This is a genomic window from Nocardia aobensis NBRC 100429 (assembly GCF_000308375.1).
GTDB classification, from domain to species: Bacteria; Actinomycetota; Actinomycetes; order Mycobacteriales; family Mycobacteriaceae; genus Nocardia; species Nocardia aobensis.
This window is the reverse complement of sequence record NZ_BAFQ01000041.1, coordinates 1-51,663: the sequence shown is the minus strand read 5'-3', so window position 1 is coordinate 51,663 and position 51,663 is coordinate 1. Positions and strand designations below refer to the sequence as shown.

51 protein-coding genes, 2 pseudogenes and 1 riboswitch are annotated in these 51,663 nt (G+C 65.5%); of the genes and pseudogenes, 20 read left to right on the top strand and 33 right to left on the bottom strand.

Features of this window, described 5'->3' with window-relative positions:
- Window positions 1-147, bottom strand: a 147-nt coding sequence (locus tag RJ03_RS35780) for a helix-turn-helix domain-containing protein (protein ID WP_157163347.1), incomplete at its 3' end; no start/stop codon positions are given.
- Window positions 148-362: 215 nt separating this feature from the next.
- Between RJ03_RS35780 and RJ03_RS36955 the strand changes: the two genes are divergently transcribed.
- Genes RJ03_RS36955 through RJ03_RS05050 form a run of 4 tightly spaced genes read left to right on the top strand, consistent with a single transcriptional unit; the run spans window position 363 to window position 3,446 of the window.
- Window positions 363-734 (top strand): hypothetical protein, encoded by a 372-nt coding sequence (locus RJ03_RS36955; protein WP_051024334.1) that lies wholly within the window; start codon window positions 363-365, stop codon window positions 732-734.
- Window positions 731-1,369: a DUF3558 domain-containing protein gene (locus tag RJ03_RS36950; protein ID WP_245552185.1), complete on the top strand. Its 639-nt coding sequence runs from the start codon at window positions 731-733 to the stop codon at window positions 1,367-1,369. Before RJ03_RS36955 ends, RJ03_RS36950 begins: the two co-directional genes overlap by 4 nt.
- A gap of 2 nt (window positions 1,370-1,371) precedes the next feature.
- Complete coding sequence (locus RJ03_RS05055; protein ID WP_036498361.1) at window positions 1,372-2,721, top strand: hypothetical protein; 1,350 nt, start codon at window positions 1,372-1,374, stop codon at window positions 2,719-2,721.
- Window positions 2,718-3,446, top strand: a complete 729-nt coding sequence (locus RJ03_RS05050) for an ESX secretion-associated protein EspG (protein WP_036498360.1) — start codon at window positions 2,718-2,720, stop codon at window positions 3,444-3,446. The genes RJ03_RS05055 and RJ03_RS05050 overlap by 4 nt, the downstream gene beginning before the upstream one ends.
- A gap of 85 nt (window positions 3,447-3,531) precedes the next feature.
- Here the strand turns inward: RJ03_RS05050 and RJ03_RS34810 are convergent, their stop codons facing one another.
- From RJ03_RS34810 to RJ03_RS35770, 5 genes and pseudogenes are all read right to left on the bottom strand, one after another.
- A complete protein-coding gene (locus tag RJ03_RS34810) occupies window positions 3,532-4,572 on the bottom strand; it encodes an RDD family protein (protein ID WP_167331953.1) in 1,041 nt (346 codons plus the stop codon).
- Between the two features lie 13 nt (window positions 4,573-4,585).
- Window positions 4,586-5,128, bottom strand: a complete 543-nt coding sequence (locus RJ03_RS05040) for a hypothetical protein (RefSeq protein WP_157163344.1) — start codon at window positions 5,126-5,128, stop codon at window positions 4,586-4,588.
- A 76-nt stretch (window positions 5,129-5,204) separates the two neighbouring features.
- Complete coding sequence (locus RJ03_RS05035; protein ID WP_051024332.1) at window positions 5,205-6,455, bottom strand: hypothetical protein; 1,251 nt, start codon at window positions 6,453-6,455, stop codon at window positions 5,205-5,207.
- Window positions 6,452-6,784 carry a hypothetical protein gene (locus RJ03_RS05030; RefSeq protein ID WP_157163343.1) on the bottom strand — a complete coding sequence of 111 codons (333 nt, stop codon included), beginning with the start codon at window positions 6,782-6,784 and terminating at the stop codon, window positions 6,452-6,454. The genes RJ03_RS05035 and RJ03_RS05030 overlap by 4 nt, the downstream gene beginning before the upstream one ends.
- Window positions 6,785-6,937: 153 nt before the next feature.
- Window positions 6,938-7,123 (bottom strand): annotated as a pseudogene (locus RJ03_RS35770) (hypothetical protein); the annotation flags it as partial.
- Between RJ03_RS35770 and RJ03_RS38050 the strand changes: the two are divergent.
- On the top strand, window positions 7,104-7,697 hold the full coding sequence (locus RJ03_RS38050) for an AAA family ATPase (protein WP_218000922.1): 594 nt from the start codon (window positions 7,104-7,106) through the stop codon (window positions 7,695-7,697). The pseudogene RJ03_RS35770 and the gene RJ03_RS38050 sit on opposite strands and share 20 nt — an antisense overlap.
- Window positions 7,691-8,467: an AAA family ATPase gene (locus tag RJ03_RS38045; RefSeq protein WP_218000921.1), complete on the top strand. Its 777-nt coding sequence runs from the start codon at window positions 7,691-7,693 to the stop codon at window positions 8,465-8,467. The genes RJ03_RS38050 and RJ03_RS38045 overlap by 7 nt, the downstream gene beginning before the upstream one ends.
- 78 nt (window positions 8,468-8,545) lie before the next feature.
- Here RJ03_RS38045 and RJ03_RS05015 read toward each other — a convergent pair whose 3' ends face one another.
- From RJ03_RS05015 to RJ03_RS05000, 4 genes are all read right to left on the bottom strand, one after another.
- Window positions 8,546-9,169, bottom strand: a complete 624-nt coding sequence (locus RJ03_RS05015; RefSeq protein WP_036498357.1) for an antibiotic biosynthesis monooxygenase — start codon at window positions 9,167-9,169, stop codon at window positions 8,546-8,548.
- Window positions 9,170-9,274: 105 nt separating this feature from the next.
- Window positions 9,275-10,369, bottom strand: a complete 1,095-nt coding sequence (locus RJ03_RS05010) for a TPR repeat domain-containing protein (protein ID WP_036498356.1) — start codon at window positions 10,367-10,369, stop codon at window positions 9,275-9,277.
- The gene (locus RJ03_RS05005; RefSeq protein ID WP_036498355.1) at window positions 10,366-12,852 is read right to left on the bottom strand and encodes a TPR repeat domain-containing protein; all 2,487 of its coding nucleotides are present in this window, start codon (window positions 12,850-12,852) and stop codon (window positions 10,366-10,368) included. The genes RJ03_RS05010 and RJ03_RS05005 overlap by 4 nt, the downstream gene beginning before the upstream one ends.
- Window positions 12,853-12,878: 26 nt before the next feature.
- Window positions 12,879-13,184: a hypothetical protein gene (locus tag RJ03_RS05000; protein WP_036498354.1), complete on the bottom strand. Its 306-nt coding sequence runs from the start codon at window positions 13,182-13,184 to the stop codon at window positions 12,879-12,881.
- A 105-nt stretch (window positions 13,185-13,289) separates the two neighbouring features.
- Here RJ03_RS05000 and RJ03_RS04995 point away from each other — a divergent pair, with 105 nt between their 5' ends.
- Window positions 13,290-13,931 carry a hypothetical protein gene (locus RJ03_RS04995; protein ID WP_036498353.1) on the top strand — a complete coding sequence of 214 codons (642 nt, stop codon included), beginning with the start codon at window positions 13,290-13,292 and terminating at the stop codon, window positions 13,929-13,931.
- 49 nt (window positions 13,932-13,980) lie between these two features.
- On the opposite strand, the gene yhjD is transcribed toward RJ03_RS04995, so the two are convergent.
- The 3 genes from yhjD to RJ03_RS04980 all read right to left on the bottom strand — a co-directional run bounded on the left by yhjD (window position 13,981) and on the right by RJ03_RS04980 (window position 17,070).
- The gene (gene yhjD, locus RJ03_RS04990; RefSeq protein ID WP_036498352.1) at window positions 13,981-14,994 is read right to left on the bottom strand and encodes an inner membrane protein YhjD; all 1,014 of its coding nucleotides are present in this window, start codon (window positions 14,992-14,994) and stop codon (window positions 13,981-13,983) included.
- A gap of 51 nt (window positions 14,995-15,045) precedes the next feature.
- A complete protein-coding gene (gene trpS, locus RJ03_RS04985) occupies window positions 15,046-16,068 on the bottom strand; it encodes a tryptophan--tRNA ligase (RefSeq protein ID WP_036498351.1) in 1,023 nt (340 codons plus the stop codon).
- Window positions 16,069-16,137: 69 nt separating this feature from the next.
- Window positions 16,138-17,070, bottom strand: a complete 933-nt coding sequence (locus tag RJ03_RS04980) for an oxygenase MpaB family protein (protein ID WP_036498350.1) — start codon at window positions 17,068-17,070, stop codon at window positions 16,138-16,140.
- Window positions 17,071-17,169: 99 nt separating this feature from the next.
- Here RJ03_RS04980 and RJ03_RS04975 point away from each other — a divergent pair, with 99 nt between their 5' ends.
- Entirely contained in the window at window positions 17,170-17,877 is a 708-nt protein-coding gene (locus tag RJ03_RS04975) for a TetR/AcrR family transcriptional regulator (protein ID WP_036498349.1), read from the top strand.
- Between the two features lie 7 nt (window positions 17,878-17,884).
- On the opposite strand, the gene RJ03_RS34805 is transcribed toward RJ03_RS04975, so the two are convergent.
- From RJ03_RS34805 to RJ03_RS04960, 3 genes are all read right to left on the bottom strand, one after another.
- Window positions 17,885-18,406 carry a barstar family protein gene (locus tag RJ03_RS34805; protein WP_051024331.1) on the bottom strand — a complete coding sequence of 174 codons (522 nt, stop codon included), beginning with the start codon at window positions 18,404-18,406 and terminating at the stop codon, window positions 17,885-17,887.
- Window positions 18,406-18,912 (bottom strand): ribonuclease domain-containing protein, encoded by a 507-nt coding sequence (locus RJ03_RS04965; protein ID WP_036498369.1) that lies wholly within the window; start codon window positions 18,910-18,912, stop codon window positions 18,406-18,408. The genes RJ03_RS34805 and RJ03_RS04965 overlap by 1 nt, the downstream gene beginning before the upstream one ends.
- A 330-nt stretch (window positions 18,913-19,242) precedes the next feature.
- Window positions 19,243-19,704 carry a hypothetical protein gene (locus tag RJ03_RS04960; protein ID WP_157163342.1) on the bottom strand — a complete coding sequence of 154 codons (462 nt, stop codon included), beginning with the start codon at window positions 19,702-19,704 and terminating at the stop codon, window positions 19,243-19,245.
- 1,084 nt (window positions 19,705-20,788) lie between these two features.
- Here RJ03_RS04960 and RJ03_RS04955 point away from each other — a divergent pair.
- From RJ03_RS04955 to RJ03_RS04945, 3 genes are read left to right on the top strand one after another with little or no spacing between them, the layout of a single operon-like run.
- The gene (locus tag RJ03_RS04955; protein ID WP_036498347.1) at window positions 20,789-21,130 is read left to right on the top strand and encodes a hypothetical protein; all 342 of its coding nucleotides are present in this window, start codon (window positions 20,789-20,791) and stop codon (window positions 21,128-21,130) included.
- Complete coding sequence (locus tag RJ03_RS04950; RefSeq protein WP_036498346.1) at window positions 21,099-21,623, top strand: DUF6879 family protein; 525 nt, start codon at window positions 21,099-21,101, stop codon at window positions 21,621-21,623. The genes RJ03_RS04955 and RJ03_RS04950 overlap by 32 nt, the downstream gene beginning before the upstream one ends.
- Window positions 21,620-22,456, top strand: coding sequence for a helix-turn-helix domain-containing protein (locus RJ03_RS04945; RefSeq protein ID WP_036498345.1), 837 nt, complete (start codon window positions 21,620-21,622; stop codon window positions 22,454-22,456). The genes RJ03_RS04950 and RJ03_RS04945 overlap by 4 nt, the downstream gene beginning before the upstream one ends.
- 106 nt (window positions 22,457-22,562) lie before the next feature.
- Here RJ03_RS04945 and RJ03_RS04940 read toward each other — a convergent pair whose 3' ends face one another.
- Window positions 22,563-23,351: an exodeoxyribonuclease III gene (locus RJ03_RS04940; RefSeq protein WP_083870601.1), complete on the bottom strand. Its 789-nt coding sequence runs from the start codon at window positions 23,349-23,351 to the stop codon at window positions 22,563-22,565.
- A 14-nt stretch (window positions 23,352-23,365) separates the two neighbouring features.
- Between RJ03_RS04940 and ephH the strand changes: the two genes are divergently transcribed.
- Window positions 23,366-24,298: an epoxide hydrolase EphH gene (gene ephH, locus RJ03_RS04935; RefSeq protein ID WP_245552184.1), complete on the top strand. Its 933-nt coding sequence runs from the start codon at window positions 23,366-23,368 to the stop codon at window positions 24,296-24,298.
- A 52-nt stretch (window positions 24,299-24,350) separates the two neighbouring features.
- Here ephH and RJ03_RS04930 read toward each other — a convergent pair.
- The 9 genes and pseudogenes from RJ03_RS04930 to RJ03_RS04890 form a co-directional block, all read right to left on the bottom strand.
- Window positions 24,351-26,139, bottom strand: a pseudogene (locus tag RJ03_RS04930) (AMP-dependent synthetase/ligase).
- 107 nt (window positions 26,140-26,246) lie between these two features.
- Complete coding sequence (locus RJ03_RS04925) at window positions 26,247-27,098, bottom strand: alpha/beta fold hydrolase (RefSeq protein ID WP_036498343.1); 852 nt, start codon at window positions 27,096-27,098, stop codon at window positions 26,247-26,249.
- Entirely contained in the window at window positions 27,095-28,351 is a 1,257-nt protein-coding gene (locus tag RJ03_RS04920; protein WP_036498342.1) for an acyl-CoA dehydrogenase family protein, read from the bottom strand. Before RJ03_RS04920 ends, RJ03_RS04925 begins: the two co-directional genes overlap by 4 nt.
- Window positions 28,352-28,368: 17 nt before the next feature.
- Window positions 28,369-29,238: an SDR family oxidoreductase gene (locus tag RJ03_RS04915; RefSeq protein ID WP_036498341.1), complete on the bottom strand. Its 870-nt coding sequence runs from the start codon at window positions 29,236-29,238 to the stop codon at window positions 28,369-28,371.
- A gap of 14 nt (window positions 29,239-29,252) precedes the next feature.
- Entirely contained in the window at window positions 29,253-30,134 is an 882-nt protein-coding gene (locus RJ03_RS04910; protein ID WP_036498340.1) for a MaoC/PaaZ C-terminal domain-containing protein, read from the bottom strand.
- A 4-nt stretch (window positions 30,135-30,138) separates the two neighbouring features.
- Window positions 30,139-30,573 (bottom strand): type II toxin-antitoxin system Rv0910 family toxin, encoded by a 435-nt coding sequence (locus RJ03_RS04905; RefSeq protein ID WP_036498339.1) that lies wholly within the window; start codon window positions 30,571-30,573, stop codon window positions 30,139-30,141.
- Between the two features lie 41 nt (window positions 30,574-30,614).
- A complete protein-coding gene (locus RJ03_RS04900; protein WP_036498338.1) occupies window positions 30,615-31,832 on the bottom strand; it encodes a lipid-transfer protein in 1,218 nt (405 codons plus the stop codon).
- Window positions 31,833-32,066: 234 nt separating this feature from the next.
- Window positions 32,067-32,711: a TetR/AcrR family transcriptional regulator gene (locus RJ03_RS04895; RefSeq protein ID WP_030513545.1), complete on the bottom strand. Its 645-nt coding sequence runs from the start codon at window positions 32,709-32,711 to the stop codon at window positions 32,067-32,069.
- Between the two features lie 38 nt (window positions 32,712-32,749).
- On the bottom strand, window positions 32,750-33,382 hold the full coding sequence (locus RJ03_RS04890) for a potassium channel family protein (protein ID WP_157163338.1): 633 nt from the start codon (window positions 33,380-33,382) through the stop codon (window positions 32,750-32,752).
- 161 nt (window positions 33,383-33,543) lie between these two features.
- Here RJ03_RS04890 and RJ03_RS04885 point away from each other — a divergent pair, with 161 nt between their 5' ends.
- From RJ03_RS04885 to RJ03_RS04870, 4 genes are all read left to right on the top strand, one after another.
- Window positions 33,544-33,927: a hypothetical protein gene (locus RJ03_RS04885; RefSeq protein ID WP_174372259.1), complete on the top strand. Its 384-nt coding sequence runs from the start codon at window positions 33,544-33,546 to the stop codon at window positions 33,925-33,927.
- 34 nt (window positions 33,928-33,961) lie between these two features.
- A complete protein-coding gene (locus RJ03_RS04880; protein WP_083870600.1) occupies window positions 33,962-35,896 on the top strand; it encodes a type VII secretion target in 1,935 nt (644 codons plus the stop codon).
- Window positions 35,893-38,034, top strand: coding sequence for a hypothetical protein (locus RJ03_RS04875; protein ID WP_036498335.1), 2,142 nt, complete (start codon window positions 35,893-35,895; stop codon window positions 38,032-38,034). Before RJ03_RS04880 ends, RJ03_RS04875 begins: the two co-directional genes overlap by 4 nt.
- Window positions 38,035-38,204: 170 nt before the next feature.
- The gene (locus RJ03_RS04870) at window positions 38,205-39,137 is read left to right on the top strand and encodes a hypothetical protein (RefSeq protein WP_157163337.1); all 933 of its coding nucleotides are present in this window, start codon (window positions 38,205-38,207) and stop codon (window positions 39,135-39,137) included.
- Here RJ03_RS04870 and RJ03_RS34800 read toward each other — a convergent pair.
- From RJ03_RS34800 to RJ03_RS04855, 3 genes are all read right to left on the bottom strand, one after another.
- Window positions 39,075-40,337, bottom strand: coding sequence for an FAD-binding protein (locus RJ03_RS34800; protein WP_051024329.1), 1,263 nt, complete (start codon window positions 40,335-40,337; stop codon window positions 39,075-39,077). The two genes, RJ03_RS04870 and RJ03_RS34800, sit on opposite strands and share 63 nt — an antisense overlap.
- A 163-nt stretch (window positions 40,338-40,500) precedes the next feature.
- Window positions 40,501-41,805 carry an MFS transporter gene (locus tag RJ03_RS04860; protein ID WP_083870599.1) on the bottom strand — a complete coding sequence of 435 codons (1,305 nt, stop codon included), beginning with the start codon at window positions 41,803-41,805 and terminating at the stop codon, window positions 40,501-40,503.
- A gap of 170 nt (window positions 41,806-41,975) precedes the next feature.
- Complete coding sequence (locus RJ03_RS04855) at window positions 41,976-43,193, bottom strand: NADP-dependent isocitrate dehydrogenase (protein WP_030513542.1); 1,218 nt, start codon at window positions 43,191-43,193, stop codon at window positions 41,976-41,978.
- 312 nt (window positions 43,194-43,505) lie between these two features.
- Window positions 43,506-43,617: riboswitch (SAM riboswitch) on the top strand.
- 13 nt (window positions 43,618-43,630) lie between these two features.
- Here RJ03_RS04855 and RJ03_RS04850 point away from each other — a divergent pair.
- Complete coding sequence (locus RJ03_RS04850; RefSeq protein WP_063820338.1) at window positions 43,631-43,870, top strand: hypothetical protein; 240 nt, start codon at window positions 43,631-43,633, stop codon at window positions 43,868-43,870.
- 44 nt (window positions 43,871-43,914) lie between these two features.
- Window positions 43,915-45,033, top strand: coding sequence for a homoserine O-acetyltransferase MetX (gene metX, locus RJ03_RS04845; RefSeq protein ID WP_371507167.1), 1,119 nt, complete (start codon window positions 43,915-43,917; stop codon window positions 45,031-45,033).
- A 29-nt stretch (window positions 45,034-45,062) separates the two neighbouring features.
- Here metX and RJ03_RS04840 read toward each other — a convergent pair whose 3' ends face one another.
- Window positions 45,063-45,308 carry a DUF3017 domain-containing protein gene (locus RJ03_RS04840; protein WP_036498363.1) on the bottom strand — a complete coding sequence of 82 codons (246 nt, stop codon included), beginning with the start codon at window positions 45,306-45,308 and terminating at the stop codon, window positions 45,063-45,065.
- Between the two features lie 129 nt (window positions 45,309-45,437).
- Here RJ03_RS04840 and RJ03_RS04835 point away from each other — a divergent pair, with 129 nt between their 5' ends.
- Complete coding sequence (locus RJ03_RS04835) at window positions 45,438-45,902, top strand: tRNA (cytidine(34)-2'-O)-methyltransferase (protein WP_036498362.1); 465 nt, start codon at window positions 45,438-45,440, stop codon at window positions 45,900-45,902.
- A 15-nt stretch (window positions 45,903-45,917) separates the two neighbouring features.
- Here RJ03_RS04835 and RJ03_RS04830 read toward each other — a convergent pair whose 3' ends face one another.
- Together RJ03_RS04830 and RJ03_RS04825 are read right to left on the bottom strand one after the other, a co-directional pair.
- On the bottom strand, window positions 45,918-46,148 hold the full coding sequence (locus RJ03_RS04830) for a DUF167 domain-containing protein (protein ID WP_036498332.1): 231 nt from the start codon (window positions 46,146-46,148) through the stop codon (window positions 45,918-45,920).
- A gap of 66 nt (window positions 46,149-46,214) precedes the next feature.
- The gene (locus tag RJ03_RS04825; RefSeq protein WP_036498331.1) at window positions 46,215-49,556 is read right to left on the bottom strand and encodes an error-prone DNA polymerase; all 3,342 of its coding nucleotides are present in this window, start codon (window positions 49,554-49,556) and stop codon (window positions 46,215-46,217) included.
- 382 nt (window positions 49,557-49,938) lie between these two features.
- Here RJ03_RS04825 and RJ03_RS04820 point away from each other — a divergent pair, with 382 nt between their 5' ends.
- Window positions 49,939-51,288, top strand: coding sequence for an MFS transporter (locus RJ03_RS04820; protein WP_036498330.1), 1,350 nt, complete (start codon window positions 49,939-49,941; stop codon window positions 51,286-51,288).
- Window positions 51,289-51,294: 6 nt separating this feature from the next.
- Here the strand turns inward: RJ03_RS04820 and RJ03_RS36935 are convergent, their stop codons facing one another.
- Window positions 51,295-51,471 (bottom strand): hypothetical protein, encoded by a 177-nt coding sequence (locus RJ03_RS36935; RefSeq protein ID WP_157121677.1) that lies wholly within the window; start codon window positions 51,469-51,471, stop codon window positions 51,295-51,297.
- Window positions 51,472-51,663: the final 192 nt, after the last annotated feature.

Sequence of the window (51,663 nt, the reverse complement as noted above, 5' to 3'; positions counted from 1 at the left end):
CCTCCCCCGCTCGATCCGCTGCAACGTACTCGCACTGCGCTGAATCAGCGCGGCCGCCTGATGCAGCGTCAACCCGCACTCCTCACGCCCGTTGCGCAGATACCGCCCGAGCTGCCGCCTGGGCAACGTGGAACCACACTCCGACATGCCTGCCTCCCTTCAGGTTCGCTTCGACCGTGGCAGCACATCACCACGCAATCCCCCACTGCCCCATCACTGCGGAATCTCATTCGATCCCCGCATAACCCCAGCAAGGATTGCATCTTTCGCGCGGTCGGCACAGCAGATCGCGCAGTCGAGGGAACCAAGAGGGCCGACCGAACGTCCAGTAAGGTGAGCGAACGAGCAAGGGAGGGACGCCGGTGGATGTAGGACAGTCGACTGCGAACGCTCTATACCAGCAGGCGGCGACGGGCACCTTCAAGATGGAGCCTGAAGCCGCACGGAGATGCGCGAACGTATACGTTCGGTTCATAGGTACAACGATCAATCCGCAGATCAAGAGCGCCCAACTCCTCACGCAGCTGACAGGTTTCGGCGACTTCCAATCGGCTACGGACCTTCAGTCCGGATTCTCTTCGAAAGCGTCGAGCCTGATCGACGTCTTGAACAGTATGAAAACTGCAGCGCTCACAATGGCCGCCGCCTACTTGAGGGCCGCGCAGCTTATCGACGACACCGAATCCGCGAACGCACACGCGATCGAAAGTGCCATAACAGGGGGCAGCAAATGACAGCGATCCGATCTTCGATCTTCGCTACCGCAGTGGCAGTGGCAGCAGTGGCGTCGCTCAGCGGATGCACGGACAACGGCGGAAGTTCGGCATCCTCGGACAGCACGACCCAACCTTCTCCGCGCTCAGTTGCAACGCGCCCGACCCTGACGAATCCGAAACTACAGCCGCCGTCTCAGCATGACGTACACATGACCAGCGGGAGGCCAGCGGTAGTCTTCGATCCATGCACCTGGATCAGCGACGATACGATTCGAAAATCGGGATTCGACCCGAGCACTCGAAAGCGTGGTCACGATCAGATCGCCGAAATCAGCTTTCTTACTTGTAGTTTCGATTCGGATTCCGGTAGTTCGATCAACTATAACTCGCTTTCGGTGAATTCCGGTAACGCGACCTGGGATGAAGACCTGACCAAGGTGCGCAGTTACAGTGAGCCGGTGACCATAAACGGCCGTGAAGCCATGTGGGTTCGCGACCCGCAGGTGCAAAGTATGTGCCAGATCGACCTCCGCACCAAAGTAGGATTTGCGCAGGTTGCGGTTTCATCGAATGATCCGCAAGCTGCCCGCCCATGTGAGAACTTGCTGAATATTGCATCGAATATCGAGTCCGAGATCGGCAAGGATAACTGATCGTGGGCACAGACAATCAATCCGACCCAGGCGCAGCCATCTTGACCCCACTTCTCGGTGTCAATGTGAGGGCGATAGAGGATCGGAAATCCGCAGACCAGGCTCAACGCGGCGCGCAACAAGTTCAGCAAGGCATTCACCACCAAAGCACGGATCCGTCGTATATCAAAGACTTGGAACCCTGGGAAAGCCTTGACCATCAGACGATCTACACAATGGTCAACAGCATCAAGTCGGACGTAATGCATGACCATGCAAAAAGCTGGCATAATATCGCCGCCGCACTGGGTGGCGGCTTATTCGGTTTGAACATATCTATCCAGAAAGAGCTGTCCGACGGCTTTCACGGCCAGTTCGCCGGCGCCGCCGCCGACGCCGCCAAAAAGTTCGTGCAGCAGGCCAACGATGTCCAAGAGGTCATCACCACGGTCGGCGCCCGAATCACCGCTGCGGCCTACGGCGCCGAGGCAGCCAAATTGGCCGTGCCCCCGCCCGATACGACGTCGGCGCCCGCAACCACTGCGGCAGATATACTGACTCGGGCACTCGGCGCTGCCCCGCCGGCTCCGACGATCGACAAGGGCAAGGCCGATGCCGAGAAGCTCCAACAGGCGATCGACGCCATGCACAACAACTACGACCCCACGTACCGGCCTGCGGGCGACGGGGTCCCTACCTTCGTCCCCGTCGACAATCCTGGTGGTGACGGCACGAACCCACCCAACAGCGGACTGTCGAACAGCGGCAACGGAATAAACAATTCAGGGAATCCGGGTGGCCCCAATTCCGAGGGGGACGAGCACAAACCGGGTGATGCCACCGACAAGTCCGATCCGGATGCTTCACAACAGACCGACCCCGCCAGTGCATCCCAGTCCGGGCAGAGCTCCGATCAGCCTGGCAGCCAGAACGCATCGAGCCCTGCCACGTCGTCTCTCCCCGGCAGCGATACCCGGCCGTCGGGGCTTGATTCCACGAATGCCGCGGGATATGGCGGAGGTGGGCCGGGGTCCGGTGTCGGCTCCTATGGCACGCATGGCGGTTCGAGCGGCGCCCAGTCGGGCGGGCCGGGCCGAAGCATCCCCGGAGTGCCCAGCAGTGGAAATCCGGTTGCCGCAAGCGCTTTCGGTGCACGCCCTGGACAGCCCGGGCTCGGCGGCATGCCCGGCATGGGCGGTATGGGTGGCGCCGGCAAGAAGGACGAGGCCGAGCGGGAGCACAAGACTCCCGACTACTTGATCATGGATCGAGAAGAGGAACTACTGGGCCGTCGCGAACGAACTCTTCCGGAGGCCATCGGCGCCGACGCACCCGCAGCGCAGTTTCGCCCCGATGAGGGGCGTCAGCGGTGAAATGGGAGTTCACACCGGACGAATTCATGCACGTGTGGAAAGAGACGGGCAAGGATAGATACCCGTACCCGATTCAACTGCGTTCGTCGGCACAGTGGCAGAGCGAGTACGAGCAGATGAGCCGGGAGTTGCGGACCAGGATGCCGAAGGGCTTCGACCCGGACCTGTCCGCCGCCTTACGGGTCGCCACGAACCCCGCGATCTCGTTGTTACTCACGGGAACTCGAAAGCGCCCCGTCCGAATCTACGCCGCCGTCGACACCACAGTCGGCGTGACGCTGGTGCAAAGGCCCGGTCCCGTAGCGGATTACGGGGGCAACGTGGTGATCGAGGCGGGCAGTGCCGCCATTGTGTCGAAGGTGTTCGGCGCTGTGCTCGGCAATCTCCCGGCCGGGCGGCAACCCGCCCTGATCGAGAGTCTCGACCGTATCCGCACCGATCTCGACTCCTGGACGGGCACGAGGGAAACCACCACCGACCGGATGAAGAGGCTGCTCAAAGCGCCGCGTGCGGGCGCGGGCCACATCGAGGTCCGGTGCGGGCTGCAGCACCCACGTCCCTACCCCCCGCAATATCTCAGCTGGTTCGATGTCGAGGGCGACGGGCGCTACACCTATCGTCAGCAGTACAACGAATTCCGCATCGATCCCGCGTCGACCGATGACATCTGCCGGGAAGTCACTCGCATGATGGATGTGCAACAGGAGTTCGCCCGAATCGATTGAGCGCGGCTCGAAGCCGAATACGGCGTCTAGGTTCCACTCCGATAAGACGAGTGCGCGGCGGTGTACCACACCGCCGCGACTCACCTCACACCAGTTCCCTACTCGCCGGTGCACGCAGATCGCGCCATCGGACGGCGGTCATGAAGTAGTTGCCGAGACGATCGGGACCGGCACCGTCTCCGAACAGCGCGAGCGGCAGGTAGAGATGAAACAACCAGGTGGCCAGCAGCCTGCCGAAAGTGGGATATCGTCCGGTGTCGGGCTGGATGGCGACCAGGCCGACCACCGCCTTGCCGACCGTGGTGTGCGCGACCGATTGCAGTACCACACGGTCCACGAAGGAGATCGCCGCGAAACAGCACAGGGCGATGAACGGATTGAAGCCGATCGACTGAAAAGCACCGGCGCGCAGAGCTTCCGCCGAGAAGCCGGGGCTCAGCACGAGCGCAATGGCGGTACCACCACCGGCGTGCACAACCCAGTCGAGGCCGAACCCGCAGACACGACGCAACTTTCGCGGTGAGGGGAATGCGGCGTCCTTCAGACTTCCGCATCGGACGGGTTCGCCCTGGGAGTCGACCGCGGAATCACCCGGAGTGTTCATGTCTGGGGCAACCGGAGGCCGACTGCGATAGGCGTAGCAGATGTCGCCTCCACCGGGCTGCGATACAACCCCGAAGCGTTGCGGATCCCCGGCGAACCAAATTTCGGACGTTGCTGCGTTGACCAGCTTTCCGACCTGGCTCGACCAGGTACTCAAGATCAGCGTCGACAGCGTCTCCCCTTGCCCGCCCAGCAGGTGCACATACTCGTACCGTCCCACCTGCTGATACCGAATCCGGTATGAGTACCACGGATGCCGCCGGAGGCTGCGTACCTTGCGCCGCCGGATCCACAGCATGACGGCTCCGAGCACACCGCCGCAGAACAGCACCGCGCCGACGACCGTCGCAACAGGAACGACGGAACGTAGCGCAGCATCTTGATCGCCGACAGTGACCACGGCTATCCACGCGGGAATGCTGATGATGCCGAGTACGAGTGCTACCCACGGCCACACCCTGCCCTTGCGGAGAGCTGCCTGCGTTGCAGGGAGAGTTGCCGCCGGTGGCGGCGCAGTTGTCACGATGACGATGTCCTTACCAACTCAACGAAGCCGTGCTCGTCCGAAAATCCACCGACCGAGCCATATCGAATACCATCCGCCGGAACTCCACTCCGTCGTCGACGTAGGCGGTGGACAGCTCGATCGCGGCGACGGCCGTTCCGGATTCGGCGGGCACCACCGCTTCCAATTGGTAGGTCGCGGCAGTCTCGGATTGATACGGCGACCCCGGAAACTGTGGGGCGGGAAGCTCACAGGTCCGCTCGGAGAAGAGAACCGGACGGGTATCGACATCCACCAATTCGATCCGGCCCAGGTCGTCGCCGGCGGAAATTCGGGATTCCACAAGGTCTTTCAAGACCAGGCGCGGATTGAGCTTTTCGTCTCCCGACTCATAGAGGCAGACGCTGATACACGAGGTGATCAGGCTTCCGGTCGTGGTTAGGTGACGGCCGACGCCGCAGTACCGCACATCCCGCTGGACCAGATCGTGCAGCAGGACCGCGATCATCGGCAGCACCCCGGCCGCCATATCCCTGATGGCAGGATCCGGCAGGTCATTCGCCACATCCGCCACCACCGAGATGTTTCGATCGATATCGGTCAGTGGCAGCTCGATGAACCCGTCCGGTATCCAGATGTCGAGTCCGACGTCAGTCATTGGCAAGCTCCCAACCGCCGGTGATCATCTTTCCCCCACCGAGACCTGCCTTGGCAGCGCGGGAGACCAATTCGATTCCGGACAGGGGTGTTCCGACACCCGGGCCGTGTCCATTGCCCGCGCTCATCTCCTTCAGCCAGTTCGTGACCCCGTCCGGCCTGGGGATCTTGTTCAGCCCCTTCGACATCAGACCGGGCGACTGCGCACCCTCGGCGAACGCCTTGAACACACCCCCCGACTCTTCAGTCGCTTTGAAGGCCGCACCCGCGCCTTTCAGAACACCCGTTCCGCCGGGAATGACAGCCAGCGAATCCAAGCCCACGGTTGTTCCGATCTTCGTGAGATTGTCCTTGCTGAAGTCGCCCTGCAGAACTCCTCCTAAAGCATCGCGAACATCCGGATCCAGAAAGTCCATCGCGAGGGCACCCGCACCGGAAACCAGTGCGATCGCACCGAAAATCGCATCCGCCGGGGGCGGAGTGACCAATGCGAGTAACCCCGTCACTGCCGATATTCCGGAGAGAATGTCGTGGATCTGTTTCTTGTGGTCACTGATCCATTTACCGACGCCCTTCACCGCATCGCTGATCTTGTCCCAAATGCTCTTGCCCGGCGGACTGGGCGCGAAATCTTTTGCGGCTGCATCCAGTTCGGATGCGATCCGCTTGGCGAGGCCGTTGTGTTCGGTCTCCAGGTCGTGTGCCCGTTTGATGATGGCATCGATCGCGCCTTGGGCATTGTCGACCGCGGTGCTCGCCGAACAGACTTGCGCCGCAGCGGCATCCAACCGCCGCTGCGCGTCGGCCAGTTGATCCCGATCCGTGAACTGCATATTCGCCAAGCCGAGATCGGGATTCGCTTGGGCTTGTTGCAGTGCCGTCAGGGCTTTCGCGTGATCACCGCGAGCCGTGGCCGCTTCGGTCTCCAACCCCTTCGCGGTCTCCTGGAATGCGACCAGTCCGGAATGCCATTCACCGAGTAGACCGACCGCGCGTTCCAGCGAGCTTTGTGCATAGCCGAGGTCCTGAGCGAGCGTCGCGTCGAAAGATGCCCGGAAAGCGTCGCCGCCGTCACCGACCCAGACGCTGTCGTTGCTGGAACGCAGGCGAGTCAGCAGGCCATTCGTTTCCTTGACCGCGGCGGAGGCCGACGAGATCTGACCGTGCAGGCCGGCCACGTCGTCCGCTGCGCCCGGCACCGGGTTGAAACCCAGATTCGGGTACGGATTGGCCTCGGCGCTCACGCTGTGGTCTGCGGAGAAGTGTTCGGCGGAATCGCACCGGATACCTGCGCAATCGCCTGCGCGAACTGGGTGTCGACCTGTTGATAGGCGTCATGGCATTGCGATATGCCATCGGCCGTGGCGCCGGTCGCTTCGCCGATGCGCTGAATTCCGAAGTGCCACCGGCGCTGGAAGCTATCCGCGGCGGCGTTGAGTTCTTTGGTGCCGATATCGCCGTGGCCACCCTGGGCCATCGCCTTCATCGCATCGTTCAGCACTTGTTCCGAGTTACGCAACAGCTGAACTGCCCTGCCCAAAGCCTCGATATCAACCTGTAGAAAGCCGGCCACTCCATACTCCTCGACTGCGGCCCCCGGCCGGCGCCGCCGCCGGACTTCGATAACCGCTCGAAAGTGTAGACGCGGACAACTCGCCCCCGGTTCCACCGGATGCTGGACGCGTCAGGCGATCACGCCCGATCGGAACTCCCGCACGTCGTCGTGCATCGCGGCATCGGACTCCCAGCCGGTGGTGGAGATGCAACGACCGAAGGTGCGATCGACCAGCAGGGACAAACCAGTACAGCCCGGCGTGTCCTCGAGCACCGGCATGACCTCGTCCCGCATATGCGCAATTCCGGCATCGATAGCGGAGGGTTGCGCCTGAATCGTGGTAGACCGTGCGAACACGACCCGACGCCGCCAAGGCAAGACCTTTCTGCTCGAAGCGATCTGCCAGGCGGCGGGCGGGTTCTATTTCGGCGCCACCGAGGCCACCGATCCCGAATCACTTCGACGCATCAGCGCCGCCCTCACCGAACACGTGCGGCCGACGACGTCGTTCCACTTCCATCACTGGGCCGAGGTGTTCGACGCACTACTCGAGCTGGGCAGCGAACGGCCGATTCCGGTGGTGAACGATGAGTTTCCCTACCTCGCAAAGGCCAATCCGGAACTGCCGTCGATCATCGAGGAGGCGCTGCGTCCACGCCGTGCGCAACGCCATGCCTCTCGCACCCGGATATTGCTGTGCGGATCCGCGCTGTCGTTCATGGGGCGCATCCTCTCCGGCAACGCACCACTGAGCGGGCGGGACTGGAACTGGTCATTCATCCGCTCGACTACAAACTGGCCACACAGTTCTGGGAGTTACCGGATCCACACCTGGGTCGGCGGCACTCCCGCCTACCGCCGCGAATTCGCTCGCGGCGATACACCGCACGGACCGGAAGACTTCGACGACTGGTCATTCGTACGGTGCTGAATCCGGAGACTCCACTGTTCCGGGAGCCGCGCTATCTGCTTGCCGAGGAACCCGAATTACGTGATACGGCACTGTATTTGTCGGTTCTGGGTGCGGTGGCCGACGGGAACTCGACACGCGGCGGAATCGCGAACTACTTGGAACGAAAAGCTCCCGATATCGCCCATCCCCTGAATGTGCTAGAGGATGTAGGACTGCTGTTCCGAGATGCCGACATCTTCCGGAACAACCGGTCCACCTTCCGCATCGCCGAACCGCTGATTCGCTTCTATCACGCGATCATGCGGCCGGTGTGGGACCAATTGGAGCGGCCCGGAAGCCCGCGGACCGGGTGTGGCGAGCCAGCCAACGCCGGTTCATCAGCAATGTGCTCGGTCCGCACTTCGAACAAACCTGCCGGGATTGGGCCCTGTATCACTCTGCCGACATGTTCGCCGAGCTTCCGGCCAAGGTCGGGCACGGGCTGGTTCACGATGCCGCTACCGAAGCAATTTCGAGGTGGATGTCGCGGTGGTCGGTATACCGAATGGTGGCAAGCCACCACTGCTGGCGATCGGCGAGACAAAATGGAACGAGACCATGGGCGAAGGACATATCGAGCGCCTGCGCCATATTCGGGAGATCTCGCCCGCGGCGGCCGATACGACACCGGTGCGACACGACTGCTCTGCTTCAGCGGCAGCGAATTCAACGATAAGGCCCGAGCAGCGGCACGATCGGATGAGGTCGCGTTGATCGATCTCGCAACGTTGTATCAACTACCGCATTGAGTGGACGGACGGTGGCTTGCCGCGAAGCTGGAGCAGCCGGCGGCGCCGAAGCAGCTACGGCACCGCTCGGCGCTACCCTCACACCAGTTCCGGCACCCGCAGGTGGGCCAATGCCAGTTCGAACTCGCGTACGTCGATCGCCTCGACACCGACCTGGCGGGCCGCGTCGACACTCAATGCCGCGGACTGCTCACGATTGCGCTGCATGGCCTCGGCGCTGTCGAAGACGCCGCAGGAAACCGCGCGACCGGATGCGCGGTTGATCAGCAGGCTCGCGCTGCAGAAGCCGTCGAGCTGTTCCATGCCCGGCAGGATGTAGTTGCGGTAGGCGTCGGTCGACATGTCTAGGCGGCTCGGATCGGTCTTGATCCAGGTGGCACGGACGCAGGCGCCTGGCATCGTGCGATGGTCCCGGTGCAACACGGCGATCTCCCATTCCGCGACCTGCGCGGCGGTACCGCCGAAGACCGTCACTGCCCGGTCGCGCGCCGCCATGAAGGCACCCTCGCTGTCGTGCATGGCGGCCTCGGATTCCCATCCGGTAGTGGAGATACAACGACCGAAGGTGCGATCGACGAGGAGAGACAATCCGGTACAGCCGGGGGTTTCCTTCAGCACCGGCATGACGTCATCCCGCATATGCGCAATCCCGGCGTCGATAGCGGAGGGTTGCGCCTGAATCGTGGTAGACCGTGCGAACACGATCGACCCCCTCTCTGCTCGAGGCAGCGCCCGGCGGCGCCACCGGTGCTGTTCAGACTCCTCCGTCGGGCTCACCGTGGCAATAGCCGCGCGTTTTCGCCGGCCCTACTCGCCGGCGTCCCACCCCTGTTGGTAGCCACTGTGGAAGCCGAGATAGGGCGCTCGCATCCTGCCGTTGCTGTCGCTGGAAATGACGTTGACCAGGTCGCCTTCGACCGCCTGGCCCGAGAGAGCGCCGACGCGTATGAGCTGGATCAAATCCCTCAGCTGTCCGTCGTCGCCGAATAGATACGTGTAACGCGCGTCGTGACCGATGAAACCGTTGTGGCTCTGGATCGCTGACGCGATGGTGATTTCCGGCAGGGCTCCGACCACGGCGTCATACTCGACGGAGGGCTGTTGACGCTTGTCACCGGACGGCAGTGGAGTCGTATCACCGAACTCGTCTCGTGTGCGGTCGTCCGCTTCGGCGGTGAGACCGCGATCGAGGATCCTGCACAACACTCCGTACTGGTAGGGGCCCTCGGTGGCGGCACGGTGATCCAGTTCGGCGAACACCCACTCTCTGGCAATGGCTCCGGCAACAGCGAAGGTCGCGTCCACGAAATGCTGGGCCGAGTCCTTGTCGCTGCCGACAACCGCGAATACATTGACCGCGCCGCGGCCGACCGGATCTCTCCCGCCTGGTGCAGGGAAGCCCGCTGCGGCGATACCCGGCGAACGAACTCCTGCCATATTGGCGATAAATGGCGTCAGCGCGGCGCTGATCTGCTGTATCGCCTTGGGGTTCACCTGCCCTACCGATGCGGTTCGGGGGCCGTCGAGATTGAGCAGGTCGGCTACGTGGTCGCCGAGGTATCGCGCCAGCCCGGTCGCGGATTCACCAGCGCGAGCTGCGACCGCGGGGTCGGAGGACTTCGCATCCGGCCCGATCCACGAAAACAGCAGGCCCATCGAGGCCCCATCGTCGTCCCAATGACGGTGCAGCAAATTGCCGAGTACCTGATCTGCGGTCGCCCCCTCCCGGGGCGCATGGCCGGTGAGCAAGTCATGGACCGCCGCCTTGTCGGCGCCGCCGGCCACGACGGCATGTTCGACCAGGTCGTCCGCGGCCGATTGCGCGGGGCTCGGACCGCTACCGCACGCAACCAGCCCAGCCACGATCGCGGCGCACAGAACGCCTCCGACAGAACTCTTCACTTGATCGAATTCCGTCCTTTGTTGACTTCGTTCTGAAGTTGCAGGAATCTTTCACTGAACACGCCGTTGTTGTAGCCATTGATGATATTGGTGAGATTCGAATCGATCACCTGCTCGGGCATGTGATCATCCTCGACCAGTGTCCGGTAGTCCTTCAACTGCCCGCGAGAATCGAACATATCGGTATACTGCGGATCGTGTCCGATGTAGCCGTTTCTGGTCTGCAACGCGTCGGCGACCGCGTAAGAGAGTTGAGCAGGCTGGAAGTGCGAGTCGATTCGAGGTTGCGCAGGGTCCGGCGCCGAATAGAGGCCGATCAAGGCATTCTTCCCCCACGCGTTACTCACATCGATGACCGGTGCCGCGATATCTCCGACCACCGGAACATATTTGATGCCGGTGGTGAGAACGGACTTGATCGAGTCGTAGGCGGCACCTTTGTTCGCGAAGTGGTGAGCGGCGTCCAGCGCAGCCGCCTTGTTGGAATCGCTGGTGCGATCGGACGCTTCCATGGTCAGCCCCTGGTCGACCAAAGCTTGGATCCTGCCGGAAGTGGTTGCCAGTGATCCCTGGGGATTTCCTGGATTGTCGAGCGCGGATTCCACCCACCTGGATTGCAGTTCCGATGCCGCGACGAGCGCTTTTGCATTGAATTGTGTCGCCGCGTCCTTGTCGGTATCCATCAGTGCGAATATCTTCTGCGCACCCGGTCGCCGGTCATCGTGTATGCCATCGGGTGGCGTAAACCCGGCGTGTGCGACATCGGGCGGCAGGTTTCCAGCCATATCGGGCACGTACGGGGCCAGCGCGGACGACAGCGCCTGCACCGCCTTGGGATTGACCTGGCCGAACGCTTCGGTATGCGAGCCGTGCACATTCATCAATGTGTCATAGTTCTTCACCATGCTGCCGGACAGGCCGCCGGCAATTTCGCCGGCGCGCGTCCGGACGGCAGGGTCGGGAGAATGCGAGTCGTCCTCCACCCACCGATACATATTCCCCAGCGCGTCGCCACCGTCGCCCCATTTGTGCGTCAACAGCGTCGTGGTCAACTTGTCCGAGTCGTACGGATGCCACGACTGACCCGGCGTGTCCTTACCGAACAACTCGTCGCTGCCTTTACCGGTGAGCAATGCATGGTCGGCATCGCGATTACGGGCGGCCAGGTCCAGAAGATTCTGCGCACTGTGCTCCGTGTGGCGCAACGCCTCGCCGTCCTGAAGCTTCGTACCTTCATATCCGGTGTATCCATCGTGATCGATGATCCACGCCTGGTGGGCCGCCTGACGCCCCAGTTCCACACCGAATTTCTCGCCGGGCTGGTATTCCTTGTCCGCATTACCGAGGAAGTCGGCAAATTTGTCCAAATCCCCGGTGTACTCTTTGATCGCGCTCTCACGGTCGACATTGTGACCACCGAAGAATCCCGATCGGTAATCATCGGGAATATCTCTGGTGTTAGAATCGGGCGCGCCGCTGATACTCGGCCGGGTGCCAATTATCTCGCGAACCTCGGAGTTGAGTTTCTGATACCCGCCACGGTCGGTGACCGTCCCCTTCGTATCACGACTCACGAGATGCTCGTTCGACAGTGTCATCATCCCGTTGGCCAGGCTCTGCCGCAGCTCGAGGGACTGAGGCGAGCCGTCACGCTTCAGAGTCTCCGAGAGCGAGATCAGGCCGTCCCGGCCCGCCTTGTCGTAGAGGTTGGACAGGTAGCTCATGGTGGAGGCCGGGACCGTAACGTCCTTCCCCTCTCGCAGGGCCGTCAGCTGTTCCGGGGTGAGCCCGGCCTGACGCAGATGATCGAGAATCCGCCGCTTTTCGTCATCGGAGAGTTTCCCGTCTGCGATGGTCTCACCGTCGGCCTTCCCCTGCTCCGCGGTCAGCTGCTTGCTCGGATCCAACTTTCCCGGCGCTTCGGCCGCGACGGTGGTGACACCGCCGCTGTGTTCGAATGCCTTCCGGATGTGATCTGCCGCAGCGTCGACAGCCGTCCCCAGGTCGTTCAGTGCCGTCTTGATCGGCTGCTCGAACGTGTCCTTGCCGTACTTGGTCAGCGCGGCGACGGCATTCTTCCTGTCTTCCGCCTGATCCAAGGAAGCCGTTGCGGCCACGATGGCATCTTGGCCGGCGGAGACCGTACCGTCCTCTGCAACATCGTATTTCGCCTGAGTGGCAGCGGTAATCGCCCCGGTGGCGCGATTCTTGGCCGCCCAGATCGCATCGCGATCGCCTCTCAGTGTCGTGAGAGCCGCAGCGAGGTCACCGGTGAACGAGCGTCCGGCGGTGACCGCTTGCGCGGTGGTGTCACGTGCCCGATCTCCGGTCTTGCCGGTCCAGTAGTCGACAGACTGCCGATAGTCGTTGCCCGTCTTGTCCAAGGCCGTTTCGACCGTGTCGTGCACGGTCTGCCACTCCGTGATGAGCGAATCCAGCGCGCTCGGATTACATTGTTCCGCTTGAGTTTTCGTTGCCGACACAGCCGCCCCCCTTTGTCTTCACCCGATCAACGGCCCGCGTCGGCGCGATCGAACTCGCGTGCTCGGGCCTCATCGATGTGCAAGAACTTGGCCGATACCGTCACCGTGTTGTCGCCGATGACATCCAGCACTGTGCTCAAGTCCTGCACCGCTTGCGACGCCACCGTACCGGCCGTCGTGCACGCCTCGCCGATGGTGAAGCCCGGGAACCCGTTCGTCACCGCGGTCGCGGCCTCTCCGTGCTTGACGCCCTTGATTTCTCCGGCGTAGGCCTTCACGTTGCGGGCCAGGATGGCAGCGTCGGCGCCGTCGATCTTCAGAGTCTCGCCCAATGGATCACCCACGAAGCGTCATCGTACGGGCACCGAAGCAGTGAGTTCAAAGCCTCAGTAAAGATTCACGTTACGCTTGCCCAGTACGAGGGAGGAGTTGTCGAAATGGGGTTGACCGATCGGGATCCGATACACGAAAGCACGCGCCGACTTGCGGAAGCGTTGACGACAGCGCGATCACATGCCCAATCACGGGATGGGTATCTGGTGGTGGAAGCGTGCGCAGACGGAGAGATCGCCATCCGAATCGACGATCGCGCGTTGACCTACGGCGGCGCGGCCGTGGGTGCCGAGCTCACCCGACTGGCTGCCGAGGCCCTCGCGGCCGCACGCGTCCAGGTACGTGATGCCGTGCAGGTCTTCAGTGCCGATCCCCGCGTCGCCGAGGCGGTTGCGGCAACCGGCGACGCGATGGGTCGACCGCCCGGCACGGCTGCCGGATCCGGATTGCCGGACCGGCCCCACAATTCGCCCCCGAATCGGCCCGAGAACCGACCGATGAACCGCCAGTGGCCAGCCAACCACGTTGTGCCCGAGGACGATCCGTCGGGTGCGTACGACCGACGCGCAACAGCACGACCGGCGACCGAGCACCAGTCGGCATCGTGGCAGGACCATCGGCAGGAGCGGTCGAATACCCCTCCGCGACAGCATGCTTCGCCGAATGCGTCACCGCCTTACAACCTCTACGACGTGCCCGATGACGATGAAGACGCTTACTATCAGCGGAAATCCTGGCTGGAGTGACCGTTGCGGCCTCCGCCGCGGCGGCCGGCTGCGCCGATCGAGCCGCGCGTCACCGCTTCCGGCGCGCGATACCGACCATCGAACCCAGCGCCGCACCCACCCCGAACAGGGCCAGGCCCGTGCTCGCCGTCATGCCCGCGTGCATGCGCGGCTCGATCACCGCCGGTCCCGGCGCCGGGATCTCGGCCTCCACCTCGTTCTCTCGCGCGGTGGCGGCCCAGGCGGTGGCGAACAGGATGATGCGGGCGGTGATGTAGGCGAAGACCATGAGGCCGATGATCGAGCCGAAGGCGACGCCCGCGGGGCTGGTGAGCACCTTCTGCAGGTAGAAGGAGGCCACCTGCTTCCAGATCTCGAAGGCGATCGCGGCGATGAACGCCGCGCGCACGGCACTGCGGAAGGTCACCGGCTGGCGCGGCAGCCGGGCGATGATCCAGACGAAGACCGCCCAGGACGCGAGCACCGCGAGCACCAGCGTCAGCAGCCGCAACAGCCATGAGACACCGGGCGCCTTGTCCAGCCCGACACTTTCCAGCAGTTGCAGCGCCAGTCCACTCGACGACAACGCCGACAGGCCCAGCGACACCACCATCGCGACGCCGAGCCCGGCCAGCGCCATCAGGTCCGACAGTTTGGTCTTGAACCAATTGCCCTCGTGCGCGGGCTGTTCCCACTGCTCGGTCAGGGCGGCGCGCAGGTTGGCCATCCAGCCCAGTCCGCTGTAGGCGGCGATGAACAGACCGATGAGGCCCACACTGGTCCGGGACTTGATGGCCTGGTCGATCAGATCGTTGACCTGGCCGCCGAAGGACCCCGGAATGTTCTCGACGATCTTGTCGCGCAGCTCCTCGAGCAGCTGCGGATCGCGGGCGAGGACGAATCCGGCGACCGCGAAGGCGACCATCAGCAACGGAAACAGCGAGAGCACCGTGAAATACGTGATGCCGGCCGCGAAGTAGTCGCCGCGCTGGCGCTGGTAGCTGCCGCCGGCGCGGACGGCGTGGTCCAGCCACGGCCGCGCTCGCACCTCACGTTGGATCCGCGCCTTGAGCTTGTCGAGCACCTGTCCTCCCGAACCTGTTCAACCGCAACACACGGCCTCGCGCGGCGCAGATCAGCGGTGCAGGAAACCCACTCGGTCGTACACCTGCGCGAGGGTCTTACCGGCGATCTCGCGCGCCTGCTCGGCTCCGGTGGCGAGAATGCGATCGAGTTCGCCCTGATCGTCCAGATACTCTTGCACTTTCGCCTGCAGCGGTGTCACGAATTCCACCAGGGCGTCGGCCACATCGGCTTTGAGCTCGCCATATCCCTTGCCCTCGAAGCCTTTTTCGAGTGTGACGATGGGCGTGTCGGTGAGCGAGGACAGGATCACCAGCAGGTTGCTGACGCCCGGTTTGGTCTCCGGGTCGTAGCGAATCTCCCGTTCGGTATCGGTGACGGCCGAGCGGATCTTCTTCGCCGACACCTTCGGGTCGTCGAGCAGATTGATCAGGCCCGCGTCGCTGGCGGCGGACTTGCTCATCTTCGAGGTGGGATCCTGCAGGTCGTAGATCTTCGCCGTCCCGGTGACGATATGCGGTTCGGGGACCACGAAGGTCTTCTTGAAGCGAGTGTTGAAGCGCTGCGCCAGGTTTCGGGTCAGCTCCAGGTGCTGGCGCTGGTCCTCACCGACCGGGACCAGCTGCGGGCGGTACAGCAGGATGTCGGCCGCCATCAGGATCGGGTAGGTGAACAGGCCGACGGTCGCGTTGTCGGAACCCTGTTTGGCCGACTTGTCCTTGAACTGGGTCATCCGGCTGGCCTCGCCGAAGCCGGTGATGCAGCTCAGCACCCAGGTGAGCTCGGCGTGCTCGGGCACCTGACTCTGCACGAACAGGGTGGACCGCTTGGGGTCGATACCCAGCGCCAGCAGCTGCGCGACACTGCGCACGGTGCGGTTGCGCAGCTGCTTGGGGTCCTGCGACACCGTGATGGCGTGCATGTCCGGAATGAAGTAGAGCGCCTCGTAGTCGTCCTGCAGCGGCACCCAATACTGCAGCGCACCAAGGTAGTTGCCGAGGTGGAAGGAGTCGCTGGTCGGCTGGACGCCGGAGAGGACCCGCTGCTTACGTTCGCTGGGGGCAGGACTGGACATGAATCGATCTTCCCATGCACGCCCAAGCGGTTTTTCCCGAGGGAGCGGGGACGTCCGGGGCGGTGCCGCTCAGACCGCGTGCCGCTCGGCATAGCTGCGCGGATCCACCCCCGGCATGCTGGACCTACCGCTCGCCACCAGGTTCTTTTCCCGCCGGGTGATCAGGCGATAGACCGGGGCGCTCGGTCCGGACAGGGTGTCGCGCAGTACCGGCGGCGCGAGCGGCGGCCGCACGTGGGCGGTGCGCACGGCCTGCGCGAGCCCCCGGTACGCGAGTTCTTCGCGCCGGCCCCACCGGATGTCGTACATCCGCCGGATCCGCGGCGGCAGCGAGCCCTGGACCAGCAGATGCGCCCCACTGCTGGCCTGCCGCCACGGGCGCGGCAGCGGATGCGGCACCTGCGCGCCCGCCAGATACGAGCCGACCAGCCGTGCTTCCTCGGTCAGATACAGCTCGTCCGAGGCGAGGTAGGTATCGAAGACCCGCCGGAAGGCCGGATAGTCGGCGGGAGCGGCCGAACGCGGCATGCCGAACAGCTCACCCCAGCGCACGTAGTCCTGATACAGGTCCTCCCGCTCGCCCGGAGTCAGCTTGCGCACCAGCACGTCGTGCATGACCTCGGCGGAGTCGGCGGTGAACGCCATGGTCATGAACATCAGATGCGGGTCCAGCGCGGAGTAGTGCGAACCCGCCGGATGGTGCGGGCCCGCATCCTCGGGGAGCACACCTTCGACGGGGACATGCCGCTTGCGGGTGAACGCCAGCGCGCGGTCGGCCTCGTCCTTGTCGCCGAGGAACACCGCCTCGAACAGCCGGCCGGTAAGTGCCAACCGCGTGTACGGGGTGGCGCGGTGGGCGGTGTTCTCGGCGGTGCCGACGAACAGCAGCGGATGGACCGCGCCGATCACCAGCGCTCGCAGGCCGTAGGTCAGTCCCACCGCGCGTTTGCGCATCACCCGGCGGATCATCGAATCGTCGGAGAAATATCCCGGACCAGGCATCGTCGCCCTCCTCGCATGGAATCTGGCAATAGCATCCACCAGAAACCCTTGTTCTGGCAAGAGCCCATGCCAGAATTGCGTCCGTGCCACAATCGGACCGTGACGGCACAGCGGACCTATGGCGGTATCTCGGCCGCCGAACGGCGCGGGGGCCGGCGTGCCGCGCTGCTCGACGCGGCGCTCGAGATCATCGGCACCCAGGGCGTGGACAAGCTGACGGTCGCCGGGCTGTGCGCCCAGGCCGGGCTGAACGAGCGCTACTACTACGAACAGTTCACCGGCCGCGACGCCGTTCTCACCGCGCTGTTCGACGGCATCGCCGAGGAGCTGGCCTCCGCCATCGTGCAGGCGTTGCAGGAGGTGGTCGGCGGATCCGCGGCGGAGACTCCGTCCGGCGCGCGGGACGATGCCGCCGACCCGGCCACACGCCGGACGCGGCCGGAAACGCGCACGATGGCGCATGCCGCCGTCGCCGCCGGTATCCACGTGCTGACCGACGATCCGCGCAAGGCCCAGGTCGCGCTGGCGGTGAGCGCCTCCACACCGGAACTGCGCTCCCGCACCCTGCAGACGATCGCCTCGTTCGCGAATCTGGTCGCCGCGCGCGGCGTCGACTTCTACGGCCTGGGCACGCCCACTCCGGACCCGGCGATCGGTTTCCGCGCGACCTACCTGGTGGGCGGTCTGGTACAGACGCTCACCAGCTGGTTGCAGGGCGATATCGATATGACCCGGGAACAGCTCATCGACGAAACCACCGACGTGTTCGTCCTCCTCGGTGAGGATCTCGCCCAGCGGCTCCGCTGAACGCGCCTTACGCCGGGTCGGCCATGGTGAGCTCGACCGGCGACAGCACCGCCGGATGCTGTTGCAGCACTGCCCGGAAGACCGTGCCGTGCGCGGCCCAGTATTCGGCCGCCTGGGTCATGGCGTCGGCGAACCATTCCAGATCCTCGCGCTGGTCGGCCAGCAGCGCGCTCGAATCACGGATCACGACAACGTATCCCGGTGCTTCGCCGACGAATTCGTCCAGGTCGCGCAGACATTCGTCGAAGGCGTCGCGGTTGTCGCCGAAATAGTAGGGGAACTGCAGGGCGGCGGCGAATTCGTCGAAAACCCCCGCGGTGGTACGCATCTTCGTGCCCCGGAGCTCGCGGGCGATATACCCGTCCGGGACCTGGAATCGCACCCCGCTGAACGGTCCGGCGCCGACGTCGAGGGCGCCGAGGACCGGCCCCGTCGCGGCCCGGGGGGCGCGGCCGTTCTGCCGCGCCGCAGCCGCATCGGAGCCGGCGGCCGGGGCCAGGAACTGCGACAACGACATGGTTTCGGCCATCAGCGCATCCTCGTGAAGGTCTGGTAGTGGTCGCCGGTGTAGTAGGCCGATCCGTCGCTGCCGGTCACGATGCGTTCGGCGTCGCGGGTCTGGCCGCGTTGCTTCGGGTTGACGTCCCATTCCTGATAGCTGATCGCCTTACCGCTCGAGTCGGTCTTCGGCAGGGTTCCGGCGCGGTTCATCCACTGATCGCCGCCCTTGGTGCCCGGCGCGTTCGCCGAACCGGGCCAGCGTCCGGCGTCGATTTCGACGAGGGTGGCGTAGGCGCGATCGGGCACGCCCGGCGCCCGGGTCGCCGACGCGGCGGGTGTGGCGCCGTTGCCGGGCGCGGGTTTGGCGGATGCGGTGGTGGACTGCGCGGCCTTGGTGGAGTGCACGGTCGCCGCCACCGAATTCGCGGTGTCGTGCGTGGTGGAACCGCCGCGCAGGCCCAGGACCCCGGCGACGATCGCCGCGATCACCAGCCCACCCAGAACCATCAGGATGCGAATTCTCTTGTCGGACATGTTCATCGGTGCCTGTTCATCGGTGCTGCCGGACTTGCGGAGGTCCCGTCCACACTGACGGGGAGAACGACGAGTCGACTCGCCGCCCCCATCGGCCGGATGGTAGCGCGGCCTTCGTTCACGACAGACAAACCTACGGGACAGCCTGGTGTCGTGTCCGGAAAGGTTGATGCGGCGTCACGTGGGCGAGTTGTCATCGCCGCAGCTATCGGCAGCAGGCCCGGATAACTCGCGCTGCCCGTAACGGTGAACAAATCGTGCAGACCTAGCCGTTTTTCGCGCTTTTGCCGCAGTTTTGCGGAGGTTTGCACGAAAAGTTCAGGGTGACGGCTACCTGTCCCCCTTGGACGGATAGAAACCGGTCTCACCCGTACCGATTGCCGGGGCCGGGGTGTAGCGCTTGCGTTCACCTCCGCCGGTGACACCGCACAGCTCTTCGTCCTCTCCCAACGGCATCGCGTAGTACCGCATCTCGAAGTGAGTTTCGGTCTGATCGGCACCGACAGTCACCACTCGGTGAGTCGTCTCGATCTCGATACCAGGAAAATCGGCAGGGAACCGAACCCCGACGAAGGTCGGAAAACCGTCGTCTTTGCCGACCCAGAAGCGGACCCCCTCGTCCGGCTCTATTCGGCCCCCGATGCCTCCGGAGAACACCCGGCCGGCCTCGTTGCGAGCTTCCACATAGGTCCAGTCCGGCTGGTCAGGGTGGCACCACACGCGCCACGTGTAGCCACCGTCGGTCCGCTCTGCGGTTACCGGCGTCCAGCCCTCGTCTGCGAGCGATGTCACGAATGAATCCTCACACACGGATACCCCGGAATAGTGAGGTGTCCCAGCGGGTCCCACCAGCCCGCACACAGCTGGGTACCGTCCAGGAACCCACCCGTCGGACCGTAGGAATCTCGGGCACACCCGGTCGCAACGGCCCCTCGAACACATGCTCGCTGCACTTCTTCTCAGCCTTCGCAGCGTTGCCGCCCGGAGGCACGATCAGGTAGTACGCCTGAAGGTTCCCGCTGTAGCCGTGCGCCAGGGCAAGCGTCGTAACCACTTTGTACACAGTCAGCCCTTCCCCCCACACCTACAGCGTCACTGGGCCGTCCTGCCGTTAAGCGTCGGCATGAGCGAGACCGACACCGAGGGTGAGCGCCGGAATTATGCCGATGAGCGCCGCAGCGAAGACGAGACTCGATCGCGTATTCATCTATCCCCCTGAGATTTTCGGTTGTCACTTGCGGATTTGAGGGCGTCGCGGAACCGCCTGATCACCTCTACCGGCAACAGCTCCGCCTTCGCGCCGGTAGCCAGTTCGCGGACCATGCGGGTTCCCGGCTTCCTGCGTTCGCCGAGCATCTCTCTTCACTGCTTTCGGGGCCAGAAGAGCACCGCCAAGAACGCCACCGAGGGCACCGCGAAAGCTATGAACAGCCCCATCAGGCGCCCTCCGCGTCGATGTCCGCCGCACCGAGCCGTTCGGCCTCGACTGGACCGAATGCCCGAGCGCTGTTGCACGACTGCCGGTACTCCAGATACACACCGACACCCGGTTGGTCTCCGGGATACGCCTGCACCTCCAGCACTCCACCTGGAAAGGTGTAAAGCCTTGTGCAGCTGAGTGATAGCTCATCAGCGCAGACCTCTGCATCCATATCGTCTCCCCATCGTCGCTTGGAATAGCACCCGGCATCGGGGAAGTCGGCTTCGACCCGATGCCGGGGCTCAGTCGGAACGGTAGGAACTGGCCACGGACTCGGTCTACAGGTTTGATAAAACTTGCTCATATTTAGTGAAGTGCTAGTCAAGCGGACAAACTCGAGGAATCATCGGGATTGGTTCGGAAAGTCCGTGCATACAAGCAGATACGGAGCTGACTATGCTCTTGCGTTTCCTTGGTAAAGGCGGTTCGGGGACCAACGATTGCCCGACTCTCTACGCCACTGACCAGGCCAGTTACGCAATTATCGGATGGGTGACCGACCGGCCGGAGACGGTGGAGATCCCCCACCTGCTGCTCGGCTTCCTGGAACCCGACACGTTCGTCGGTACCCCCTTGACCGACACTGGCCGGGGCACGTTCCTCGTGTCGGGTCACCCGATCACCGACCGTGAGACGCTGGACCAGATGATGATCGAGACCGACGAGACGGCTATCGAAGTCCCGAAGGCAGAAAGGACGTTCTACGGTGCAACTGCTTCACGGCGATCCGTGGCCTGATCTGTTCGGGCAGTGCCAGCGGGAAGCGTTTCACCTCGAGGTCAGGGACACCTATGCGGTACCCAACGAATCGGAACCGCTGCGGCGGTTCCTGAACGGTGAGCCGGACGACAATGCCTGGTTCGAATCGTGGGGACAGCTCGTCCGTGAGACAACCGGCAGGGGTGTGCGCGTGACCCGCGTCCGCGTCGTCACCGTTCCGCACGTAGATTACCAACGGTGGTCGCTCACGCTTACTGCGCTGAATATTGAAGCGGGTGAAGATATTCGGTACTTGCCCCGGCATCTCGCAGGAGCGGTGCCCGCAGATGACTTCTGGCTGCTGGATGACGAACGGGTGGTGTTCAACCTCGTCGACGAGAACGGCCGTGCGGCCGGAGCTTCGGCTCTAACCAGCGACCCGTGGATTGTCGACCGATGCCGACAGGTGAAAGCACGGCTGTGGCAACTCGCTACGCCGTACACCGAATATGCGGTAGACGTTCGGAGGTGAGCAACGGCGTGCATGAGGCCCGGCAGGCGCTCGGGCAGCGGCTTCGAGAGATTCGGCGACGAGCGGGAATCTCGGGCCGTGAGCTTGCGCGCCTGTCCGGCTGGCACGAAACGAAGGTCTCCAAGCTCGAGTACGGCAGAGTCACGCCGTCCGACGCCGACATTCGCGCCTACTGCACCCACACGGACGCAGGTGATCAACTCGAAGACCTGCTGGCGACGGTCCACAACATAGATGCCGCGTATATGGAGTACCGGCGTCAGCACGCGGCGGGGCTGAAGCGGGGACAGCAGAGGTCGGCCAGGCTCGCTGAGCGCTCAAAGCTGATGAGGATCTATCAGCCGGTCGTGGTTCCCGGCATTCTTCAGACTGCCGAGTACGCCGAAGCCATCCTGAGGCATTCAGTCGCTTTCTATCGCCTTCCTGACGACGTGGACGAGGCGGTCTCCAAGCGGCTGGAACGTCAGCAGTACCTGTACAAAGGTGAACGGCGCTTTCACATAATCATCGCTGAGCAAGCTTTATATACCTCGGTTGGCACCTACGCCGTAATGGTTGGGCAGTTGGACAGGCTGATGGCGGTAATCGGCCTCTCCCGAGTTCGGCTCGGAATCGTTCCGGCGCAAGCAGGCCCGCCGATGCAGACGACGAACTTCGTCATGTTCGACTCGCACATGGTCACGGTAGAAGGCATCACGGCGGAGCTGACGATTACGCAACCGCGAGAAATCGCGATCTACGCCCGAGCGTTCGACGTGCTGGCCGCTCAGTCCGCAACCGGTGAAGCAGCACGAGACCTAATCCGTAAGGCGCTCGACGCCCGTACGCCTTAACCGTGCCATGAGCCGCGGAGTTGTCGGATATAGACGAACGCCAGGCCGAATCGGGGCGAAGCCCCTCCGGTGCGGACACTACGTCCGCACCGCGGTCGATCGAGGTTCAGCGGTATTGGACTGTGACCGGGGCGTGGTCCGACCAGCGGAGCGCGTACTCGGGGGCGCGCTCCACCACAGCCTGCTTCGCGCGGCCGGCGATCGCGCCGCGCGCGAGGTGGTAATCGATTCGCCACCCGGCGTCGTTGTCGTAGGCGCGGCCGCGGTAGGACCACCAGCTGTAGGGGCCGGGCACGCCCGGGTGGAGTTGGCGGACCACGTCGACATAGCCGGCGGCCAGCATCTCGTCGATCCAGGCCCGCTCGCCGGGTAGGAAGCCGGAGTTCTTGACGTTGCCCTTCCAGTTCTTGATGTCGAGTTCGGTGTGCGCGACGTTCCAGTCGCCGCAGATCACGAAGTCGCGGGTCTGTGCCTTCATATGCGCGCCCAGTTCGCCGAGGAAACGATATTTCTCGTCCTGCATGGGAGTGTCGGCCTCACCGGTGTGCACGTAGACGCTCGCGACCGTCACGTCGTCGAAGTCTGCCTCCACGTAGCGGCCGACGCCGTCGAATTCGGTGCTGCCGAAGCCGATTCGCACGCGCGTGGGCTCGCGGCGCGACAGAATCCCCACTCCGGCGCGACCCTTGGCTCCCGGCTCGGCGTGGGCGAGGAACCATCCGGCGTCGAGGACCGAGGCCAGCGCCTTGCGGGTCTGCTCATCGGTTGCCCGGGTCTCCTGCAGGCAGATGATGTCGGCCTCGGTCACTGCGAGCCATTCGAGCATCCCCTTCCCGGTCTTGCCGGTAGCTGCGCGTATGCCATTGACGTTGACGGAACTGATGATGCTGGCCACGTATCGACCGTACAATGCGGGAATCAACCCGTCCTCGCGGACATCGCGGCCACGCCGAGCAGGCCGCCACCGATTCGGAAGGGGTGACGACGATGACGTCCGGCACCACCCAACCCGCCACCTCCCTTGCGCCGATGACAGCCCTGCACACCGGATCGGGTGATCCCCTGCTGCTGTTGCACGGTTTTCTCATGTCGCCGCACTGCTGGGAGGACGTCGCGTCCCGATTGTCCGCTACTTGCGAGGTGTTCGCTCCGGCCTTCGCCGGGCATTGGGGCGGCTCCGACCTCAGTGGCTGGTACATCGACGTGAATCTGCTCGCCGACCGGGTCGAGGAACAGCTCGACGAATTGGGCTGGCGCACCTGCCATATAGCGGGCAACTCGCTCGGCGGCTGGGTCGGCTTCGAATTGGCCCGCCGCGGCCGGGCCCGCACCCTCACCGCCATCGCACCCGCAGGTGGATGGCACAATCCGTCGCTGGCCCAGCTGCGCGTGGGGCTCGAGTTCCTGACGTTGGTGCCCATCGTGGAAATCGGCAAGCGGCTGCCCGCCTCGATCCGGTTCAGCGCGCCGGTCCGGCGTGCCACCGCCATGCTGCTGAGCAAGAACGTCGCCGCGGCGCCCCGGCGCGGGGTGGAGGCGGCGATCATGTCGGCAACCCACTGCGCGGCCATGCTGCCCCTGATTGCCAGTGGTTTGCGGATGGCCGTCCTCGATGATCTGTCCACGGTGCGGACGCCGGTGCGGCTGCTGATGTGCGAATACGACCGGATCATCCCGAATCGCATGTACGCCAAGCGTTTTCTGCGGGAACTGCCCGAGACGGCGGACCGCATCCTGGTGCACGGCGTGGGGCATGTCCCGATGCTGGAGGCTCCCGACCGCATCGCGACCCTCATCGCCGAGCACGTCTATGCCAGCCGCACGCGTCTGCGGGCGGTGTGAGAAAGGCCGGCGGATCGGTTCGAACCCCTCGGCGCCGATCCGCCGGCCGCCATCAATCCCGGTACATGGCGTCGATCTCGGCGGCGTACTTCTCGCTGATCGCCTTCCGTTTCAGCGACATCTTCGGGGTCAGTTCGTCACCACCGGGTTCCCACACCGTCGGCAGGATGGTGTAGCGCTTGATCTGCTCGACCCGCGCCAGCCGCGCGTTCGCGGCCGCGATTCCGGCGTCCACGGCGGCACGCAGTCCCGGATCGGCGGTCAACCGCGCCGTATCGGCCGACGGCAACGCCGAATCGGCGCCGTCCGGGCGCACGGCGGCGCAGGCGTCGGGATCGAGGGTGAGCAGGGCGGTCACATACTTGCGGTTGTCGCCGATCGCGACGACCGTGCCGACCAGCGGACACGAGACCCGCACGGCGCCTTCGATATTCGACGGCGACATGTTCTTGCCCGCCGCGTTGATGATCAACTCCTTCTTGCGATCGACGATACGCACGTAACCGTCGGCGCCGATGGCGCCGATATCGCCGGTGTGCAGCCAGCCGTCGCTGTCGAGGACTTCCGCGGTTCGGACGGGATCGTTGCGGTATCCCCGCATCACCAGGGGACCGCGGACCAGCAGTTCACCGTCGTCGGCCACGGTGACCTCGGCGCCGGGCAGCGGTTTTCCGACGGTGCCGATGCGGATGGCGTCGGGCGGATTGGCCGTGGCGCCCGCCGACGTCTCGGTCATCCCCCCACGCTTCGCACACGGTCAGGCCCAAACCGAGGATGAACGCCATCGCATCCGGGGCGATGGGCGCCGCGCCGCTCAATGCGGCACGCACCTCGTCCAAACCCATGCGCGCGCGAAGCGCCCGCAGTACGGTCCGTTGCACGATTTCGTGCCGCACCCGCAGCGGCAACGGAATCGGCCGCCGATCACTGCGCCGCCGAGCCACCTCCGTACCGACGCCGATGGCGTGCTCGAGAATCCGGCGCGTGACCGGATCCCGCTGTGCCACAACCCCTTCGATGCCGGACTTGATCTTGTACCAGATGGCCGGCACCGCGAGGAACAGCGTCGGCCGCACCTGCGGCAGAACCTCGATCAGCTGTTTCGGATCCGCGACCGTCGTGATCTGCACACCCTCGACGATGTTGTTGTAGTGGCAGAACGCCCGGTTGGCCAGGTGCGCGTCGGGCAGATACGACACCACCCGATCGTCGGGCCCGACCGGCAGCAAGGACTCCACCGCCGCGAATTCGGCCAGCAGGTTCGCGTGGGTCAGCTCGACGCCCTTGGGTGGTCCGGTGGTGCCCGAGGTGTAGACGATCGTCGCCAGCGCATTCTCGTCGACTGCCTGCCAGGTGGCGTCGAAGTCGAAATCCGGATCGGGCAGCGCGGCCAGTTCGTCGAGGGTGAGACAGCCGTCGGCCGGACCGTCCACGCAGACGATCAGCTCGATGCGGCCCTGGGGGTCGGCGGCCCGGATCGTCTCCAGGAAGTTCGACTCCGTGATCACCACACGGTTTCCGGCGTTGTCGAACAGGTGGGAGATCTGTTCGGGGGCAAAGGTGTTGTAGATCGAGAACGGCACCGCGCCGGCATGGAGGACGGCCGTATCCGCGAGGTGAAATTCCGGAATGTTGGTCAGCATGAGGGCAACCGTGTCGCCGGGGCGGACATGGCAGGCGGCCGAACCCGTCGCGATCGCCCGCACTCGCGCGGCGTAGTCGCGCCAGGTCAATGACGGTGTTCCCGTCGGACCGCGCAGCGCGATGCGGTCGGAACAACGCGCGGCCGTCCGTTGAAAGGCCGCGCACAGGGTCCGCGCGGGCTGTTGATGTTCGCTCACGTGTTCTCTCCGTCTCGAGCGTGATGCCGGCCTCGATCACACCGGCGAGCAGAGGATGACCGGCCGCACCGGATCCACAGGGCCGCCGGAACCTGTTGCGACCGCGCCTATTTCGCTGTCCGAGCGGATCGCTGCGCGTCGGCGAAATCGGCGATCAGCGCCGCGACCGCGGCCGGATCGTCGAGCTGCGGACAGTGCCCGGCGGTGGGCAGAATGATCAGCTCACTGCCGGGCACCAGGCGATGCAGTTCCCGGCTGGCCTGCGGCGGGATGATGCGGTCCTTGCGACCGTGCACGATCAGCATCGGGCAGTCGATGGCGTCGAGGGAATACCCCGCGACCGTCTCGTGCGCGAACCGGACCGCGTGTTCGAGCAGCCAGAACATGCGCTCCCGCTGCCCGTAGCGCTCACACCAGCGGTCCAGCACCACCGGGTCCGCGCCTGCGGGACGGCCGTAGAGCAGTGTGCGCACCGACCGGCGGACCAGGCGGCGCGCCAGGCCGGCGGGCACCGGCAGCGTCCCCAGCCGCGCGACCAGTGCCGGGGTGCGCGCACCCCGGGCCAAGCGGGCCATCCGATCGGCCGAGAGGATCGGCTCGTCCAGTGTCACCCCGGCCCGCACCGATTCCGGCCGCCGCTGCGCTGCCCGCACCGCCATCATGGCGCCGAGTGAATTGCCCGCCACCACAACAGGTCCGGTGGTTTCGAGCACGCCGTCGACGAATCGATCCAGCTGCGCGAGCAGTGGTCCAGGAGCGAACGCGCCGGCGACGCCGTGGCCGACCACGTCGACGGCCACCGCCGCCCGGCCCCGCCGATCCAGTTCCGCGAGAACGCCGCGCCAGGTGTCGGCGCAGTCGGCGAAGCCGTGCAGCAGCAGGATCGGCACACCCGCCCCGTCGGTGGTCAACGCCCGGGTCCGCACGCCGTTGTAGCGGACCCGGGATTCCGTGATCACCGGCCCAGCAGACCCTTCGCGATGTGGGTCACCTGGATCTCGTTGCTGCCGGCGTAGATCATCAGCGATTTGGCATCGCGGGCGAGTTGTTCGACGCGATATTCCTGCATGTAGCCGTTGCCGCCGAACAGTTGCACGGCCTCCATCGCGACCTCGGTGGCCGTCTCCGAGCAGTACAATTTGATCGCCGAGGCCTCGGCCAGCGTGGGCGGCTTCCCCGCGCGGCCGCGTTCGAGGGTGTTGAAGACCATGTTCTGCACGTTGATGCGGGCGATCTCCATCTTCGCGAGCTTGAGCTGCACCAGCTGGAAGCGTCCGATCTCCTGACCCCACAGCGTGCGGGTCTTGGCGTATTCCACACAGAGCCGGTGACATTCGTTGATGATGCCCAGCGCCATGAAGCCCACGCCCACCCGCTCGGCGACGAAACTCGTTCGCGCGCTTTCGCGACCGTCGCCGCCCTTGTGTTCCTCGGTCTCGCCGAGCAAACGGTCTCTGCCCAATCGCACGTTGTCGAAGAACAATTCGCCGGTGGGCGAGGAGTGCAAACCCATCTTCTTGAACGGTTTGCCCTGGGTGAAACCCTCCATGCCCTTGTCGAGGACGAAGGTGAGCACCTTGCGATCGCGCCTGTCCGTGCCGTCGCCCTCGTCGAGTTTGGCGTAGACGACCACCACATCGGCGTAGGGACCGTTGGTGATGAAGGTCTTCTGGCCGTTGAGGATGTAGTCCTCGCCGTCACGCTTGACCGAGGTCTTCATGCCGCCGAAGGCATCCGAACCCGAATCCGGTTCCGTGATGGCCCACGCCGCCACCTTCTTCAAGGTCACGATATCGGCGAGCCAGCGCGCCTTCTGCGCGAGCGTGCCGCGCGACATGATGGTGGCCGCGCCGAGGCCGATGGAGACGCCCATCGCCGCGACCAAACCCATACTGACGCCGGACAATTCGCTGATCAGCACCGCCATCAAGGACTGCTGCTCGCCGAACGGGTCACCCCCGGCCCTGGGCTTCTTGTCGCGTTGGCCCGCCTCGTCCGGCGCGGCCTCGGCGGCACGCTGTTTGGCGAGCATCTTCTCGATCGCCTCGGCGCCCATGACGTCGATGCCGAACTCACCGAACAGTTTTCGCAGGATCGGATACGGCGGCATCTCACCGCTGTCGAGAGCGTCCAGATGCGGCCGGATCTCCTTGTCGATGAAGGCGCGCACGGCCGCGCGGATCATCTCGTCGGTCTCGGACCATTCGAACATCGTCGTTCTCCTCTGCGTCAGGGCAGCCGGGCTGCGATGTCGTCGATCAGCCAGGGACCCTCGGTTTCGATGGTCTTCACGTCGTGCCAGCCGCCGAGCTCGGAGATGGCGCCGCCCTGGACGGCGAAGACCTTGCCGGTGACCGGGCATTTGTCGGTGGCCAGGTAGGCGACCAGCGGCGAGATGTTGGCCGGGCTGAAGGCATCGAATTCACCCTCGCCCACCTCGGCGGCGAAGATCGCCCCCATTCCGGGTGTGGCCAGGGTCAGGCGCGTGCGTGCCATCGGGGCGATGGCGTTGACGCGCACGCCGTAACGCTCCAATTCCTCCGCGGCGACCAGCGTCAACGCGGCGATACCGGCCTTGGCCGCGCCGTAGTTGGCCTGGCCGGCGTTGGGCAGGGTGACGCCGGAGGCCGAGGCGGTGTTGACGACGGCGGCGTTGGGTTGCTTACCGGCCTTCGACTGGTCCTTCCAATACGCCGAGGCGTGGCGCAGCACATTGAAGTGGCCTTTCAGGTGCACCGCGATGACGGCGTCCCACTGCGATTCCTCCAGGCCGGCGATGAACCCGTCGCGCAGGATGCCGGCGTTGTTGATCACCACGTCCAGCGTGCCGAATTCCGCAATCGCCTGGTCCACCAGGTTTTTCGCACCATCCCACTGCGCGACGTTGTCGGTGTTGGCCACCGCCTTCCCGCCCGCGGCGCGGATCTCGTCCACCACCTCCTGCGCCGGTCCGGCGTCGGCGCCCTCCCCTGCGTTGCTGCCGCCCAGGTCGTTCACCACGACCGAGGCGCCCTCCCGCGCGAACAACAGCGCGTGTTCGCGTCCGATGCCGCGGCCCGCGCCGGTGATGACGGCGACCCGCCCATCCAAAACACCCATGACAGTCTCCTCGACTACGAGTTGTCGGCGACGACCGCCAGGCCGTCGGTCAGAACGAGATCGGTTCCGCGTGCGGTGCGGAACGCGTAGGTGGTGTCGGAGCCGGTCGAGCCGACCTTCCAGATCTGGGTCTCCAGATCGTCGCCGGGGAACACCATCTTCGAGAAGCGCACCGCGAACCGCTTCAACCGCTGCACATCGGAACCGGCGACCTCGGTGAGAACGGCCCACGACGACATCGCCATCGTGCACAGACCGTGCGCGATGATGCCGGGCAGTCCGGCGTCCTTGGCCACCTGCTCGTCCAGGTGCAGCGGCACCGGATCGCCGGAGGCGGGGGCATAGCGGTAGGTCTGATCGTCGTCCACGTGCGCGGCGACCCGGGCCAGCGGCGGCTGCGCCTCCAGACCGGGATCGAACTTGTGCGGCGGCGCGCTCGCACCGACCTGCTTGCCGACATCGATGTTGCGGAAGAAGGCGGTCAGGTACTGCTCGTTGACCAGCTCACCGCCGGAGTCCCGGCATTCGATGAGAATGGTGATGGTGGTGCCGTTCTCGCGGCCCTCGTAGCCGATCGCCTTGGCCCGCGAGACCAGCCGATCACCGGGCCGGATCGGGCGGTGAAAGTGAAAGTCCTGCTCGCCGTGCACGACTCGGCCGAAGATGTCCATCGGGACGACGTCGATCACCGGCATCATCATCGCCTCGAAGACGGGGACGATGGCGAAGACGGGGGCGGCGACATCGCCGGACAGGTGAGCCGGAATCGGGTCGTTGGTGGCGGCGGCGTACTCGGCGATCCGCTCCCGCGTGACCTCGAACCGCTCCTCGTCGGACCAGACGTTCAGGCCCGCATCGTCGAATTCCACGGGCCGGGGCCCTGTTTCGGTCGCCATCTCGTCAGGCCGTCGCCAGGGCGTCGAGCTGTTCGAGGGTGGTGTCCAGCTGCTTGGCACCGTCCTTCTCGACCGCCTTGCCCAGCGCGCCCTTGATGAGCGCACCCTCGAAATCCCCGGAGACCGAGAATTTGCTGCCCGCCCCCTCGGGTGCGATGTCGAAGGAGAACTTCACCTTCACACCGGCCATCCCGGCACCGCTGAGGACCAGGTTGTTCGGCGAATTCACCTCTTCGACAACCCATTCCATCTTGTTGGCCATGCCGAGCATCATGATCTTGGCGACCAGCTTCGAGCCCGTGGTCAGCGTGGCCGGCGGCTCCTCCATCCAGCGCTCGTGAATGGTGAACCATTTGTCCCAGGTCTGCGGATCCGAGACGACCGCCCACAGCGCGTCCGGGGTGGCGTTGAGGTTCTTGGTGGCTTCGATGTGACCCATGCTCGTACTCCTCGTCGAGTTCGCTTGTGGTGTGGAAAATTTCAGCGCTCGGCGCGCTGGTAGGCGGTGACTACCGCGGCTCCGCCGAGGCCGATGTTGTGCTGCAGGGCGGCGGTGACGCCCTCGACCTGACGTTTGTCGGCGTCACCGCGCAACTGCCAGGTGAGCTCGCTGCACTGAGCCAGACCCGTCGCCCCCAGGGGATGGCCCTTGGAGATGAGGCCGCCGGACGGGTTGACCACCCATTTGCCGCCGTAGGTCGTCTGATCGCCGTCGATGAGGCTGCCGGCCTCGCCCTCGCCGCACAGGCCCAGCGCCTCGTAGAGCAGCAGTTCGTTGGCTGAGAAGCAGTCGTGCAGTTCGATCACCTGGAAGTCCTGCGGACCGAGGCCCGCCTGCCGGTAAACCTGCTGCGCGGCTTGCACATTCATGTCGTAACCGATGAGGTTCTTCGCGGTGCCGTCGAAGGTGGAGGCGAAATCGGTGGTCATCGCCTGGCCCACGATCTCCACCGCGCGCCCGGCCAGACCGTGCCGGTCGACGAAGTCCTCGGAGGCGAGGACCACCGCACCCGAACCGTCCGAGGTGGGCGAGCACTGGAGTTTGGTGAGCGGGTCGTAGATCATCCGCGCGCCCAGAATGTCGTCGAGCGAATACGCGTCCTGGAACTGCGAATACGGGTTGTTCACCGAATGCTTGTGGTTCTTGTACCCGATCTTCGCGAAATGCTCCGCGGTGGTGCCGTACTGCTTCATATGTTCGCGGCCCGCCGCGCCGAACATCCACGGCGCCGGCGGGAACAGCACCTCGGAGATCTCGGCCAGCGCCATCATGTGCTTGGCCATCGGCTGCTCGCGGTCGTCCCAGGTGGAACCGAGCGAACCCGGCTGCATCTTCTCGAAGCCCAGCGCCAGCGTGCAGTCGGCCAGCCCGCCCCGAATCGCCTGCGCCGCGAGGTAGAGCGCGGTGGAGCCGGTGGAACAGTTGTTGTTCACGTTGATCACCGGGATACCGGTCATCCCCAGTTCGTAGACCGCGCGCTGGCCGGAGGTGGACTCGCCGTAGACGTAGCCGACGTAGGCCTGCTGCACCTCCCGGTAGTCGATCCCGGCATCGGCCAGCGCCTTGGTGCCGGATTCGCGGGCCATATCCGGGTAGTCCCATGCGCGGGTGGTGCCGTCGGCCTCCTCGACCTGCCGCCGACCCGGTTTCTCGAACTTCGTCATTCCGACGCCGACGACGTAGACCTTGTTCGTCATCGAACCACCCTTCTCCCAGTCGGCCGCTCCGCGAGCGGCAGTGGTCGATCCGTTCCGATCGAACTGGAAACAAACATACGGAGCTGTATGTAAAGACGCAATAGGGTGTGCGCTTTCGCCGTCAGATCTGGGTATATACCCAGCTAGAACGTTTGTGTTGATACGTACAGGCGCTTCTGTAGCTCGATACAGCTCGCGCATTGACGCCGGTGCACCGGCGTGGCGGTACGGGTGTCAGCCGCCGATTCCGAGGCCCGGGAGTGCGGATTCGGCGGCACGACGCAGGTGCGCGGAAGCGCGCTGCCAACGGCGGTGGGCACGCTCGGGATCCGGAGATACGAAGTTGGAGACCAGGATTCCGCGCAGGGTATCCATCGCGGTATAGGCGAAGTCCCGGACTTCCTTGCGCCGCAACTCATCCGGGACCAGCTGCGATACCGCCATCAGAACGGCGTTGTTGACGAACGGTTCCACCTTCTCGGCCTCGGCGGCCAGCACCGGATCGGTGCGGCCGGCCACCCACAGCTCCATGGCCGCGATGAACAGCGGCCCCTGGTGCAGCTCCCACATCGCGTCCAGGGTGGCGCCGATCGGATCGTCCCCGGCGCGCAACCGGCCCAGCTCCTTCATCGCGGCCTCGGTGCGCCGCTGCGCCAGGTGGGAAATAGCGGCTACGACCAGATCGGTTTTGGAACCGAAGTGGTGCACCTGCGCGCCGCGGGTGACCCCGGCCCGCTCCGCGACGCGTGGCGTCGTGGTGCCCGCATAGCCGTATTCGACCAGGCAATCGATGGTCGCGTCGAGCAACCGCACCCGCATCTCGCTGCTGCGCTGCTCCTGGGTACGACGCGGCGGCTTACCGACGACAGATCTGGCCATCCGGAAATCCTACACTTACATACACACGTGCATGAAACTCACTCGGGCTCGCGCGCCGCACGTCCGCGTTGTATCGCGGCGAGTAGCACCCGCACCCCGGCGCCGATGAGCGCCAGATCGGCCAGAATCTGCACCGTCACCACGACGCGCGCCGCCTGCGAGGTCGCCGCGATATCGCCGAAACCGACCGTCCCCAGCACGGTCACCGTGAAATAGAGCGCGTCGATCCGGGTCAGCAGCGCCGAGAAACTGTCCGGCTCGGCCGCCGACATCAGCACGTACGTGGTGGCGAACATGAGAATGAAGGCCACCGCGATCATGGTCAGCGCCTCCGCCCCGCGCAGCCCGGGATACGGCGCGGCGACGATGCGCGTGGCCTGCCGGTAGATGAGGACGACGACCACGACCAGACCACCGCACAAGCCCAGAATCGGACCCAGCTCGTTCAAATGATGAAGGGGCAGCGCGAAATACAGCGCCACCAGCACGATCGTCGTCAGCGTGGTCCGCGCGGCGGCATACAGCACCGCCCGCCGCCGCCCATTGCCGCCGCCGCTCCCCTGTACCCGCGGATCCATCCTGACCTCCCGGTCGAGTGCCGCCTCCTCCGGATCACTCAACCACGCCGTGGGCGGGAAGGCGCGGAGGTTGGCGCCGCGGCAAGCAGCCACTTCCCCACGGTGGGAAATCACACCACCACGCGGCGGCGACTCGAGTTGAGAGACTGAATATCGACCAGTCGGTGACGGGCTGTGCCTGACTCTGTTCGACGAGTCGGCAGGGCTCACGGGCCGACATGTCGAGATGTCTCGCCGGAGCAGCGTGAGGATTGATGAGAGAACTTCACCCCGATGTACGCGTGGCGATGGCGATGGGACGAGAACTGAAGCACCGCATCGCCGAAATGCGTGAGCGTGCCGACGGCATAGTCGCACGCCGACCCTCGCCGAGCGGGATGGTGATTCCCGAGGTCAATGTGTACGGCCAGCTGACGGACCTGTATCTCGCACCCGGCACCTGCGATCGTTTCGGCAACGACGAGCTGGTCGCCGAGATCGTGGCTGCCATCCGGGAAAGCACCGCCAACGCGCGCCGGCAGTACGGAATCGCGATGAACGAGGACCATCACCACGTGCCGCTGGCCGAGAAGGCACGACTGTGGCGGGAGGAGATGGACGCGCCGAAGCCCTCCACCACTGGGAACCCAGAAGAATAAGGCTCGGACGGCTGGGCGGGAGGATTGGCCAGTTATGGCAAATTATCTGGATCTTGATCCTGATCAGCTGCGCGTATACGCCGAGCAACTCGAGAGATACGCAGCTGCCATGCGGAAATGGGGCGAGATTCCGGAGGGCTGGCTGAAGGAGTTTCCGGACGGCTACGGCACTATCGCAGATCCGATGCACGGGGCGCTGAAGGATTACTACCGGAAACGCCATGATAAAGCCGAAGCCCAGGCGGCGTCGGCCGAACGGACCGCACACGATCTGCGAGCCGCGGCCGGACGGATGGAAAACACCGAACTCTCCGGGGGACAGCAGATTTCCAACGCCGGTCCGCATGGCGGGCCGAGTCCGGTAACTCATGGGCCCAGCGCACTGGACGGTGACACTCCGAAAACTCCGGGCATATCGAATGATTCGCCGCAGCGCATGCCGGACATTCCCGCGCGGCCCGTCGGCGGCCACACCGACGGAGTGACCGGTCCGGCGACGGCCACCCCCGGGCAGCCGGGTCACGGCAGCATCCCGGCGTTTGCCGGAGCGAATCCGGTTACGCCCATCGATGCTTCGCATTCGATGCCGAGCCCCGAACATCGCGTCGACGAGTCGGCGCCACCTCTCGCACATGTAATGCCCGGAGGGCACAGCACGCCAGAAGGTGCCGGGGTCTTCACTGCCGGATACGGGACCGGTACGCAGTCCGAAGCACCGACCACCGCTGCCGTGCCGCCCATGGGGCCGACGGGCCCGCTGTCCGCCGTTCCGGCTCCCCAACCGCCGAGACCGCTGCGGCCAGGACCGCTCTCGGTCTCGTCCCAGCCCGTACGCGGCCACCGGCAGGGCCTGCCGCAGCTGGTAGTCGGTGACGGCGAGGAAGATGATCTGACGTTGGCCCGGACACTATTGAGCGCCGTACTCTTCGCCGTCGGCGATTCCGCGCCGGGCGTCGAGTGGGCGACCGGCGTGGTGCGGAACAGAAAAGGCGCTGTCGTCCTGCTGACGTCGACCGAAGGGCGTGGGTGGCTGCCCGCCGGCTTGTTCGTCCCCTCGGAGGTTCTGATTCCATGGCAATGGGATTCGATCCTGGACGCCGAGGGCCGGATAGCCATGACAGCGTTCGAAAACAACTCCGACCCCGCGCGGATCGTCACCGAATTCGCCTACCACGCCGCTCGGGCGAAACGCGGACACCTGCGCGCCCTCGCATCGTCGTCGGGGGTGGACGATTACGTGCGTGTCACTCAGGGCAACGAGGTCGCTATCGCGGACATGGTGGTCGCGACAGAGACCTCCGTCGACCTGTCCAGTCCCGGCGCGGGTCTTTTCGATCGACTCGACGCCGGTGGCTCCGCAACATCTCGACAGCGTGCAGCCGAGGTATCGGACTCCGACATCCGCGCGGTCTGCGCGCAACTGGCTCGCGACGCCGATGCGCTGGCCCGGCAGGCTATGTCCGACGCCACACCGGAGGTTTGGGCGCAGCGAATCCGGAGACAGGAGGTTCTGAATTCGCTCGGGGCCGGAGACCGGGTTCCCGCGAACACTCGGCCACTCTCCCCTCCAGCCGACCAAGACGGTATCGCGTCCTTCTCGGCCGTATTCGCGCCGCCCGCCTCATCGCGTCCCGCGGCCACCTCTGCCGTCATTTCCAGCAGTGTCTCACCGCCATCGGATGTGGATATGGAACGCAGCCGGACATTCGAGCGACGGGCCGACGAATTGATATCGCTGATGCTCACAGGAAAGAATGACCGCCGAATGCTGCGCGACGTGTTGTACGTCCACGATCAGATTGCCGAACATCCGCAACTCCGGAGCGTGATAGAAAAGGTGCCGATGCCGGCCGCGAACACCGCTTCTGTCGATACGGGCTCAGCCGGCCGCAGCGGCTCATCTGCCGCCGAATATCCGAGTTTCCCTGTGGGCCCGGGGCTCCACGGCGAAGAGAGGAGCATCCGATGACCGGTAAGGATCCCGGCACCCTGATCAAAGAGATCCAAGACACTCACAACGTCAATTGGGATGACGACACATACACCAAAGACGAATCGCTCAAGATTCTGAAAGAACTCGACGAGCTGTCTCCGGAAGACTTCAAGACAGTCTGGAACGGCCTGGACAAAGACGATAGACAAGATCTCGTAACGTCGATCGGGCTGCGCAATGAGGGCAACTGGGATCCACGAAAAGACAGCGACTACAAAGAGCTCGCCAAGGCGCTGGGCGACGATAACCTCGACGAAGCGATGGCGTACAAAAATGCCCAGAAAACTAAGCAGGACAACGAGAAGACCGACGCTCCGGCTAAATTCGACAAAGATTTCGGCTTTCTCCCCAGCGATGGCAAGAAGCATTTCGAGGAGGTACTCCTTTATGTTCCCAAAGGGCGGAGTCAGTCACTCCTAGAACTGATCCAGGACACTCAGGACACCATGCAGGCCGGATTCGATTCACTCGGCTCGCGCAACCCGAAGGACGCACCGGACTTCAATTCCCTACTGGAGCAACACCAACTCGACAAGCCTGAGGGATGGTCCAATGTCATAGACAGGTACGACACCTTCAAAAAGACCTTCGACTCGCGAGAGGAAACATATAAAGATAAAAGCAAGGACGTCAATTTCACGACCAAGACCACCCAGAAGGACCTTCTCGACTGCGCCTCCAAGCTCCGGGGCGTAAAGGATGAACTCAACGGCTTTCTCCAGCAGGACTACAGCACGTACACCCAGAAAGGGAACACGATAGTCCTACCCGGACCGCATGTGAGCGCCAACACCACCGGCCCCGACGAAACCGTCTACACCCGTAAGACAGAGAACGACAACTTCGTACTCACTCCGGAAGCAGAGCAGAAGTACTACGTCAGCCACATCCAAACCGCCGTCGACAAATGGAACAAGATTTATGACGACACGGCGATGAAGTTTCAGAAGCAAGCGGACCATGTCGACGATCCGGGTCCGAAGGAACCGGAGAAACCGGCGGCGCCCGCCGCACCGGCGGCCCCCGCGGCGCCCGCAGCGCCGGCGACGCCCTACACGCCCGTCTCCGACACTTCCGGCACCACCGATCTAGCCGACCAGACGGACTACAGCGACATTTTCGGCGGTCTCACCGACGGCCAATCCCAGACCGATACGACCGATATCACGGATCCCTGGAATACCGACGGAGCGAGCGGAACAGGCACAGGTACCGGCGACGGTACCGGCACCGATTCGACCAGTGGCACGGCCTCGGGCGATTCCACGGCATGGGACCAGATAGCGAACGCCCTCACCGGTAACACCAGCGGCGCCGGGACCACCGGTCAGAATTCGGCCGGCACGAGCGCCGCGTCCGCGAGCCCGCAAATGGGGGCCATGAATCCCTTGGCTGGGTACATGAATAATCCGATGGGGAACTTCGGGTCGGGCGGATTCATGAACCAGGGGGGTAATCAGAACAACCCCGCATCGCAGTACGGCCAGAACCCCCTGTCCTCCGCTCTCGGAAGACAGGCGAATTCGCTTCTGCCCGAGGCAAATGCGGCGCAGACGGCGACGGGCGCCACCGCGCAGCAGGCCGCCTACACCAATCCGGCATCGGCCGTCTCGGCCACGCCGGCTTCCGGCACGCCCCCGCATATCGGCAATTCCATGGTCGACATGAAACTGCCGGACGGCAGTACGCCGCAGAAGGTTCCGGCAGTCGTGGCCGACGCCGTGAACAGGGCGTTCAACAATCCGAACGGCAGCGATGCGGCCGCCGCGTATGGCAGCGCCTACGCGCAGGCGACCCCGGTGGACCCTTCGAATCTGCATACCGGCGATGTCGTGCAATGGGCCGATCGCAGCGCGGTAATCGTTCGCGAGGGCACCGACAACTACTACATCATCACCGACGGCCAGATGCGGCACGTCGATCTGAAAGACCTTCCGAACTACGACAACGGGGCATTCGGTAAGTTCGGAGGATTCTTCCGACCGGCCGGTGCAGGCGATCCGAGCCAGGAGGGACAGCTACAGGCGAACGCCGTCGTCCAACCGACCACAGTGGTCTCCGCGTCGTCGACGACCTCCGCACACCCGCCGAGCACCGACACGCAAGAGACGTGACAGCCGCGACGGCCCGGTCGGCCGGGGACTTCCTGGTCGATGTCGCCGAGCGGATCGGGACCGGTTGCACGCCGGAATCTCTTCGCTCGGTGCTGCTTCTGGCCTGTGGTGGCCGATTGGACACACACACACCGCGCGGGAGTCGCTCCAGCGGGATCACACTGTCCGGGATGCCGTTCGAAGCCAGCGTGACCGGCGGGCGGGGACACTCCGCCCGCCTGCTGCGCTACATCACCGAAACCACTACCTGGGAACCGGAGTTCACGGTTCGGCTGGAGGCATACCTCGCCGCCATCGCGCGGCTGGTTTCCTGGCTGCCGGATGGGAACGACGAGGTGGTCGACCTTCTGCACGCGTTCGTCACCACTGTTTACCCTGATCCTGCCGCGATCGAGTGGGGTCGACGCCCGGCGATGTGGCTCGGGATGGTGCACCACCCCGCCGAGCCGGATCGCCTTGCCGGCCTGAAGGTGTACTGCAGCGGGGCCGCGAGGGCCGATGCCTTCGAGGCCGTGAGCCGACGGTGGCCCGGGTTCGAGGGATTGTGTCCGATACCCGTGAACGACGATCTGTTTCGCAACGCCGGGCTGGCGATAGAGGTCGACGCGCACGCCCGCCCGACGTACAAGCTCTACCTGCGAGCACGCTCCCGAGACGTAGCGGTGCCGATGAAATTGGTCCGCTATTTCGGCGAGTCCGCGTGGGAAACACTGTCCGAATTCACCCGGTGCGGTGTCGACGCCGCCCACTTGCACGACTTCAGCTACTTCGTCTGCTGCACCCGCCACGGAGATGAAGACCCTTCATACACCGTGTCTTTGGCTACGAAGCGCTCCGACGACATCAACGCGCTCGTACGTGAGCTGGCGGTGCGGCACCACGGCAGCACACGGGCGATCGATGCGATGGGTCACGCCGCGCGGTCCTGTGGCGCGATATGGCGTTGTTCAGCGCTCGCACTCGGCTTTTCACCGGAACATGGCATCGACAAACTGAACGTCTACGGCACACCGACGTGGGAGATCCCTCCGAGACCGAGCTCAGGCCCGCACGGCCGCTCGCACGATCGGAAGATTCGCGTTGACGTGCCCGAGCCGCAGTAAGGCACGGAGTTCGGCGAGCCTATCGAGGTCGTCGCCGTAGAGGCCGGCAATCTTTGCGTCTTCGAGGTCGACGACTCCGTACAGGTACGGGCGGCCGCCCAGCTCGCAACAGCGTCGCTGCAAGTCGCGAAAGGTCTGCCTGACAGCGGCTTCGGCGGCCGGATCGCGGTCGACGGTGGCATACAGTCCCACCCCGACCGAGACGGGTGCGGTGAGGACCGGTGCGAAGGCGAAGGGAACCGCGTCGGTCGGACGGCGCACGACCAGCGCGTAGATCATGGTCGAAGGATCGTCGAAGGGAGCCCGATCCAGCTGCGCCGCAACAGCTTCGAACATCGCGACACAGTGTTCTGCCGGTACCACGTAGTCGGCCCACATCCGTCCCCGATCGGCGGGAGGCGGCGGTGCGGCATGCGGATCGGTTTCCCACATCGGTGACTCGGTGAGGACGGCGCAGTTCTCGCCGGCACACGGTCGGGCCGGGCCGTCGCCACGCCATCCGGTTACCGACCGGATTCGGCCGTGCCGGGACATTCCCCAGTAGGAGTCGACGTCGCCGGCCCGCGCGACTCGGGCGGTATGTTCGGCCAGTGCGCCGAGCGTCGCGTGATCGTCCCGATGCTCGTGTATCCGCGGCTCGTATTCCACCGTCCGGAGTACCGCTCGCTCGATCAGGCCCACGGCGCCCAGTCCGCCGAGCGCGAACCGGAACAACTCGCCGTGTTCGGTTCGGGAACACCAACGGCTGCTTCCGGTTCCGTCGATCAACTGAATGCGCTCCACCTGGTCGACCTGCCAGCCGGATCGGATCGACTCGGACCCGGCGCCGCCGACCGACAGGGTGCCCCCGACAGACATGTGCAGATAATTCGGCAGAACCGGAAACGCCCGGCCGCGCCGGTTCAGATAACGCTCCAGCCCGTGCCAGCTCGCACCCGCGGGGACCTCGAACAATCCCTCGCCGAGGTCCCGGATCTCCCGGGTCGCGCTCTCGGGCGCGTACGTCACGAGCAGCTCGCCGGCGGTGACCGTCTGCCCCGCGCAGGAATGCCCGGAGCCCCGCAGCGTCAACGGCCGGCCGGAGCCGAGCAGGGCGGACGGAAAGGCGGACGGCAACCGATGAATCGCTCGAGGTGTGGCTCGATGCAAGCCACCGAAGTCGGTGTCGAATTCGGCGGCGGAAACCTCAGCGGCACTCATGATTTCGGCAGCGGTCGTGTCACCGTCCGGTCAGCGGTATGCGGCACGCCGTCATCGTAGCGAGCTGCCGGGACGGCTTCTCACTGCCAGGAGTAGGGCGCGGTCGGATCGTCACGCGCTGCCGTACCGCACCGACACTGAGCTTCCCGCCCGGAGCAGACGATCAGCCGCGGCCGACGGCGGCCTGGTGGTGCGATGACACCCGGCGAGCCGACCACACAGTGACGGTGAACAGGAACACCCCCGCGACGGCGAGGCCCGCTCCCACGACGGCTGGCGCGGTGTATCCCAGTCCCGCCGCGATCACCAGCCCGCCCAGCCACGCGCCCGCCGCGTTGGCGATGTTCAACGCCGCGTGGTTGAGGGCGGCGGCGAGGGTTTGGGCGTCGTCAGCGACGTCCATCAGGCGGGTCTGCAGGCCGGGAGCCAGTGCGGCTCCGGAGGCGCCGACCAGGAAGGCGCCCGCAGCGGCGGTGAACGGGTTGTGGGCTGCCGCAACGAAACCCGCGAGGATGACGACCATCGCGCTGAGTGCGACGAAGATCGAGCGGTCCACGCCGCGGTCGGCGAGGACGCCGCCGCCGATATTGCCCGCGACCATCCCCAGGCCGAACAGGGCCAGCACGATCGGTACGAGGCCCTGTCCCAGGCCGGCGACGTCGGTGAGGGTCGAGGTGATGTAGGTGTAGACCGCGAACATGCCGCCGAATCCGACCGCGCCGACCAGCAGCGTCAGCAGCACCTGCGGACGGCGTAGCGCGGTGAGTTCGGTGCGGGGATCGGTCACCCGGACCCCGTGCAGATCGGGTACGAAGCGGCTGATCGCGAACACCGTGGCGAGCCCGATGACGGCCACGACCACATAGGCGTCGCGCCAGCCGAGGCCCTGCCCCAGCCAGGTGGCGGCGGGGACGCCCACCACATTGGCGGCGCTCAGGCCCAGCATCACCGCGGCGACGGCCTTGGCCCGCTGCCCCACCGGAGCCAGCGAGGCGGCCGCGAGCGAGGCCACGCCGAAATAGGCGCCGTGCGGCAGGCCCGCGACGAACCGGGCCGCGACCAGAGCGGGAAAGGCCGGGGCCAGCACCGAGGCGATATTTCCGATGGTGAACGCGACCATCAAGGCGATCAGCAGGCGCTTGCGCGGCATCCGGGCGCACAGCGCCGCGATCACGGGCGCGCCGACCACCACGCCCAGCGCGTACGCCGAGACGGCATGTCCGCCGGTGGGCTCCGAAACATGCAGGTCCGCGGCGATGTCGGGCAGCAGTCCCATGGTGACGAATTCGGTGGTGCCGATCCCGAAACCGCCGAGCGCCAGCGCGAGGATCGCCGGAATGTGCCAATCGGTGCGAGTCCGCGGCGCCGCGCCGGAGCCGAGCGCCGCACGGGACGACGCGGCACTCGCGGGTGACTCCGATGGGAAGTCGACGGGTGGTGCGGTGCGCACGGGAGCTGAGTCGGCCATGGGTGTGGCCAACACGCGCGGTCGCCGCGGCGATACCGGCGGCCGGGGTGATTCGACTCACGCGATGGGGTGCGGAAAGCAATTCGGGCACCCGCGGCCACCGGGATCGGTGGGGGCGGGTGCCCGGATATGTCTACCGGCCGCGCCGGATTCCGGCCGGTCGTGAGCGTTCAGCTCAGTTCGCGCGCCAGGTTCGCATCCAGCACGCCGAGGAACTCCTCGGTGGTCAGATAGCCCTGGTTGCCGCCGACCAGCAGCGCCAGGTCCTTGGTCATCTGGCCGCTCTCGACGGTCTTGATGACGACGTCCTCGAGGGTCTGCGCGAAGCCGATGACCTCGGGGGTGTTGTCCAGCTTGCCGCGGTGCGCCAGACCCCGCGTCCACGCGAAGATCGAGGCGATCGGGTTCGTGGAGGTGGGCTTGCCCTGCTGGTGCTGCCGGAAGTGGCGGGTCACCGTGCCGTGCGCGGCCTCGGCCTCACAGGTGCGGCCGTCCGGGGTGAGCAGCACGGAGGTCATCAGGCCCAGCGAGCCGAAGCCCTGCGCCACGGTGTCGGACTGCACGTCGCCGTCGTAGTTCTTGCAGGCCCAGACGTAGCCGCCTTCCCACTTCAGCGCGGAGGCGACCATATCGTCGATCAGCCGGTGTTCGTAGGTCAGTCCGGCGGCCGCGAACTCGTCCTTGAACTCGGTCTCGAAGATCTCCTGGAAGGTGTCCTTGAACATGCCGTCGTAGGCCTTCAGGATGGTGTTCTTCGTCGACATGTAGACGGGGTAGTTCTGCTGCAGGCCGTAGTTCAGCGACGCCCGCGCGAAGTCCTCGATCGACTTCTTGAAGTTGTACATACCCATGACGACGCCGCCGTCCTCGGGCATCTTCACCACTTCGTGGACGATCGGCTCGGAGCCGTCCTCCGGGGTGAACTGAATCGTGACGGTGCCGGCCTGATGCACCTTGAAATCGGTGGCGCGGTACTGGTCACCGAAGGCGTGACGGCCGATGATGATCGGCTTGGTCCAGCCGGGAACCAGACGCGGGACATTGGAAATGATGATCGGCGCGCGGAAAATGGTGCCGCCGAGAATGTTACGAATCGTGCCGTTCGGCGAACGCCACATCTTCTTGAGGCCGAATTCTTCGACACGTGCCTCGTCGGGGGTGATGGTGGCGCATTTGACGCCCACGCCGTGCTTCTTGATGGCGTTGGCCGCGTCGACGGTGACCTGGTCATCGGTCTTGTCGCGGGTTTCGATGCCGAGGTCGTAGTACTCGAGGTTCACATCGAGGTACGGATGGATCAGCTTGTCCTTGATGAACTGCCAGATGATCCGGGTCATCTCGTCGCCGTCGAGTTCGACGACGGTCCCTTCAACCTTGATCTTGGACATGGATCTTCGTGTCCTCCTAAGGAAGGTGTGCTCCCATTGCACGGCCAGGCGAGCACGCTTGTGAGCGGACCCCAGCTGTTCAACAGACAACGTATACGCCCCGCGTTGTCCACGAGACGCCTGGTGCTAAACAAGACAAGCGTACTGGTGCGCTGGGTCTCACTGACAGGGGCGGTCCCATTGAGAGCTACCCGCGTCACACCGGCCCGATGGCGATCGACAGGGAAACGGACATACGCCGCGAACGTCCGCCTCGAATCGGCCGAGCCCAACCCTCGCCCCGGTCGTGCCCGATTGTTACCATCCACGGCAGGTCATGAGCGCCAGCGCCAAGCCCCGGCTCGCTGGCCGGCAACCCTCCAGTTGCGGTGGGGTGCTCCGGGTGATTGACCGGGCTCTCGAAAGCCGAGAGCAAGCGCGACTGTCAGGAGCAACAAGTGAGCGAGTCCACCGTGCCCATCGCCGGCAAGTCCGTGGAGGCGGCGGAGCGGCGCAGCCGTATCGCTACCATCGGGGATGTGTGTGCCCCAGCCCTCCGTACCGCCTCGACCACGCGCGCGCTCTCGCCGTGCGCCGACCCGGCGGCCTCCGGCGCCGCGTTCCGGCAGGTCCGCGGGCCGATGCGGGTGACAGGGATCGATCGCGTGGCACGGCTCGACGTGGTGACGGCACGGTGACCGTGAGTATCGAATCGAGCACGTCACGCCCGGGCGCAACGACACTGCTACCGCCGCCGGACGGCACGGTGGGCATCATCGGCGTCGGCGATGTCCGCCTCGAGAACGGCGCGGTCGTCCCCGGTGTCGAACTGGCCGTGCAGCGCTGGGGTGAACTGGCCCCCGGCCTGGACAACGTGGTGCTGGTCGAACACGCGCTGACCGGTGATTCGCACGTCTGCGGGCAACCCGACGAACTGCACGCCCTGCCGGGCTGGTGGGACGGACTGGTCGGGCCCGGCGCGGCACTGGACACCGACCGCTGGTGCGTGATCGCGACCAACGTTCTGGGTGGTTGCCAGGGCAGCACCGGCCCCTCGTCCCTCGCGCCGGACGGAAAGCCCTGGGGCGCACGCTTTCCGGAGATTTCGATCCGCGACCAGGTGAGCGCCGAAGTGGCGCTGCTGGACCTGCTCGGGCTGACCCGCATCGCCGCGGTGGTCGGCGGTTCGATGGGCGGCATGCGGGTGCTGGAATGGATGGTCGGATACCCCGATCGCGTCGACGCGGCCCTGGTGCTGGCGGTCGGCGCCCGCGCCACCGCGGATCAGATCGGCACCCAGACCACCCAGATCGCCGCGATCACCTCGGATCCGGACTGGCAGGACGGCGATTACCACGGCACCGGCCGCCGGCCGCTGGCCGGTCTGCGCATCGCGCGCCGGATCGCGCATCTGACCTACCGCACCGAATTCGAACTCGACCACCGGTTCGCCAATACCGCGCAGGGCGACGAAAACCCTTGGGACGGTGGACGTTATGCGGTGCAGAGCTATCTGGAGCATCAGGCCGACAAGTTGGTCGCACGGTTCGACGCGGCCACCTACGTGCTGCTGACCGAGGCCATGAACCGGCACGACGTCGGCCGCGGACGCGGCGGCATCGAGGCCGCGCTGGCCGCCACCCCGGTGCCGTGCGTGGTCGGCGGCGTGGATTCGGACCGGTTGTACCCGTTGCGGACCCAGCAGGAACTGGCCGATCTGCTGCCCGGCTGCAAAGGTCTGGAAGTCGTGCATTCACGCGACGGCCACGACGGTTTCCTCACCGAGATCGAGGCCATCGGCAAATTGCTGGAGCAGACGATGGAATTGGCGCGCGCCGCGCAGGACGCCCGCGAATCCTGAGTCCGTCCTCCGAGTTCAGCCGACCGGGTTCAGCCGACGCCGAGGCTGCTGATGGTGGCCGCCAGCACGATGATCGCGCCGCCCAGCACGGTATAGGCGCCGATGTCGAACGGACGGCTGCGCACCGCCAGCAACCCGACTCGCGCCGACGGCAGGCACAACCGGAACACGGCCGCGAGCAGCGTCGCACCGCCGATGAAGAACGCACCGCGCCGCCACCGGTCCTGCGCCAGGAAAACCACCGCGACCAGCAGCACCACGACGACCAGCAGCATCGGCAGATGAACCTGGAAGAAGCGGCTCGCCGGGCTGGAATGCTGCGGGTGGGTGGTCGGCACGTCGGTCACGGCTGCGATTCTCGCATGTCCGGTCGTGCCGCCACCGGGAGCGGGTACCGTCTCGGTGTGCTCAAGCTGGTGTTCTTCGAACCGCGTATCCCACCGAACACGGGCAATGCGATCCGTCTGGCGGCCGGCACGGGGTGCGAACTGCATCTGATCGAGCCGCTCGGATTCGATCTGTCGGAGCCGAAGCTGCGCCGCGCCGGATTGGACTACCACGATCTCGCGGTGGTCACCGTGCACGAAAACCTTTCCGCGGCATGGAAATCCCTGCGGCCCGAGCGCGTCTTCGCCTTCACCACCCATGCCACCACGCACAACACCGATATCGCCTACCGTGCCGGTGACGTCCTGCTGTTCGGTCCGGAACCGACCGGCCTCCCGGACGACGTCCTGGCCGACCCGCACATCACCGACCAGCTACGCATCCCCATGCTGCCGGGCCGCCGGTCGATGAACCTGTCCAATGCCGCTGCGGTCGCGGTGTACGAGGCATGGCGGCAGCTGGGGTTCCCGGGAGCCGTATAGGTACCGTCGGGCGCCTCAGAGGTCGATCGCGAAGCGTTTGAAGCGGGAGGTGGCGCCCGCGGTGAGGTGGACGGCCGACTTGGGCACACCGTAGTGCTCGGCGAGAAGTTCGATCGCGGCCTTGTTGGCCTTGCCCTCCACCGCGGGGGCGCGTACGTACAGCTGCAGGGTGCCGTCGTCGAGGGTTTCGACGAGTGGGCCCTTGCGGCTGTTGGGTTTGATGGTCGCGCGGACCACGGTCGGCACGTGCGGCTCCTCGATCTTCGGGCGGTGCGGATATTCGGCCGGTGCGACGAGCGTAGCCGCGATGGTTCAGCGGAAATCGCGCGACTTCGAGGCCATCCGCAGGTCCATGCGCTGCAGATGTTCGGCCACCACGCTCACCACGCCCTCGGCGTTCTGCACCCGGCCCCGGATCAGCAGCGCGGGGGCGCCTTGGGCGATGCGGCGGTAGCGGCGCCACAGGCCCACCGAGCACACCACGTTCACCATGCCGGTCTCGTCCTCCAGGTTGATGAAGGTGACTCCGGACGCGGTGGCCGGTCGCTGCCGGTGCGTCACCGCGCCGCCGATCAGTACCTTGGACCCGTCGGGCACGGCGAGCAGCCGGTTCGCGGCGACCACGCCGAGTTCGTCCAGGCGCGGGCGCAGGAATTCGGTGGGATAGCGGCCGGGCGACACACCGGTCGCCCACACGTCGGCGGCCGCCATTTCCAGTTCGCTCATGCCGGGCAGCGCCGGCGCGTCGGTGACCGCCCCGGTCCCCGGCAGCCGATCCGCCCGCTCCCCCGCCGCCGCACCGGCCGCCCACAGCGCCTGCCGCCGATCGAGCCCGCGGCCGGACGCGGATTCGATACTGCCGAGCGCACCCGCGGTGGCCAGGGCCTCGGCCTGCGGCACGGACAACTCGACCCGGCCGGTCAGGTCCAGGAACGATCGATAGGGACCGGAGGACCGTGCCGCGACGATCTTCTCGGCCACGTCGTCCCCGATGTGCCGGACCGCGGACAAGCCCAGCCGCACCTGGGTTCCGTTCTGCTCGAGCGTCGCTCCGGCCAGGCTGTGATTGATATCCGGCCCGTGCACCACCACCCCGTGCCGGCGGGCGTCGGCCACCAGCGACTGCGGAGAGTAGAAACCCATCGGCTGCGCGTTCAGCAGCCCCGCGCAGAACGCGGCGGGATGATGCAGTTTGAACCAGGCCGAATAGAACACCAGCGCGGCGAAACTCTGCGAATGACTTTCCGGGAAACCGAAATTCGCGAAGGCGTAGATCTTCTCGTAGATGCGATCGGCCAGCTCTCCGGTGATTCCGTGCAGATCGCGCATGCCCTGATAAAAGCGGCCGCGCAGCCGCTCCATGCGCTGCGGTGACCGTTTCGATCCCATCGCGCGGCGCAACTGATCCGCCTCGGCGGGAGTGAACCCCGCGATATCGATCGCCATCTGCATGAGCTGTTCCTGGAACAGCGGAATTCCGAGGGTGCGAGCCAGCGAACTCTCGAGCGCCGGATGGTCGAGCGTGACCTCCTCCCGGCCGTTGCGCCGGCGGATATAGGGATGCACGGAACCGCCCTGAATGGGACCGGGCCGGATCAGCGCGACCTCCACGACGAGATCGTAGAAAGCACGCGGGCGCAGCCGCGGCAGCGTCGCCATCTGGGCGCGCGACTCGACCTGGAACACTCCCACCGAATCCGCGCGCGCGAGCATCTCGTAGACGGCGGATTCGGTGAGATCGAGGGCGTGCAATTCGACGACCTCACCTTTGTGCTCGCGCACCAGATCGATCATGTAATGCAGGGCCGAGAGCATGCCCAGGCCGAGCAGATCGAATTTCACCAGACCCGCTGCGGCACAATCGTCCTTGTCCCACTGCAGCACGCTGCGGCCGGGCATACGCGCCCACTCCACCGGGCAGACGTCGGCGATCGGCCGATCACAGATCACCATGCCGCCGGAATGAATTCCGAGATGCCGCGGCAGGCCCTCGATCTCGCCCGCCAGTTCCAGGACCCGATCCGGAATATCGGTATGCGTCTCGGACGCCACCCCGGTCCACCGGCTCACCTGTTTGCTGAACGCGTCCTGCTGCCCGGGCGAAAACCCCAGCGCGCGAGCGGCATCGCGTACCGCGGACTTACCGCGATAGGTGATCACATTGGCCACCTGCGCGGCGTATTCGCGACCGTACTTGCGGTAGACGTGCTGGATCGCCTCCTCCCGGCGATCGGATTCGATATCCAGATCGATATCGGGCGGACCGTCGCGTTCGGGCGCCAGAAAGCGTTCGAACAGAAGATCGTTGGCGACCGGATCCACATTGGTGATGCCGATCGCGTAGCAGACCGCGGAATTGGCCGCCGACCCCCGGCCCTGGCACAGGATGTCGTTGCGCTTGCAGAAGTGGACGATGTCGTGCACGACCAGGAAATAGCCGGGAAAATTGAGTTCGGTGATGATCCGTAGTTCGTGTTCGATCTGCCGGTACGCCTTGGGATTTCCCTCCGGCGGGCCGTATCGCTCGCGCGCCCCGGCGAGGGTGAGTTCTCGCAACCAGGAATTCTCGTCGTGGTCGGGCGGCACGTCGAACGGCGGCAATTCGGGGGCGATCAAACGCAGATCGAAGGCGCATTCGCGGGCCAGATCGACCGCCCCGGCCACCGCCTGCGGGCATTCGGCGAAGAGCCGGGCCATTTCCGCGCCCGACCGCAGATGCCCGCCGCCGGTCGGCGGCAGCCAGCCGTCGATCTCGTCCAGACTGCGCCGGGCCCGGATCGCCGCCAGCGCCATCGCCCGGCGCCCCTGGGCGGGGGTGGAGAAATGCGCTGCGGTCGTGGCGATCACCGGCACATCCAGCCGTGTGGCGAGGGCGATCAGCCGCGCATTGCGTTCGTCGTCGTCGGGCACTCCGTGGTGGGTGAGTTCGACGCTCACCCGGTCGCGTCCGAACAGATCCATCAACCGGCGCAGCTCCGCCTCCGCCTCGGCATCACCACGTTCCAGCGCCCGGCGCACGTGACCTTTGCGGCAGCCGGTGAGGATATGCCAGTGCCCGTCCGCGGCGGCGGCGAGCCGATCCAGGTCGTACCGCAGAATTCCCTTCTCGCCGGCCACCATATGTGCCGCCGACATCTCCCGCGACAGCCGCCGATATCCCTCCTGCCCGCGCGCCAGCACCAGCAGATGCGGTCCGGACGGATCCGGCTCCCCCGTGCGCGGCTGGGAATCGTCCATCGGCGCCGAACCGAATATCGTCGCCGCGTCGCGGGTTTCCCCCAGCGACAATTCGGCGCCGAACACCGTCGGCAGCCCCCATTCGGCGGCGGCCTCCGCGAAACGCACCACACCGTAGAAGCCGTTGTGATCGGTGAGTGCCAGGGCCTCGAGCCCCAGCCGCACCGCCTCCTCCACCATTTCCTCGGGTTGGCAGGCGCCGTCGAGAAAGCTGTAGGCCGAATGCGTGTGCAATTCCGCATACGGCACCAGCGGACCGCTCGCCTCCGGCCGCGTACCCGCCCGATATTCGCCGCGGGTATGCGACCACGCCGGGCTGTCCCCGCCGTCGCCCGGTGGGGTGGCCCCGCGCCCGGGCAGACCGGAGAGCACCCGCTCCATTTCCGCCCAGGTGGGCGGGCCGTTTCCCCAGCCCATACCGCTCACACCCTCGCCGATTCGAACGTATATTCGATACCGATGCTAGCTCGCGAGCACCGGGTTCGGGAAGGCAACCCCGCCGCGGTCAGCAACACGCCGCCGATCACCGGCCCCGCCGCCATCGCCGCCCCGCCGGCGGCCGTCCACAGGCCGCCCGCCGCGCGTGTCCGGGGTCGGCGTAGGCGCGCCGGACCATCGCCAGGGAGGCCGGGAGCTGGATCGCGGCCCCCAGGCCCTGCGCGAAACTCTCTCGGCCGCGGGCCGGAACGGACCGCCGCGATATACGTCGCTGGAATCCGACTGATTCGAATCCTTTTCGCGGATATCGACTCGCCCTAATGTCACTGCGCGAATCGACGGCGGGAAGGAAAGGGACCCCATGTCTGTACTGGAGTCCGCGCCGGCGAGTACGCGCGCCGGGGGGCAGCACGAGCAGCGGCCGGAACATCTCGGCGCCGCCGAAACTCGAACAGCGGTGGCGGCGAGCCTGATCGGCACCACGGTCGAGTGGTACGACTTCTTCCTCTATTCCACCGCCGCGGGCATCGTCTTCAACAAACTGTTCTTCCCGGATACGAGCGCGTTCGTCGGAACCATGCTGTCGTTCGCGACATTCGCGGTCGGTTTCGTGATGCGTCCGGTCGGCGGATTGGTTTTCGGCCATATCGGTGACCGCATCGGGCGCAAACGCACCCTCGCACTGACCATGGCGATCATGGGCGGGTCGACCGCGCTGATGGGTGTCCTGCCGACCAGTGCCGCGATCGGTATCGCGGCGCCGATCCTGTTGCTGGGGTTGCGCATTCTGCAGGGTTTCGCACTCGGCGGGGAATGGGCCGGTGCGGTCCTGCTGGCCGTGGAACACAGTCCCCGCAAGAAGGTCGGCCGGTTCGGCAGCTATCCGCAGATCGGTCTGGCGCTCGGCCTCGCACTCGGCACCGGCGTCTTCGCCCTGCTGCGTACGGTCCTGAGCGAGCAGGCATTTCTCGACTACGGCTGGCGAATCGCCTTCGGCGCCAGCGTGGTTCTGGTGGTCATCGGCCTGGTGGTGCGGCTCAAGATCGACGAGACGCCCGCGTTCCGGGAAATCGACCGGCTCAATCGGATCTCGAAAGTGCCTGTGGTCGAACTGTTCCGGAATGCGCGCACCCGGCGCAACACCGTCCTCGGCCTGCTCTCGCGGTGGGGCGAGGGCGCGGCGTTCAACACCTGGGGCGTCTTCGCGATCAGTTTCGCGACCGGGCATCTCGGATTCGAACAGGTTCCGGTACTGCTCGCGGTGACCATTGCCGCGGTCGTGATGGCCGCCCTCATTCCGGTATCCGGAAATCTGACCGACAGGCTCGGGCCGCGCCGGGTCTATATCGCCGGTATCGCCGCGTACGGCGTGCTGGTGTATCCGGTGTTCGCGCTGTTCGAGGTCGGCAATATCGTCGTGTTCACCCTCGCGATCATCGCGGTGTTCGGTGTCGCCCATGCCCTGTTCTACGGTGCGCAGGGCACGTTGTACGCCGGACTGTACCCGGCCGAGGTGCGCTACACCGGACTCTCGTTCGTCTACCAGGTCTCGGGGATCTACGCCTCGGGCATCACCCCGATGATCGTCACGGCGCTGATCGCGGTGGGCGGCAGAACACCCTGGCTCGCCTGCGGTTATCTGGTGGCGACGGCGGTGATCAGCGTGGTCGCGACGCTGTTCATCAGCGAGGACGACCGGCTCACCGCCTGAGCCCGCTCAACCGCCGGCGTACAGGGCGCGACGCCGCCGACGCGCACGCCGGACCGCCTGCTCCGCGGCGGCAGCGGCTTCTCGTTCGGATGCCCCCGCCGCGATCGCCTTCGCCCGGGCATCGGCCCCGGCCTTCTCGTCCCTGGCCGCCGAACGCCGGCGCAACGCTGTCCACAGACCCACCGTCGTCTCCTCCCGCACAGATATCCGAACACCCAGCATGACCGCGGGAGTACCCGGCCGGCATCGCCCTGCGGGATGACCGGCGGAGGGTGGAGGTAGTCCTCGTGGCCTACCCGGCTCCCCCGGCGATGTGCGCCGGCCCCCTTGGCAGCAGAACTTACTTTGGAGTAAGTTCGGGGGAAATCGACCTGC

Coding starts and splice junctions, on each gene's coding strand:
- RJ03_RS36950 (WP_245552185.1), top strand. CDS start 731: ATGACAGCGATCCGATCTTCGATCTTCGCTACCGCAGTGGCAGTGGCA.
- RJ03_RS04995 (WP_036498353.1), top strand. CDS start 13,290: ATGGGGTTGACCGATCGGGATCCGATACACGAAAGCACGCGCCGACTT.
- trpS (WP_036498351.1), bottom strand. CDS start 16,068: ATGTCCAGTCCTGCCCCCAGCGAACGTAAGCAGCGGGTCCTCTCCGGC.
- RJ03_RS04980 (WP_036498350.1), bottom strand. CDS start 17,070: ATGCCTGGTCCGGGATATTTCTCCGACGATTCGATGATCCGCCGGGTG.
- RJ03_RS34805 (WP_051024331.1), bottom strand. CDS start 18,406: ATGGCCGAAACCATGTCGTTGTCGCAGTTCCTGGCCCCGGCCGCCGGC.
- RJ03_RS04965 (WP_036498369.1), bottom strand. CDS start 18,912: ATGTCCGACAAGAGAATTCGCATCCTGATGGTTCTGGGTGGGCTGGTG.
- RJ03_RS04955 (WP_036498347.1), top strand. CDS start 20,789: ATGCTCTTGCGTTTCCTTGGTAAAGGCGGTTCGGGGACCAACGATTGC.
- ephH (WP_245552184.1), top strand. CDS start 23,366: ATGCGGGAATCAACCCGTCCTCGCGGACATCGCGGCCACGCCGAGCAG.
- RJ03_RS04920 (WP_036498342.1), bottom strand. CDS start 28,351: ATGTTCGAATGGTCCGAGACCGACGAGATGATCCGCGCGGCCGTGCGC.
- RJ03_RS04915 (WP_036498341.1), bottom strand. CDS start 29,238: ATGGGTGTTTTGGATGGGCGGGTCGCCGTCATCACCGGCGCGGGCCGC.
- RJ03_RS04910 (WP_036498340.1), bottom strand. CDS start 30,134: ATGGCGACCGAAACAGGGCCCCGGCCCGTGGAATTCGACGATGCGGGC.
- RJ03_RS04905 (WP_036498339.1), bottom strand. CDS start 30,573: ATGGGTCACATCGAAGCCACCAAGAACCTCAACGCCACCCCGGACGCG.
- RJ03_RS04900 (WP_036498338.1), bottom strand. CDS start 31,832: ATGACGAACAAGGTCTACGTCGTCGGCGTCGGAATGACGAAGTTCGAG.
- RJ03_RS04895 (WP_030513545.1), bottom strand. CDS start 32,711: ATGGCCAGATCTGTCGTCGGTAAGCCGCCGCGTCGTACCCAGGAGCAG.
- RJ03_RS04885 (WP_174372259.1), top strand. CDS start 33,544: ATGAGAGAACTTCACCCCGATGTACGCGTGGCGATGGCGATGGGACGA.
- RJ03_RS04880 (WP_083870600.1), top strand. CDS start 33,962: ATGGCAAATTATCTGGATCTTGATCCTGATCAGCTGCGCGTATACGCC.
- RJ03_RS04875 (WP_036498335.1), top strand. CDS start 35,893: ATGACCGGTAAGGATCCCGGCACCCTGATCAAAGAGATCCAAGACACT.
- RJ03_RS04870 (WP_157163337.1), top strand. CDS start 38,205: ATGCCGTTCGAAGCCAGCGTGACCGGCGGGCGGGGACACTCCGCCCGC.
- RJ03_RS34800 (WP_051024329.1), bottom strand. CDS start 40,337: ATGAGTGCCGCTGAGGTTTCCGCCGCCGAATTCGACACCGACTTCGGT.
- RJ03_RS04860 (WP_083870599.1), bottom strand. CDS start 41,805: ATGGCCGACTCAGCTCCCGTGCGCACCGCACCACCCGTCGACTTCCCA.
- RJ03_RS04855 (WP_030513542.1), bottom strand. CDS start 43,193: ATGTCCAAGATCAAGGTTGAAGGGACCGTCGTCGAACTCGACGGCGAC.
- RJ03_RS04840 (WP_036498363.1), bottom strand. CDS start 45,308: ATGCTGCTGGTCGTCGTGGTGCTGCTGGTCGCGGTGGTTTTCCTGGCG.
- RJ03_RS04825 (WP_036498331.1), bottom strand. CDS start 49,556: ATGGGCTGGGGAAACGGCCCGCCCACCTGGGCGGAAATGGAGCGGGTG.
- RJ03_RS04820 (WP_036498330.1), top strand. CDS start 49,939: ATGTCTGTACTGGAGTCCGCGCCGGCGAGTACGCGCGCCGGGGGGCAG.